Annotated in this window: 62 protein-coding genes, 4 tRNA genes and 2 pseudogenes (2 of these 68 cut by a window edge); 40 read left to right on the top strand and 28 right to left on the bottom strand. The window is 69.7% G+C overall.

Going from position 1 to position 54,444, the window contains the following annotated elements; all coding sequences use genetic code 11:
• Together ABN273_RS23170 and ABN273_RS23165 are read right to left on the bottom strand one after the other, a co-directional pair.
• A protein-coding gene (locus tag ABN273_RS23170; protein ID WP_349451046.1) for an NAD(P)-binding domain-containing protein crosses the window boundary here: on the bottom strand, nt 1-1,489 show its 5' portion. It extends 68 nt beyond the left edge of the window; 1,489 of the gene's 1,557 nt are visible here — the first part of the coding sequence; the start codon lies at nt 1,487-1,489; its stop codon lies beyond the left edge, outside the window.
• Nucleotides 1,490-1,528: 39 nt separating this feature from the next.
• Entirely contained in the window at nt 1,529-3,136 is a 1,608-nt protein-coding gene (locus ABN273_RS23165; protein ID WP_349451045.1) for a class I adenylate-forming enzyme family protein, read from the bottom strand.
• Nucleotides 3,137-3,271: 135 nt separating this feature from the next.
• Here ABN273_RS23165 and ABN273_RS23160 point away from each other — a divergent pair, with 135 nt between their 5' ends.
• Together ABN273_RS23160 and ABN273_RS23155 are read left to right on the top strand one after the other, a co-directional pair.
• Entirely contained in the window at nt 3,272-3,958 is a 687-nt protein-coding gene (locus ABN273_RS23160; RefSeq protein WP_349451044.1) for a sulfotransferase family protein, read from the top strand.
• A 238-nt stretch (nt 3,959-4,196) separates the two neighbouring features.
• A complete protein-coding gene (locus ABN273_RS23155) occupies nt 4,197-4,703 on the top strand; it encodes a hypothetical protein (RefSeq protein ID WP_349451043.1) in 507 nt (168 codons plus the stop codon).
• 114 nt (nt 4,704-4,817) lie between these two features.
• Here the strand turns inward: ABN273_RS23155 and ABN273_RS23150 are convergent, their stop codons facing one another.
• The 4 genes from ABN273_RS23150 to ABN273_RS23135 all read right to left on the bottom strand — a co-directional run bounded on the left by ABN273_RS23150 (nt 4,818) and on the right by ABN273_RS23135 (nt 8,609).
• A complete protein-coding gene (locus tag ABN273_RS23150) occupies nt 4,818-5,114 on the bottom strand; it encodes a proprotein convertase P-domain-containing protein (RefSeq protein WP_349451042.1) in 297 nt (98 codons plus the stop codon).
• A gap of 352 nt (nt 5,115-5,466) precedes the next feature.
• Nucleotides 5,467-6,558 (bottom strand): S8 family serine peptidase, encoded by a 1,092-nt coding sequence (locus ABN273_RS23145; RefSeq protein WP_349451041.1) that lies wholly within the window; start codon nt 6,556-6,558, stop codon nt 5,467-5,469.
• Nucleotides 6,498-7,397, bottom strand: coding sequence for a S8 family serine peptidase (locus ABN273_RS23140; protein WP_349451040.1), 900 nt, complete (start codon nt 7,395-7,397; stop codon nt 6,498-6,500). Before ABN273_RS23140 ends, ABN273_RS23145 begins: the two co-directional genes overlap by 61 nt.
• Nucleotides 7,398-7,472: 75 nt before the next feature.
• Nucleotides 7,473-8,609: a phospholipase A2 gene (locus ABN273_RS23135; RefSeq protein WP_349451039.1), complete on the bottom strand. Its 1,137-nt coding sequence runs from the start codon at nt 8,607-8,609 to the stop codon at nt 7,473-7,475.
• Between ABN273_RS23135 and ABN273_RS23130 the strand changes: the two genes are divergently transcribed.
• Complete coding sequence (locus tag ABN273_RS23130; protein WP_349451038.1) at nt 8,559-9,812, top strand: tetratricopeptide repeat protein; 1,254 nt, start codon at nt 8,559-8,561, stop codon at nt 9,810-9,812. The two genes, ABN273_RS23135 and ABN273_RS23130, sit on opposite strands and share 51 nt — an antisense overlap.
• A 200-nt stretch (nt 9,813-10,012) precedes the next feature.
• Here the strand turns inward: ABN273_RS23130 and ltrA are convergent, their stop codons facing one another.
• Entirely contained in the window at nt 10,013-11,296 is a 1,284-nt protein-coding gene (gene ltrA, locus ABN273_RS23125; RefSeq protein ID WP_349451037.1) for a group II intron reverse transcriptase/maturase, read from the bottom strand.
• 457 nt (nt 11,297-11,753) lie between these two features.
• Entirely contained in the window at nt 11,754-12,320 is a 567-nt protein-coding gene (locus ABN273_RS23120; protein WP_349451036.1) for a carbohydrate ABC transporter permease, read from the bottom strand.
• 502 nt (nt 12,321-12,822) lie between these two features.
• Between ABN273_RS23120 and ABN273_RS23115 the strand changes: the two genes are divergently transcribed.
• Together ABN273_RS23115 and ABN273_RS59560 are read left to right on the top strand one after the other, a co-directional pair.
• Nucleotides 12,823-13,266: a DUF6623 family protein gene (locus tag ABN273_RS23115; protein WP_349451035.1), complete on the top strand. Its 444-nt coding sequence runs from the start codon at nt 12,823-12,825 to the stop codon at nt 13,264-13,266.
• 197 nt (nt 13,267-13,463) lie between these two features.
• A pseudogene (locus ABN273_RS59560) lies at nt 13,464-13,559 on the top strand (transposase); the annotation flags it as partial.
• Between the two features lie 267 nt (nt 13,560-13,826).
• Here the strand turns inward: ABN273_RS59560 and ABN273_RS59555 are convergent.
• Nucleotides 13,827-14,189, bottom strand: a complete 363-nt coding sequence (locus tag ABN273_RS59555) for a GNAT family N-acetyltransferase (RefSeq protein WP_502911114.1) — start codon at nt 14,187-14,189, stop codon at nt 13,827-13,829.
• On the opposite strand from ABN273_RS59555, the gene ABN273_RS59550 reads away from it, so the two are divergent.
• The 7 genes from ABN273_RS59550 (at nt 14,184) to ABN273_RS23075 (ending at nt 17,935) form a co-directional block, all read left to right on the top strand.
• Nucleotides 14,184-14,519: a helix-turn-helix domain-containing protein gene (locus tag ABN273_RS59550; protein ID WP_502911119.1), complete on the top strand. Its 336-nt coding sequence runs from the start codon at nt 14,184-14,186 to the stop codon at nt 14,517-14,519. The genes ABN273_RS59555 and ABN273_RS59550 overlap by 6 nt on opposite strands.
• 194 nt (nt 14,520-14,713) lie before the next feature.
• On the top strand, nt 14,714-15,112 hold the full coding sequence (locus ABN273_RS23100; RefSeq protein WP_349451033.1) for a macro domain-containing protein: 399 nt from the start codon (nt 14,714-14,716) through the stop codon (nt 15,110-15,112).
• 27 nt (nt 15,113-15,139) lie between these two features.
• Entirely contained in the window at nt 15,140-15,487 is a 348-nt protein-coding gene (locus ABN273_RS23095; protein ID WP_349451032.1) for a hypothetical protein, read from the top strand.
• Complete coding sequence (locus ABN273_RS23090) at nt 15,397-15,786, top strand: tyrosine-type recombinase/integrase (RefSeq protein WP_349451031.1); 390 nt, start codon at nt 15,397-15,399, stop codon at nt 15,784-15,786. The genes ABN273_RS23095 and ABN273_RS23090 overlap by 91 nt, the downstream gene beginning before the upstream one ends.
• 910 nt (nt 15,787-16,696) lie before the next feature.
• On the top strand, nt 16,697-17,080 hold the full coding sequence (locus ABN273_RS23085; RefSeq protein ID WP_349451030.1) for a hypothetical protein: 384 nt from the start codon (nt 16,697-16,699) through the stop codon (nt 17,078-17,080).
• Nucleotides 17,081-17,277: 197 nt separating this feature from the next.
• Entirely contained in the window at nt 17,278-17,643 is a 366-nt protein-coding gene (locus ABN273_RS23080) for a DUF2809 domain-containing protein (protein WP_349451029.1), read from the top strand.
• The gene (locus tag ABN273_RS23075; protein ID WP_349451193.1) at nt 17,573-17,935 is read left to right on the top strand and encodes a tyrosine-type recombinase/integrase; all 363 of its coding nucleotides are present in this window, start codon (nt 17,573-17,575) and stop codon (nt 17,933-17,935) included. The genes ABN273_RS23080 and ABN273_RS23075 overlap by 71 nt, the downstream gene beginning before the upstream one ends.
• A gap of 104 nt (nt 17,936-18,039) precedes the next feature.
• On the opposite strand, the gene ABN273_RS23070 is transcribed toward ABN273_RS23075, so the two are convergent.
• A tRNA-Val gene (locus tag ABN273_RS23070) sits at nt 18,040-18,111 on the bottom strand.
• 484 nt (nt 18,112-18,595) lie between these two features.
• On the opposite strand from ABN273_RS23070, the gene ABN273_RS23065 reads away from it, so the two are divergent.
• Complete coding sequence (locus ABN273_RS23065) at nt 18,596-19,012, top strand: SsgA family sporulation/cell division regulator (protein ID WP_103958541.1); 417 nt, start codon at nt 18,596-18,598, stop codon at nt 19,010-19,012.
• A gap of 4 nt (nt 19,013-19,016) precedes the next feature.
• On the opposite strand, the gene ABN273_RS23060 is transcribed toward ABN273_RS23065, so the two are convergent.
• Nucleotides 19,017-19,628, bottom strand: coding sequence for a DUF305 domain-containing protein (locus tag ABN273_RS23060; RefSeq protein ID WP_349451028.1), 612 nt, complete (start codon nt 19,626-19,628; stop codon nt 19,017-19,019).
• Between the two features lie 124 nt (nt 19,629-19,752).
• Here ABN273_RS23060 and ABN273_RS23055 point away from each other — a divergent pair, with 124 nt between their 5' ends.
• Nucleotides 19,753-21,108 (top strand): LVIVD repeat-containing protein, encoded by a 1,356-nt coding sequence (locus ABN273_RS23055; RefSeq protein WP_502911118.1) that lies wholly within the window; start codon nt 19,753-19,755, stop codon nt 21,106-21,108.
• Between the two features lie 71 nt (nt 21,109-21,179).
• Here ABN273_RS23055 and ABN273_RS23050 read toward each other — a convergent pair whose 3' ends face one another.
• Genes ABN273_RS23050 through ABN273_RS23035 form a run of 4 tightly spaced genes read right to left on the bottom strand, consistent with a single transcriptional unit; the run spans nt 21,180 to nt 25,816 of the window.
• On the bottom strand, nt 21,180-23,048 hold the full coding sequence (locus tag ABN273_RS23050) for a serine/threonine-protein kinase (RefSeq protein ID WP_349451026.1): 1,869 nt from the start codon (nt 23,046-23,048) through the stop codon (nt 21,180-21,182).
• 43 nt (nt 23,049-23,091) lie between these two features.
• The gene (locus tag ABN273_RS23045) at nt 23,092-23,922 is read right to left on the bottom strand and encodes an aminotransferase class IV (RefSeq protein WP_349451025.1); all 831 of its coding nucleotides are present in this window, start codon (nt 23,920-23,922) and stop codon (nt 23,092-23,094) included.
• A complete protein-coding gene (locus ABN273_RS23040) occupies nt 23,919-24,932 on the bottom strand; it encodes a chorismate-binding protein (RefSeq protein WP_349451024.1) in 1,014 nt (337 codons plus the stop codon). Before ABN273_RS23040 ends, ABN273_RS23045 begins: the two co-directional genes overlap by 4 nt.
• Nucleotides 24,899-25,816: a LysR family transcriptional regulator gene (locus tag ABN273_RS23035; RefSeq protein ID WP_349451023.1), complete on the bottom strand. Its 918-nt coding sequence runs from the start codon at nt 25,814-25,816 to the stop codon at nt 24,899-24,901. Before ABN273_RS23035 ends, ABN273_RS23040 begins: the two co-directional genes overlap by 34 nt.
• Before the next feature lie 58 nt (nt 25,817-25,874).
• Here ABN273_RS23035 and ABN273_RS23030 point away from each other — a divergent pair, with 58 nt between their 5' ends.
• Nucleotides 25,875-27,083, top strand: coding sequence for a Rid family hydrolase (locus ABN273_RS23030; RefSeq protein WP_349451022.1), 1,209 nt, complete (start codon nt 25,875-25,877; stop codon nt 27,081-27,083).
• Here the strand turns inward: ABN273_RS23030 and hutH are convergent.
• Genes hutH through ABN273_RS23015 form a run of 3 tightly spaced genes read right to left on the bottom strand, consistent with a single transcriptional unit; the run spans nt 27,064 to nt 29,939 of the window.
• Nucleotides 27,064-28,614, bottom strand: a complete 1,551-nt coding sequence (hutH, locus tag ABN273_RS23025) for a histidine ammonia-lyase (RefSeq protein WP_349451021.1) — start codon at nt 28,612-28,614, stop codon at nt 27,064-27,066. The genes ABN273_RS23030 and hutH overlap by 20 nt on opposite strands.
• A gap of 18 nt (nt 28,615-28,632) precedes the next feature.
• On the bottom strand, nt 28,633-29,340 hold the full coding sequence (locus tag ABN273_RS23020; RefSeq protein WP_349451020.1) for an ArsR/SmtB family transcription factor: 708 nt from the start codon (nt 29,338-29,340) through the stop codon (nt 28,633-28,635).
• 44 nt (nt 29,341-29,384) lie between these two features.
• Nucleotides 29,385-29,939, bottom strand: coding sequence for a hemerythrin domain-containing protein (locus ABN273_RS23015; protein ID WP_349451019.1), 555 nt, complete (start codon nt 29,937-29,939; stop codon nt 29,385-29,387).
• Nucleotides 29,940-30,049: 110 nt separating this feature from the next.
• Here ABN273_RS23015 and ABN273_RS23010 point away from each other — a divergent pair, with 110 nt between their 5' ends.
• From ABN273_RS23010 to ABN273_RS22990, 5 genes are all read left to right on the top strand, one after another.
• Entirely contained in the window at nt 30,050-31,249 is a 1,200-nt protein-coding gene (locus tag ABN273_RS23010; protein WP_349451018.1) for a hypothetical protein, read from the top strand.
• Nucleotides 31,250-31,349: 100 nt separating this feature from the next.
• A tRNA-Gly gene (locus ABN273_RS23005) sits at nt 31,350-31,421 on the top strand.
• 15 nt (nt 31,422-31,436) lie between these two features.
• A tRNA-Cys gene (locus ABN273_RS23000) sits at nt 31,437-31,507 on the top strand.
• A 5-nt stretch (nt 31,508-31,512) separates the two neighbouring features.
• Nucleotides 31,513-31,587 (top strand) — tRNA-Val (locus ABN273_RS22995).
• A gap of 40 nt (nt 31,588-31,627) precedes the next feature.
• Nucleotides 31,628-32,305: a DinB family protein gene (locus ABN273_RS22990; RefSeq protein ID WP_349451017.1), complete on the top strand. Its 678-nt coding sequence runs from the start codon at nt 31,628-31,630 to the stop codon at nt 32,303-32,305.
• Nucleotides 32,306-32,337: 32 nt separating this feature from the next.
• Here the strand turns inward: ABN273_RS22990 and ABN273_RS22985 are convergent, their stop codons facing one another.
• A complete protein-coding gene (locus tag ABN273_RS22985; RefSeq protein WP_349451016.1) occupies nt 32,338-33,579 on the bottom strand; it encodes a serine/threonine-protein kinase in 1,242 nt (413 codons plus the stop codon).
• Between the two features lie 164 nt (nt 33,580-33,743).
• Between ABN273_RS22985 and ABN273_RS22980 the strand changes: the two genes are divergently transcribed.
• The 4 genes and pseudogenes from ABN273_RS22980 to ABN273_RS22965 all read left to right on the top strand — a co-directional run bounded on the left by ABN273_RS22980 (nt 33,744) and on the right by ABN273_RS22965 (nt 36,009).
• Complete coding sequence (locus ABN273_RS22980) at nt 33,744-34,175, top strand: nuclear transport factor 2 family protein (RefSeq protein WP_349451015.1); 432 nt, start codon at nt 33,744-33,746, stop codon at nt 34,173-34,175.
• Between the two features lie 411 nt (nt 34,176-34,586).
• Complete coding sequence (locus ABN273_RS22975; protein WP_349451014.1) at nt 34,587-35,324, top strand: IclR family transcriptional regulator; 738 nt, start codon at nt 34,587-34,589, stop codon at nt 35,322-35,324.
• Nucleotides 35,231-35,644, top strand: a pseudogene (locus ABN273_RS22970) (DUF4291 family protein); the annotation flags it as partial. The gene ABN273_RS22975 and the pseudogene ABN273_RS22970, both read left to right, overlap by 94 nt.
• 95 nt (nt 35,645-35,739) lie before the next feature.
• Nucleotides 35,740-36,009 (top strand): DUF4291 family protein, encoded by a 270-nt coding sequence (locus ABN273_RS22965; protein WP_349451013.1) that lies wholly within the window; start codon nt 35,740-35,742, stop codon nt 36,007-36,009.
• Here ABN273_RS22965 and pip read toward each other — a convergent pair.
• Nucleotides 36,006-36,953 carry a prolyl aminopeptidase gene (gene pip, locus ABN273_RS22960; protein ID WP_349451192.1) on the bottom strand — a complete coding sequence of 316 codons (948 nt, stop codon included), beginning with the start codon at nt 36,951-36,953 and terminating at the stop codon, nt 36,006-36,008. The genes ABN273_RS22965 and pip overlap by 4 nt on opposite strands.
• 49 nt (nt 36,954-37,002) lie before the next feature.
• Between pip and ABN273_RS22955 the strand changes: the two genes are divergently transcribed.
• The 4 genes from ABN273_RS22955 to ABN273_RS22940 all read left to right on the top strand — a co-directional run bounded on the left by ABN273_RS22955 (nt 37,003) and on the right by ABN273_RS22940 (nt 40,295).
• A complete protein-coding gene (locus ABN273_RS22955) occupies nt 37,003-37,659 on the top strand; it encodes a Rossmann-fold NAD(P)-binding domain-containing protein (protein ID WP_349451012.1) in 657 nt (218 codons plus the stop codon).
• An 89-nt stretch (nt 37,660-37,748) separates the two neighbouring features.
• Nucleotides 37,749-38,825 carry an LLM class flavin-dependent oxidoreductase gene (locus ABN273_RS22950; RefSeq protein ID WP_349451011.1) on the top strand — a complete coding sequence of 359 codons (1,077 nt, stop codon included), beginning with the start codon at nt 37,749-37,751 and terminating at the stop codon, nt 38,823-38,825.
• 23 nt (nt 38,826-38,848) lie between these two features.
• Nucleotides 38,849-39,448 (top strand): FMN reductase, encoded by a 600-nt coding sequence (locus ABN273_RS22945; RefSeq protein ID WP_349451009.1) that lies wholly within the window; start codon nt 38,849-38,851, stop codon nt 39,446-39,448.
• Between the two features lie 82 nt (nt 39,449-39,530).
• Nucleotides 39,531-40,295, top strand: a complete 765-nt coding sequence (locus ABN273_RS22940) for a chitosanase (protein ID WP_349451008.1) — start codon at nt 39,531-39,533, stop codon at nt 40,293-40,295.
• 108 nt (nt 40,296-40,403) lie between these two features.
• On the opposite strand, the gene ABN273_RS22935 is transcribed toward ABN273_RS22940, so the two are convergent.
• Nucleotides 40,404-41,315, bottom strand: coding sequence for an NHL repeat-containing protein (locus ABN273_RS22935; protein WP_349451007.1), 912 nt, complete (start codon nt 41,313-41,315; stop codon nt 40,404-40,406).
• A 163-nt stretch (nt 41,316-41,478) separates the two neighbouring features.
• On the opposite strand from ABN273_RS22935, the gene ABN273_RS22930 reads away from it, so the two are divergent.
• The 4 genes from ABN273_RS22930 (at nt 41,479) to ABN273_RS22915 (ending at nt 44,295) form a co-directional block, all read left to right on the top strand.
• Nucleotides 41,479-41,958 (top strand): hypothetical protein, encoded by a 480-nt coding sequence (locus ABN273_RS22930; protein ID WP_349451006.1) that lies wholly within the window; start codon nt 41,479-41,481, stop codon nt 41,956-41,958.
• Nucleotides 41,959-41,986: 28 nt separating this feature from the next.
• Nucleotides 41,987-42,592 (top strand): cyclodeaminase/cyclohydrolase family protein, encoded by a 606-nt coding sequence (locus ABN273_RS22925; RefSeq protein WP_349451005.1) that lies wholly within the window; start codon nt 41,987-41,989, stop codon nt 42,590-42,592.
• Nucleotides 42,589-43,416 carry a bifunctional 5,10-methylenetetrahydrofolate dehydrogenase/5,10-methenyltetrahydrofolate cyclohydrolase gene (locus tag ABN273_RS22920; protein WP_349451004.1) on the top strand — a complete coding sequence of 276 codons (828 nt, stop codon included), beginning with the start codon at nt 42,589-42,591 and terminating at the stop codon, nt 43,414-43,416. Before ABN273_RS22925 ends, ABN273_RS22920 begins: the two co-directional genes overlap by 4 nt.
• Before the next feature lie 144 nt (nt 43,417-43,560).
• The gene (locus tag ABN273_RS22915) at nt 43,561-44,295 is read left to right on the top strand and encodes a type 1 glutamine amidotransferase (RefSeq protein ID WP_349451003.1); all 735 of its coding nucleotides are present in this window, start codon (nt 43,561-43,563) and stop codon (nt 44,293-44,295) included.
• Here ABN273_RS22915 and ABN273_RS22910 read toward each other — a convergent pair.
• The 3 genes from ABN273_RS22910 to ABN273_RS22900 are packed head-to-tail and all read right to left on the bottom strand — an operon-like array spanning nt 44,264 to nt 47,640.
• Nucleotides 44,264-45,004: a sulfite exporter TauE/SafE family protein gene (locus ABN273_RS22910; protein WP_349451002.1), complete on the bottom strand. Its 741-nt coding sequence runs from the start codon at nt 45,002-45,004 to the stop codon at nt 44,264-44,266. The genes ABN273_RS22915 and ABN273_RS22910 overlap by 32 nt on opposite strands.
• Nucleotides 45,001-46,326 carry an FAD-dependent oxidoreductase gene (locus ABN273_RS22905; RefSeq protein ID WP_349451001.1) on the bottom strand — a complete coding sequence of 442 codons (1,326 nt, stop codon included), beginning with the start codon at nt 46,324-46,326 and terminating at the stop codon, nt 45,001-45,003. The genes ABN273_RS22910 and ABN273_RS22905 overlap by 4 nt, the downstream gene beginning before the upstream one ends.
• A 45-nt stretch (nt 46,327-46,371) precedes the next feature.
• Complete coding sequence (locus tag ABN273_RS22900; protein ID WP_349451000.1) at nt 46,372-47,640, bottom strand: alpha/beta hydrolase; 1,269 nt, start codon at nt 47,638-47,640, stop codon at nt 46,372-46,374.
• Nucleotides 47,641-47,786: 146 nt separating this feature from the next.
• On the opposite strand from ABN273_RS22900, the gene ABN273_RS22895 reads away from it, so the two are divergent.
• Nucleotides 47,787-48,458 carry a hypothetical protein gene (locus ABN273_RS22895; protein ID WP_349450998.1) on the top strand — a complete coding sequence of 224 codons (672 nt, stop codon included), beginning with the start codon at nt 47,787-47,789 and terminating at the stop codon, nt 48,456-48,458.
• A gap of 67 nt (nt 48,459-48,525) precedes the next feature.
• Nucleotides 48,526-49,182 carry an endonuclease V gene (locus tag ABN273_RS22890; RefSeq protein WP_349450997.1) on the top strand — a complete coding sequence of 219 codons (657 nt, stop codon included), beginning with the start codon at nt 48,526-48,528 and terminating at the stop codon, nt 49,180-49,182.
• Between the two features lie 26 nt (nt 49,183-49,208).
• On the opposite strand, the gene ABN273_RS22885 is transcribed toward ABN273_RS22890, so the two are convergent.
• Nucleotides 49,209-49,547 carry a hypothetical protein gene (locus ABN273_RS22885; protein ID WP_349450996.1) on the bottom strand — a complete coding sequence of 113 codons (339 nt, stop codon included), beginning with the start codon at nt 49,545-49,547 and terminating at the stop codon, nt 49,209-49,211.
• Between the two features lie 143 nt (nt 49,548-49,690).
• Nucleotides 49,691-50,335, bottom strand: coding sequence for an NADPH-dependent F420 reductase (locus tag ABN273_RS22880; RefSeq protein ID WP_349450995.1), 645 nt, complete (start codon nt 50,333-50,335; stop codon nt 49,691-49,693).
• Nucleotides 50,336-50,415: 80 nt separating this feature from the next.
• Between ABN273_RS22880 and ABN273_RS22875 the strand changes: the two genes are divergently transcribed.
• The 5 genes from ABN273_RS22875 to ABN273_RS22855 all read left to right on the top strand — a co-directional run bounded on the left by ABN273_RS22875 (nt 50,416) and on the right by ABN273_RS22855 (nt 52,227).
• Nucleotides 50,416-50,754 carry a winged helix-turn-helix transcriptional regulator gene (locus tag ABN273_RS22875; protein ID WP_349450994.1) on the top strand — a complete coding sequence of 113 codons (339 nt, stop codon included), beginning with the start codon at nt 50,416-50,418 and terminating at the stop codon, nt 50,752-50,754.
• 87 nt (nt 50,755-50,841) lie between these two features.
• Nucleotides 50,842-51,051, top strand: a complete 210-nt coding sequence (locus ABN273_RS22870) for a hypothetical protein (RefSeq protein ID WP_349450993.1) — start codon at nt 50,842-50,844, stop codon at nt 51,049-51,051.
• A 135-nt stretch (nt 51,052-51,186) separates the two neighbouring features.
• Nucleotides 51,187-51,330, top strand: a complete 144-nt coding sequence (locus ABN273_RS22865; protein ID WP_349450991.1) for a hypothetical protein — start codon at nt 51,187-51,189, stop codon at nt 51,328-51,330.
• Nucleotides 51,330-51,950, top strand: a complete 621-nt coding sequence (locus ABN273_RS22860) for a TIGR00645 family protein (RefSeq protein WP_349450990.1) — start codon at nt 51,330-51,332, stop codon at nt 51,948-51,950. Before ABN273_RS22865 ends, ABN273_RS22860 begins: the two co-directional genes overlap by 1 nt.
• A 13-nt stretch (nt 51,951-51,963) precedes the next feature.
• Nucleotides 51,964-52,227 (top strand): hypothetical protein, encoded by a 264-nt coding sequence (locus tag ABN273_RS22855; protein WP_349450989.1) that lies wholly within the window; start codon nt 51,964-51,966, stop codon nt 52,225-52,227.
• A gap of 78 nt (nt 52,228-52,305) precedes the next feature.
• Here ABN273_RS22855 and ABN273_RS22850 read toward each other — a convergent pair whose 3' ends face one another.
• Nucleotides 52,306-53,109, bottom strand: coding sequence for a Cof-type HAD-IIB family hydrolase (locus tag ABN273_RS22850; protein ID WP_349450988.1), 804 nt, complete (start codon nt 53,107-53,109; stop codon nt 52,306-52,308).
• Nucleotides 53,110-53,142: 33 nt separating this feature from the next.
• Entirely contained in the window at nt 53,143-53,619 is a 477-nt protein-coding gene (locus ABN273_RS22845) for a DUF6968 family protein (RefSeq protein ID WP_349450987.1), read from the bottom strand.
• Nucleotides 53,620-53,740: 121 nt separating this feature from the next.
• Between ABN273_RS22845 and pyrF the strand changes: the two genes are divergently transcribed.
• A protein-coding gene (gene pyrF, locus ABN273_RS22840) for an orotidine-5'-phosphate decarboxylase (protein WP_349450986.1) crosses the window boundary here: on the top strand, nt 53,741-54,444 show its 5' portion. 121 nt of this gene lie beyond the right edge of the window; 704 of the gene's 825 nt are visible here — the first part of the coding sequence; it begins with the start codon at nt 53,741-53,743; its stop codon lies off the right edge, out of view.

Raw genomic sequence — 54,444 nt, 5'->3', positions numbered from 1 at the left:
AGTTCCACTCGTTCTCCAGGTTCTCGGTGATGTGGTGGGCGACCGGGGCCTGCCCCGGCACGTGGTGACGGACCACGGGGTGGAGGTAGTGGCCCTCGTGGGCGCGGGCCGAGTCGCTCTGCCGGATGCGGCCCACCTCGATGTCGAAGGGGTCGATCTGGTCGTGGTCGGGGCCGTACTCAAGGGTGATCGCGAAGTGACCGCGGTCGCCGATCGGCGGGCCCTGCAGGTCGTACGGCAGCTCCTCCATGTAGCGGGCGGCGCCGCCGTCGAGCACGATGACGTCGGCGAGCAGGCCGAACTGCTGCCACAGCGCCGAGGTGCGGTTGACCCGCTCGATGACCGCCGCCGCGAGCGCCGCCGGGTCGGCGGGCAGCTGCCTGGCGGGCCAGGGCACGTCGTGGTAGCGGGACTCCAGGACGCGGTGCAGCGCGCGGGCGCCGTACCTGAAGCCGTGGATGAAGCCGCTGGTGCCGTGCTTGAAGTCGCGCGACTGCGTGATCGTCCCGGCGAAGTAGAGGTCCGGCACGTTGACGGACTCGTAGGCCGGGGTGAGCGCCGGGAACCTGTCGTCGATGGTCAGCTCGGGGCGGCAGCCCTCGCCGAAGATCGAGGCGTCGAAGCGGAAGCCGGTGCAGAGGATCACGCGGTCGTACGGGATGTCCTTGGTGACCTCGTTCACCCGGGCGAAGGAGACCGTCACCAGGTACATGCCGTCCGGTTTCCGCTCGATGCGCTTGATGTCGCCGTCGAGGATCGCGTTCTGGGACTTGAGCTGGTACGTGTCCAGCAGGCCGTTGTTGACCGCGCGCAGGTGGCCGACGTAGTGCGTGCGCCAGGCCATGCGCACCGAGTGCGGGCCCGCGACGTGGATCACGGCGGCGGTCTCGATGAGGTTGTCGGCCGTCTCGAAGGCCGAGTTGCCCTTGCCGATGACGAGCACCCGCTGGTTGCGGTAGTCGGCCGGGTCGGTGGAGGCGGTGCCGTACAGCTCGGCCGTCTCGATGCCCGGGATGGACGGGATGTTGGCCTGGGTGACGCCGGTCGCGACGATGATCCGCTTCGCCTCGTACCGGCGGCCGGACTCGTCCGTCACCTGGAACGCGCCGGACCTGTCCACGCGGACGACGTGGGAGCCGTACGCGATGCGCAGGCCGCACTTGTCGGCGAAGTCGGCCAGATAGCGGACCATGTCGTCGGCGTTCGGGAAGTACCGGTCGCTGTAGTGGGTGAACAGCAGGCCGGGATCGTCCGACAGCAGCGAGTTCCAGTCCATCCTGAGATTGAGCTCGGGGTCGTCCCACCCGGTGTGCTTCTTGTTGATCGAGATGAGCGTGCGATGGCGCGGGAAGGTGCGGAAGAACTGGCCCGGTGCAGGACCCGCCTCGAGGATCAGGTAGTCCCGGCCCTGCTGCTGCAGGAAGTACCCCAGCTGCAGACCCGCCGGGCCCGCGCCGATCACCAGGTGGTCCAGGGTCGTGTCCGGCACTGACGCCTCCGTCACAGCGATGTGATTGAACGGACAACATCAGTGTTGGGGGGCAATTCTCAGAATTTGCTCAGAGAGGGCTCGTTTGTCGGGCTTTCCACTGGTGGCCAGCGGGACGGCGGGCACGATCGTGATCGTCTGAGGCACGCTGTCCTCGCCGAGTTCCTGCCGCACCAGCGCTCTCAGCGCGTCGCGGCCGGGGGTCCGTCCCGCCGCCGGGACGACGAACGCGTGCACGGCCTCGCCGGCGCCCTCGTCCGGGGCACCCACCACGTACGCCTCGTCCACGTCGGGGTGACCGGTCAGTACGCGCTCGATCGGGCCCGCGTACACGACCATGGCGTTGACCATGATGACGTCGCGGGACCGGCCCGCCAGGTGGAGGAACCCGTCCTCGTCCACGCGACCGAGGTCACGGGTGCGCAGCCAGCCGTCCCGCAGGGTCGCGCGGGTCTCCTCGTCGTCGCCCCAGTAGCCCTTCATCAGGTACGGGCTGCGTACGTGGATCTCGCCCGTCGTGTGCGGGGGGACTTCGTGGCCGTCCTCGTCGCGCACGCTGATCCCGACCCCGGGATGCGGGCGGCCGACCGGCTCCAGCACGCCCGCGGCGATGTGTTCCGGCGTGAGCATGGCGATGTTGCCCGCCTCGGTCTGCCCGTATCCCTGGTAGACGACGGGCCCGAGCCTCTGGGCCGCCTCGGCCAGCCGCCGTGGGCTGATCGGCGAGCCGGAGACCATCAAGGCCCGCAGACTACTCACATCCACCGTGTCCAGAAATTTCAGCATCTGGAATAGCTTGGGCACAGTGATGATCGAGCCGGTGATCCGGTAGCGCTCTATCGCGTACGGGAACATGGGCCGCCCGTCGTCCTCGGGGATCACCGCGGTGCCGCCGCCGAGCAGGCACGGGGCCACGAACTCCATGACGACCATGCTGGCGAGGGTGCCGAACAGCAGGTAACGCTCGAAGTCCCTGGCGAGCCCGGCCGCGACGGGCGACCACAGGCGCGGCTGCCACGCCCAGTGCTCGGTGAGCGCCCGGTATGTGATCGCACACCCCTTGGGCCGGCCGGTACTGCCGCTGGTGAAGGTCAGCAGCGCCACGTCGTCGGGCCGGGCCGCCACATCCGGCGCCCGGCCGTCGCCCGGGTGCCGCAGGAGCTCGTCGAGGCGTAACACGGGCTTTCCGGGCAGGTGGCGCGCCGCGACTCGGAGCAGACTGGACGTGGCGATCCCGGAGCCACCCGCGGGGCCAGTCGGAGGATGGGTCGCGGGGCCAGTCGGAGGGGCGGTCCCGGGGCCGGTCGGAGGGGCGGTCCCGGGGTCGGTCGTGGAGTCCACGAGCAGGGCGTCGACGCCCATCCCGAGGATGTGGGCGAGCTGCCCCTCCGGGTAACCGGGCCGGATGCCGACGACGCGGCAGCCGAGCGCGTGCGCGGCCATGTGGGCGGCGAACGCCTCGGGCGTGACGGCCGTGCGGATCGCGACCGCCCGCCCCGGGCCAAGACCCGCCGCACCCAACGCGCCGGCCAGCCGCCTGATCAGCGCCAGCAGCTCGCCCCGGGAGACGGTCCTGTCACCGTGCTCGAAGGCCGTGCTGCCGGGGGCCTCGCGCAGCGCGTCGAGAAGGGAGTTCGGGAAGAGCATGTGCGGCTCCTCTGTGCTTTCATCGGCAGTAGGCGTATGGCCATATATCGGCATTCCTATATATCGGGATGCATTGCGACGGTAGACAGCACACATCAGAGCCGCATCAGAGACGCGCAGGGTGGTGAGCGCCAGGTGAAGGTGATCGGCGCGGGTTTCGGCCGCACGGGCACGCGGTCCTTGCAGGCGGCGCTCGAGATCCTGGGGTACGGCCCCTGCTACCACATGTCGACGGTCATCGCGGAGCCGTACCGCGTCCGGCAGTGGCTCGAGGTCGGCGAGGGCCGCTCCCGGGACTGGGACACGCTGTTCGCCGGCTTCCAGTCCGCCGTCGACTGGCCCGCCGCCGCGTACTGGCGGGAGCTGGCCGAGCACTACCCCGACGCCAAGGTCATCCTCACCGTCCGCGATCCCGCCCGCTGGTACGACAGCGTCAGCGAGACCATCTTCCGCAGCGCCATGGAGGAGCGGCGGCTCCCCTTACGCCGCCGGGTGACCCGCTGGCTGGTGGCCCGCCGCGCCCCGGACTTCGCCCTGTACCCGCGCATGGCCCGGGCGACCGTCATGGACCGCGTCTTCGACGACCGCATCGACGACCGCGCCCATGTCCTCAGCGTCTTCGAACGGCACGTGGCCGAGGTGAAGGCGGCGATCCCGGCGGACCGGCTGCTGGTGTTCGAGGCCGGGGACGGCTGGGAGCCGCTGTGCGCGTTCCTCGGCACGCCGGTGCCCGAAGGGCCGTTTCCGCAGGTCAACGAGCGGGCGGCGTTCCGCGGGAAACGGCCGCGGCGGCTGCTGCGGCTGATCGTACGCGGGCGCTGAGCCGGAGACCGCGCACCACGACATGATGCCCGAACTTTGACGGCTACGGGATGGACCGCCACCCCCTGCAGGGATCTCATATACGAGGACCGACAAGAGGACGGCACCGTCTCCGCGCGTTGCGGAAGGCGGTCCCTCTACATATCCGCCTGGCGGAGTGCACGCCCTAGGGTGCGGAATCTGGTCTGTCTCGTGCGGCAGGAGACTCCCAGCCAGGCTCCGAAGAAGATGATGGCGTATGCACACGACCGCCTGCACGCGGCAGCTGGTGCTGGTCGCCATGTCGGCGGCCATCGCGGGGGGCTTCGCGGTGGCACCGGCGAACGCGGCCGATACTCGGATGGCACAAGCGTCCACAACGGTGTCATCCATCACCGACAGCCTCAGCCTGACCATGCTGGATCCTCCTGACCGGCGCAGAAATCGGAGACACGCCGCCGACGACGACACGCCCAAGATGGGGGCGTGCCGGCACCCCGGATGCGAGGACAAGGCTCGGCAGGCGCGGCGCAAGGCCCAGAAGGAGTTCATGCGGCAGTGGTACGAGCGGCGGGACACCGCCGTGTCGCAACGGAATTGGCGGAACCTGAAGAAGGAACTGAAGGGGTGGATTGACTTCAGGAGTCCAGGGGTCAAGGAGCGGGAGGAAACACTGGAGCGCATTCGCGAAAGCGGCAGGCACCAGGGCGACATGCAGCAAGGCGGCATGCACCAGGGCGGCATGCAGCCTCATCCTGGCCCATGAGGGGCGCTCGTCCTGGACGGGGGCCAGGCTCATCAGCAACCCGCCCGCCACCGGCGAGCGGGCTTGTGCCGGGCTGCGACAGCTGCCGCCCGCCAGAAGCCCGCTGCCGCGGGATCAGAACTTGAGCCACCACCCGTCCACGTAACCGATGTCCCCTGCGGTGACGTCCTCGACCCGTAGCTTCCACGTCCCGTTCGCCGGTGACGAGCTCGCGTCCACCGGATAGGTCTCATAGATGACGTCGCCGCTGTCCTTGGCATCCGCGGCGCGCAGCGGGTACACCGTGCCGTTCGGGCTGATCAGGTCGAGCTTCAGATCGCCCACCCAGCTGTGCTGGATGTCCGCGTAGACCGTCACCTTGTCGTGGATGTTCCCAGGGAACCACCCGGTGACCGTGACGGGAGACTCCACGACCTCGCGATCGGGGATGTCGTGGTCGTCCCAGTTCTCTTGACGTGCTCTCCGCCGTGAACGACAGAGATTCCCGTGCTGCTCACGCAGCAGTTCATGCCGCCTACACGGCACGACCTATGGAACGGGACGCTTGACGCTTCACCGACCCGCCCAACGGCGAGTCTCCACATCCTGTCACCGCCCGTCCGGCGGCATCGTTATACCAATGAATCAAGGAGGTGATCTCTCAGCCAGCTTGGTTATCGCTTGCCTGTTCGACCGCAAGAACCATACCGTACGTGGTCGAGAAGTCGCAAGGAGTTGCGGTCACTGCACGCTCGCGCCCCAGAGGGCACTCACGCGCGGGCCTTCACCATCCCGCCTGAAGGCGGGAGCGCTGGCCCGCATTTCGGTAGAAGGGGAAGTCCATCGACCAGAAGTCGATGACACCGGCGTCGCCGGACCAGCCGTCGGTGACGCGGAGCTTCCAGGTCCCGTTCGGCGTCTCCACGGTGCTGGCGTCCACCCGGAAGGCCGCGTCGATCTCGTCGGCGTCGCTGGAAGAGGGTCCCTGCATCGAGTGGACCGTGCCGTCGGGGCTGATCAGGTCGAGCGAGAGGTCGCCCACCCAGGTGTGCTTGACGTAGACGTAGACGTAGACGTTCACGTACGCCGGCGCGTTCCCGAGCAGGCCGCTCACCTGGAGGGGGGATTCCGCAGTACCCGGGTCTGGAATCTTGTAGTCCGTTGCGCTCGAGTAGAAATCAGGCCACTGGCCGTTCTCCGGCTCGGTCGGCGTGGGGGTCGGGGTGGGCGTCGGCGTAGGGGTGGGTGTCGGGGTGGGCGTGGGAGTCGGCTGGGTGAGGGCGGCGGTGTCCAGCTTGAGCCTGGGAGTGGTGGCGGTCGGGTAGGTGATTGACTTGCCCGTGGACGTCATCCGGCCGATGAGCTCACCGATGCTGATGCCAGGGAATATCTGGCGGAGTACGGCCAGCGCTCCGGTCACATGCGGAGCGGCCATGGAGGTGCCGCTCATCGTGCCCCACTTGGCGCCGGGAATCGAGGAGAGGATCCCGGTGCCGGGAGCAAGCACGTCCAGCAGGGGTCCCCGGTTGCTGAAGGTGGAGATGGCGTCGTCGTCGGTGGTGCTGCCCACCGTGACCGCCGAGGAGACGCAGGCGGGGGCGGTGACCGCGTCGCCGTACCCGTTGTTCCCGGCTGCCACCACTGTGGCTATGCCCGCCTCCAGCAGGATGTCGATGATCTCCTTGCGCACGTCCGTCTCGCAGGCCGCGGTCCACCGGCCACCGCCCAGGCTCAGGTTGGCGGCCACCACGGGGATGCCGGACTCCTTGAGCTCTATGACCTTCTCCAGGCCGAGGAGCTGTGAACTGGTGAAGCTCAGCACGCACGGCGCGGCGCCCGCACCGCAGAAGTCCTCGGAGTCGAACTTGCTGAACACCTGGATCGCGACCAGCTGGGCGCCGGGGCCCCGCCGGCCGGCGGGGCTCCGGTGACGTTCGCGCCGTTGCCCACGGCGATGCCGGCCACGTGGGTTCCGTGGTCGCAGTCGAGGTTGGCGGCCGCGCACGGCCCCTGATCGGAGTCGGCCGCTCCGGTGCCCTCCTGCTCGTCCTCACCGTCGGGGCAGAGACTGGAGGCGCCGTACTCCGCGTCGGAGGGAGAGAAGCAGGCCTCGGCGACCACCCGGCCGGCGAGGAAGGTATGACTGCGTGCCACCCCGGTGTCGAGGACGGCCACCGCGCCGCCCGCGCCGGTCAGGCCCGCGGCCCTGGTCTTGTCGGCGCCGATCAGCGGGATGCTCTCGGCCAGGACCGGTGGGACGGGGACGTCCTCGGTGACGCTCACCACGCCGGCCTGCGCGGCCAGGCGGTCCAGGCCGGCCGCGTCGACCCGCATGGTGACCACGGGAAGGCGGGAGAAGGTCTTCAGGGCCGTTCCGGCGGCTGCCGCGGCGGGAAGCTGGTCCCGTGACCTGGTGAGCACGTTGACGCGGACCTTGCGGTTGTCGGTCGTCTTCTTGCGCAGTACGGGATCGATGGCGGGGGGATCAACGGCTTTTGTGGCTATGTCGGTTGGTTGTGGGGTCGGGGTCGGGGTCGCCGAGGCGGCCGGGGTGCCCACGAGCGCCGTGACGGTTAACGCCAGAGTGATGGCCGAAGACCACAGAGAGCTTTTCATGGCAGCATTCGCCTTACGCGGCAGGAGGATCAGCAGCGAGGTGGGCAAGGTGATGACCATCAGCACCACGCTCGGCCCGATGGGAGCGCCGGCGGTCACGGAGACGTGCTGTCCGGGACCTCCCTGAAAGGGACCGGATGGCGGTCGTGCCATCCGGTCCAGGGTCGCTTGCCTTCAGGGTCGCGACGTCTTCGTCGCGTCCGCGCCGTTCTTGGGCTTGCCCTTCATCACTCCGACCCGGTAGACGGCGGCCAGCTGGAGGCAGCCGGGCCGCGCGAGCTTGGAGTACTTGGGGCAGGTCTTCTTGGCGAGCGTGGTGAAGAACAGGTTGTCCACCTGGGACTTCTTGCTGCGGTCGAGGTACCACCGGTAGCCCTTGTAGGTGTTCCCGATCAGGCCGTAGCCGTAGTCGTGCATGTCACAGGCCACCCGGAAGTCGTACTTCCAGAACAGGTACCGGGGCTGATCCGGCGCCGAGGTGCAGTGGTCGTGGTTGATGCCGACGACCTGGAATCCGGTGGGGGTGTTCTTGAACTGCGGGTTGTGCCAGCCGTAGTGCGCGGCCCAGGACGAGCAGCCCCGCTTCGTGTACCACAGCCAGTGCGTGGCGGTGGTGCAGTAGCTGGGAGAGGACAGCGTCCCGTCGACGTCGGACGCGGGCCCGGTGACGAGGGGATTGTCGGCGGCCGGGCGGTCGGGCTCGGTGGAGGCCGCCGCGGGGGCGGCGCTGTCGGCCGGGAAGGACAGGTCCCATCCGCCCAGGTCGAGCGAGCTCATCTGGTCCAGGCGGCCCGCCGCGTCGTAGGCGTACGTCTCCGCGGGAGTGCCGCTGCTGGGGTCGCTCGTGGCGCGGAGCCAGCCCGACAGGTCGTAGTCGAAGCTGGCCACGGTCTTCGGCGCCTCGGTGCCGGAGACGAGCGTGATCTCCTTGACCTGGCCGGCGTAGTCGCCGAACGAGCCGGCGGTGGCGGTCGTGGTGGTCGCGTAGTGGAGTGTCACCGTCTCTTCCGGCTTCTCGCCGACGGCCGGTTCCTTGATGGTGCTGATCCGTCCGGCGGAGTCGTAGGTCAGCGAGCTCGTGCCGAACGCAGTGGTTCCGAAACCGGCGACACGCCAGTTGTCGCCCTGGAGCGTGCCGAGCTTGGTCCAGGTGTAGGTGGGGCTCAGCTCGGCCGCGGTGAACGGGGCGCCGCCGTCGTTCACGAAGGTGTCGTCGCCCTCGTCCGCCGTGGCCAGCTGCCCGCCGCCAGCCTCATCGGCATGTCCCTGACCCAGACGCGTCCCTTGCTGGCCGAGCTGACGCGCACGCACCTGCTCACCCAGCACGCTCATGGCCGCTACGCCTTCCATGACCTGTTGCGGGCCTACGCCGCCGAGCTCGCGAGCGCCTACGAGGTCGAGTCCGGACGGCAGGCCGCCCTCCACCGGCTGCTCGACCACTACGTGCACACCGCACACCACTCGGCCCGGCTGCTCAACGTCCATCAGAACCCTCTGGTCCTGGCGCCGCCCCAGCCCGGGGTCGTCCTGTCGGTGCCGACCGACCACGCGCAGGCGTGGGAATGGTTCAAGGCCGAGCATCCGGTCCTGATGGCGGCCGCCTCCCTTGCCGCGCAGTCAGGGTTCGACACGCATTTATGGCAGCTCGCATGGCTTTTAAATGATTTTCTGGACCGGCAGGGTCGATGGCGTGAACAGGCCGGACTCCAGGAGCTGGGCCTGGAGGCGGCCCGCCGTACCGGTGACAAGATCGGGCAGGCGCACGCCTACCGCAACCTCGGGTGGGCGCTCACCAAGCTGAGCCGCTATGACGACGCCCTCGGGCATTTCCAGTCCGCGCTCCGGCTCTACGGCGAGCTTGGCGACCTCACCGGCGCCGCGCACACGCACGGGAACATGTCGGGAGTGCTCGAACGGCAGGCACGCTACCGGGAGGCGCTCGGCCACGCCGAGCAGGCGCTCGACCTCTACCAGCGGACCAACCATCAGGCCGGGCAGGCAAGGGCACTCAACGCGGTCGGCTGGCACCACACGTTGCTCGGCGAGCATCCCAAGGCCCTCGCCTACTGCCGGCAGGCGCTCGACCTGCAGTATCTGACGGGCGACCTGCACGGCCAAGCAGCGACCTGGGACAGCCTGGGCCACATCCATCATCATCTCCAGCAGCACGAGCAGGCCATCGACTGCTACCGGCAGAGCCTGGAGCTGTTCCGGCACGCGGGGGACCTGTGCAGCGTGGCGGGAACGCTCACCCGGCTGGGTGACAGCCACGAGAAGCTGGGCGAGGGCGAGACCGCCCGGCTCATCTGGGGCGACGCGCTGCAGATCTTCGAGGAGCTCGAACATCCCGACGCCCAGCGGGTCAGGGCGAGGCTCGCGGGACTGCAGGACTGGGGTTCCGTCGTTCATGAGCACATCAGGCTCGATCGGCTGGTCCGCCCCGCCGACCCGGCTGAGCGGCACGACGGCCAGCACCGCCGTCATCCCGCACAGCCCTTGCCCGAACTTTCGTGATCTCAAGCAGGCCGGGGGTTCCTACCTTCCCGCTGTGCCGGTGAGCATGATGCCTCTGATGAAGCACTTCTGCGCCGCCATGAACACCACGATGACCGGAATCAGGGCCGGCATGGACACCGCCATCATGAGGTTGTGGAGAGTAGGCCGGGGGAATCGCACCCCCGGCCTCTCGCAGAACCGGACTTAAACCTCTCGGCTTATCCGGCTCCCATCGCCCAGCCGTCAGGACGAGCGCCGAGTCGCCAGTGCGCGAACAGGCGGGGAGACCTTCGAGAGATCTCCGCCAGCCAGGCCATCGCGCGCCGTTCCCGGCGTTTGAGCCGCTTGTATTTCCGGCACGCCCACCCCACCAGGAGCTTGTTGAGATGCCGGAGGAAGGAGAGCAACCGGGACCGGTAGAAGCGCCCGTAATAGTTGATCCACCCCTGCACGATGCTGTTGAACATGCGGGCAAGGTCGTCCAGAGACTTGTCACTGCGCCGGGACAGATGCCAGGAGCGGATCACCGCTCCCATCGCCTTCATCGCCTGCGTGCTGACCGCGGGCAAGAACGACACGAAATGCTTGCCGTGCTTGTTCTTGGCCAGCCGGGGCCGGAACTCATACCCCAGGAACGTGAACCGGATGTGCTCGTGCGAGTCCGTCCGGTCGGCGTCCTTGCAGTAGACGATGCGGGTCTTGTCCGGATGCAGCTCCAGCCCGACCTGCGCCAGACGCCTTGCAATCGCGTCTCGCACGTATTCGGCCTGCCGGCGGCTGCCGCAGTGCACCACCGCGTCATCGCAGTACCGCTCGAAACCAAGCGCCGGAAATTCCCGGGCGAGCCAGGTGTCGAACGCGTAATGCATGAACAGGTTTGCCAGCAAAGGTGAAATCGCCGACCCCTGCGGGGTCCCACGATCTCGGGCGAGCAGGGTGCCATCCTGCCGTTGCATCGGAGCGGTCAACCACCGCTGGACATACAACAGGATCCACCGCTGATCCGGGGAGATGTGGCGGGCGACGGCCTTGAGCACCAGGTCGTGCGGCACCGTGTCGAAGAAGGCCCGGATGTCCATATCGATCACCCAGTCCTTCCTCCAGCACCGCACCCGGCACGCCCCGACCGCATCCAACGCCGACTTGCCCGGCCGATAGCCGTACGAATCCGGATGGAAGATCGGCTCGACCTCCGGCTCCAGATACATCCGCACCACCGTCTGGGCCACCCGGTCAGCCACAGTCGGCACGCCCAGCACCCGCACCCCCCTACCTCCCGGCTTGGGGATCTCCACCGCCTTCACCGGCGGCGGGAAGTACGAGCCCGACGACAACCGATTCCAGATCTTGTATAAGTTCCGGTCCCGATCAGCCTCGAACTGCGCGATCGACTCCTCATCGACCCCCGCCGCCCCCTTGTTGGCCTTGACTCTCTGAAACGCCTCCCAGACCTTCCACTTGTCGATCTGAAACGGCTTGTCCTGCTGCCTGAGTTCGCTCACCTGGCTCCTCCCGACCCGATCAGATGACCAGCCGGTTGACCACCAAGCGACTCCGGGCGACCCGGCCCCTTGGCTCCACGCCCGTTACGGCGCTTCATCGCTACTACGAGCCGGTCCGTCCCTCCGCCTCGCCCCGGTACTCGGCCCCTTGCAGTGTCCGCTGCTTGGGGTACTCCCTTCGGCCAGGCACTCCAACACGCGCCCGGCACCGCTGAGGCGGCAGGTTCCCACGTTCCGTACTGGCGCCCAAGCCGAGCTCGCGCCACCTTGACGCCGGTCACCACCTGGCCAGCAAGCAGGCACCCGCCAGGCTCATCCCGGGGCAACAACTGGACCCCGGTTTCGATGACGCCGCTACGCTTTCGACGTTTCATCAGTGGTTCACTCTCGTTCGCCTTCTCGGCTCACACCTGACGCATCTCGTGCGCCTTTTCCGCGACGCTCACCACCACGACCCTTAAGCCGCAGCAGCTCGCGGTGGTTTGGGACCTCCCCCTGCATGGGCGATCCCGGAGGACCTACCTCCATCACCAGCACAGCACCGCATCCGAAGTTCGCGATCTTCTACATCACAACCTCCATCAGCGTTCGTGGCGCACAGTCGTCGGCGTACTGGCGTCACGGTCGCGATCGCCGGCTTGGACAGCGGGATCATGATCCGCCAGAGGATCCGCAGTTCCCCCGCGCCGTCGATGCGCGCCGCCTCCACCAGTTCCTGCGGGATCGTGGTGAAGAACTGCCTGAGCAGGAAGATGTACAGCGCGGTGCCGAAGAAGTTGGGCAGGAACAGCGGCCAGAAGGTGTCCACCAGATCCAGCTGGGAGAACAGGAGGAACCTCGGCACGATGACCACCTGCGCGGGGATCATCATCGTGCCCAGCATCAGCGCGAAGGCCACACCGCGCATCCGTGAGCGCAGCCGCGCGAAGGCGTAGGCGGGCAGGATGCTCCCGCCGCCCTCCCGAGGCGGCAGAGATCTGCGGCGCTCATGCGCCTCACCCTGCTCGATCAAGGGATCGACCATGATCTCGCTCATCGTCACGGGTGACGTATCACGTGGGCCTTTCCCAGACGCTCACCACGACGACCTCCAGCCCACTCGGCCTTGAGGCGGTTTCTGCAGGGGCAACGCCGAAGGGCCAGATCTTCATCTCCTGCGCAACGACCTCACCTTCCTCGCCGGTGGCGCACTTAATTGACAAGCTAAATCCACAGGGCGAACAGCCCAAATGGCTGCGGCTTGCAGGGCATCCATCCACAATCGATGGACATGCAACCCTTTGGCACGCATCGCAAGCTTTTTCACACTTCGTTCGGTAGAAATATATTTTCCCCGAAATTATAGCGAGATGAATATCCCCAACTTTAGGGATGCCAAGCTTTCCTCAAGGCGTTTTATCGTGGGGTGACCAGGGAGCCCAAACCCTCAAGAAACAAGCCGGCATGCGAAATAAAGCTGCCAAACAGGGTCGACTCTCGCGCAACCACGAAAATCCACAGCCAACCAAACCGCAAGGAGTACGACGATGTCGAAGTTGTACGCGTCATGGCAGCACGGATTCACGGCCGTAGCCGAGAACCCCAGCACGAGCGCACTGCGTCAGGGATTCGGCGTAACCTTCTCGCTTCCGGCGAACGGCGGCGACTGGATCCACCTGGCCATTCCCACCCCGGTCATCGTCGAAGACCGCCGGGCCACCCTGGACAGGGTGCTGATCCTCTTCGACGCGCGAGAGACCAGCGCACTCCTCGCTGTGCATGTGTGGGACGGCCCGAACCGCATCCTGGTCAGGGAGGGTCTCAAGATCGAAGGTGATCACGCGCACGGCCTGAGCGGGGACAACGTCTTTCCGGTAGGCCGCGACGGCATCAACTGGGGGTGTGGGATCTCGATGTTCTTCACCGCCGGTCAGATCGACAGCCACGTCTTCATCGCCGGTTTCGGCGGGGACTTCTCACACAACATCTGACTGGACCGGCGCCCCTCGGCGGGGGGGCAGCCCACCGCCGAGGAACTCATCCAATGGCGCCTTGACGAGACGGGCTCTGCTTCTGGTTCGCGGCCAGGGCAGAGCCTTTCGCGTGTCAGCAGGCGATCCCGGAGCAGGCGGACGCCTTTGCCACCCATGCCGGGATGGGCGGCTGTGGCGAGGGGCCGCTGGCCGGTGGGATACGGTGGCGGCCCCGGACCGGGGCGCCGTGGCGGGATCTGCCGGAACGATCTGGGCCGCGGGACCGGGCCTATGACGTTTTCCGACGTTGGCACCGCGCACGCGACCCAACCGTGTGCGCGCCGACAAGGCGTACGCCTCCCGCAAGAACCGTGGATAGCTGCGCCGTCGAGGCATTCGCCGCAACATCCCGGACAAGGCGGACCACGTCCGCAACCGTAAGAACCGTGGTTCCAGCGGAGGGCGCCCCCGAAGCTTGACAAGACCGACTACCGTGAGCGCCACGCGGTCGAGTGCGGCATCAACCGCCTCAAAAGGCATCGGGCCGTGGCCACGAGATAAAACAAACTCGCCGTCCGCTACGCGACGACCGTCCTCGTCGCTGCCATCAATGAATGGCTGTGACCAGCGTCATCGAGAGCAATCCAGTAGCGGCACTTGACCCCGATTTCAGTGCTGCGCACATCTTCCAGGACACCGCCGTTGCTTTCGATGGTGCGCGCCGAACCGACATCGCCATCGTCACAGGTGGGAAGGACTCGGTCCAGACCGAGCGCCGGCGCCTTGAGTACAACCGCTCCCAGCGCCCACGCGGCCAGTCCTTGTCTTCTGAAAGAAGGCCGAATGCTGTAACCGATGCGTCCACCGCCTTCCAGCAGAAAGGCGTTCAGACAGTGTCGAAGGTCGATGGCTCCGAGGTAGGTCTCGCCGTCTAGATCCACCAATGGGCGGCGTGGACGCGTCCTTGCCGCTATCGCGATCAGGGCCTGGCCGGGCTGTCGGACCGTTCGTCCCGCCCCCGGACGTCACCGACCCGGACACCGGCCGAGGTGGAGGTGCGGATCTGCGAGCTGCGGCGTAACCACCCTCGCTGGGGCGCCCGCCGGCTGGTCTGGGAGCTGACCCGCCGGAACTGCCCCGGGCCGGTACCGTCCCGGGCGACGGTGCACCGGGTGCGCGCCACGGCTTGGCGCAGGTCATCCCCGCCCCACCGGCCGGGCCGTCTGCCTGGCCCTCGCCGCGGCGTTGAGCCGGTACGGGACCCCCGATGAGCTGCTCACTGACAATGCACTGCGGCGTCATGACGTGACCGTTTTGCGCTGCTCGGCATCCGCAGAACGTTTTCTACTGATGATCGCGCGGGACATGAATGTCGGGGCTCTGGCGTACCTTCCACACCGTGATCTCTTATGTGACCGGTGACGCGACCCATCCCCACGGCCAGAGACCAAAGGTCATCTGCCACGTGTGCAACGACATCGGCGGCTGGGGCAAGGGTTTCGTCCTTGCTCTCTCCCGGCGCTGGCCACAGCCGGAAGCCGACTACCGAGCCTGGCACCGCTCTGGTAACGACTTCCAGCTGGGGGCAATCAGGCTGGTGCAGGTCGAGCCCCAGCTATGGGTCGCGAACATGATCGGCCAGCACGGCATCCGGCCCACCGAGGACGGCCCGCCTATCCGCTACGACGCCCTGGACCGTTGCCTGTCCACTCTGGGCGACGAAACGCTGAGCCTTCACGCGAGTGTCCACATGCCTCGGATCGGCGCTGGTCTCGCGGGCGGCTCTTGGGAGCGGATCGAACCGCTTATCCTCAAGCAGCTGACCGAGCGCGGTATCGCGGTCACGGTCTACGACCTGCCCTAACCGCTTGGCTCTACTGAGGCCCTCAACATGCCTGGTCGCAATAGCCTGCGGTACCGTCATCCCACATCCCTGACACTCACGCAGGCTGAAGCGGTACTCAACGCCGCCGAGCACACGAAGCCGTGGCAGTGGGCGTACGTGGCGCTGTCACTACTCACAGGCGCCCGAACGGAGGAGCTGCGTGAGCTCGCCTGGTCGCACGTCGTCGCCTACGACAAAGAGCTCCAGGGGTGGCGGCCGGTGACCGAGGCCGGTTGGGACCATGACGACTTCGCCGTGTACGTGTGGTGGTCGGTCCGCGCCAGCGGGGACACCAAGACCCTCAGTCGCGCCGTACGCTCCAGCTCCCCCACTGCTGTGTTCACCACACTCTGATCGCCTTCTGGGACCACCTGAACACCCGGGGGATCGCGCCCAGCCAGGACGACCAGGCCCATGTGGTGTTCGCCACCCGAAACGGCACCAAGATGAGCGCAGGCAACGTCCGTCGGGAGTTCCGACGAGTGATCACCCGAGCCGGTCTGGTCGGCACCGACTGGACGCCGCGGGAGATGCGGCACAGCTTCGTCTCGTTGCTGTCAGCAGACGGCGTCCCGATCGAGAACATCGCTCGGCTGATCGGCCACCGGATTTTCCCAGGTAACGACCATGGAGCAGGACAGTCACCCGGTTAGTCACTTGGAAGATCAAAAGGGCCACTCCCCTTGTTGGGATGTGGCCCTTGACCTTGGTGGGCGATACTGGGATCGAACCAGTGACCTCTTCGGCGTGAAGGAACACTGGGGAGTCTGAGGATGTCGATGCGAGTCGATCGGGTGCCTCTCACCTTGCAGAACCCTCCGGGGAGGGCGCGGGAAGTCTGAGGGAGCCGCAAGGCGGTGGCTCCCAATATTGGCTCCCGTGGCTCCTCCCGGAGGCGGCAGAGGAACATATGACCGACAAGATCGAGAAGTACGTTCTCGGCGGCAATGACGGCATTTCCCTCAGGACGCTGCCGACCGAATCAGGTTGCACGATCTGCAGCACTCATACGCCTCGCTCCTGCTCGATCAAGGGATCGACCACGTTCTCGCTCATCCTCACTTGTGTGGGAAGGACTCCTGCGGCGCGGGCTGGTCAGAGACTGGCCCGGCCCACCCCCACGGGCGTGGAGAGGACGCCGGCGGGCTGTTGCGATGGTAGCGGGCACCGGCTCACCCACGTACGTGGAGAGGACTTCGGGGTGCCGGACAGCAGGCCGGTGATGAGCGGCTCACCCCCAGGTGCGTGGGGAGGACGCGATCGTCCCGATGATGCCGCCCTTGCCCACCGGCTCACCCCCACGCACGTGGGGTGAGCCGTAGAAGAAGAGCCGGGCCCTTCCCTCGACGGCGTCCTCCCCATGCACGTGAGGGTGAGCCGGACCTGAAGGGCGGTGTGCACGGTTAGGAATTTCTCCAGGTGGGCGGCCAGCATGATCCAAGCTGGTGGCCTTGAGATTTCCATGCGGCGTCTGGGTGGGCGGATAGGTCAGGATGCTTTCGACCGAGCGAGGTGGAACCTACCCGGCGGAATTGGTCGGACACATGCACGCCGGACAACATCGTGTTTTGGGACGGTAAGGCGGCCGCGCTGGTCGGCCTCGACATCGCCAAGCCGAATGCCGGGGTGGATGAGGTGGCCAACGCGATGATGTACTGGCCACCGCTGTGCGACCCCGTCGACACCGACCCGCTGTTGCGGGAGATGGACGTGCCGCGCCGCTGCCGGATCCTGACCGACGCCTACGGGATGTCAGGCGTCGACCGTTCCCGGCTCGTCGAGGTGTTCGCGCTGCGGACCCGGTTGGCGTGGTTTCTGATGAAGCAGAGAGCCGAGGAGCGGGGCGGTGGCTGGATGAGGATGCGGGATGAGGGCCATCGGCAATGGGATCAAGCGGCGCGAGGCCTGGCTGGATCGGCCATGGCGCGGTCATCGAGGCGGCGCTGAGCGCACCGCAACCCCCCGTTTTATCTGGTCGGGCCTCATTCCGGATGAATCGTCACTACGTTCCAGCGTGCTGGCATGCCGTCGCCATAGCACTCCACTGCGGTCGCTGACTCTGCGCGATCAGCATGCCGCCATAAGGGACGAGCTCTATGATCAGTTCGTCCTGATCGTTGAGATTCGGAGAAGATGTCAATCTCATGCGCCGCGCCATGGTCCTTCTGGGTGGCGTCGCCCTCGCCGTCGGCACGTTTGTCCTCTTCTACCGGGGCCCGGGACAACCGTTCATCCGCGGTTACGTGAGCGACGTCGTCGCCACCATGCTCGTCTACGCGTTCTTGGGGCTGCTGTGGCCCACCACCGCCGTACGCCGCACCGTGGCCACGGCCGCGATCGCCGCCGCCGTCGAGTTCTACCAAATAGTCGGCATGACCCCGCCGGGCATCGGCGGTGTCCTGGTCGGCGCGTTCCCCGACCCATGGGACCTGGTCGCCTATGCAATCGGTGTGGTCGCGGCACTGGCCTGGGAACGCCGATTGGTCCGATCCGGTGATCAGACCGGCTGACTCTCGGACGCCACCCCACCAGCACGCTGACGGTACGGATGCCCCACAGCGGCGAGGTCATCAGATCACCAAAGATGCGGGGATCGGAACCAACTGGACACCCCACGAGCTACGTCACTCGTTCGTCTCCATCATGAGTGACCAGGGCGTCCCCATCGAGATCATCGCCGATCTCGTCGGGCACGCGGGCACCAGCGTCACGGAAGCGGTCTACCGGCACCAACTCAGGCCGGTGATCACCAAGGGCGCCCACACGATGAACACCATCTTCGGCGACAAGCCGACGGGTTGAGTCCGAGTGAGATGGCTCCCCGATTGGCTCCCATCGACTCTCAGACATGAGAAAAGCCCGCTACTCATGACGAGCAGCGAGCCTCTCACCAGCGATCTTTCCTGTGGGCGATACTGGGATCGAACCAGTGACCTCTTCGGTGTGAACGAAGCGCTCTCCCGCTGAGCTAATCGCCCGCCCTGCCGGCTCCTTTGCGGTGCCGACGGGGAAAACCATACCGCACTCTGGCACCTGCTGGCGAAGCGAAGCGGTTGGGCGGCGGCTGGAGGGGCGGTTCGGGCGGGTTGCCGGGGGCCATGACGAGGGCGGAGGGGAAGGATTCGGGTGAAACGCGGCGGTTGCCCATCGGCACGGCGGGTCGGTGGCATACCATCGACGTGTTCCGGTTGGCATCGGCCGTGATCTTTTGGCGAGAAACGTTCATGGTCGGCGCGCCGGGACAGGCTCCGCAAGACGCAAAACCCTTGTAAATACGACCCGATTGATGCCGTTTAGCCTGGTAGATGCCTAAATGTCCAGCTGTGATGTGCGTTACAGAAGGCCCTCGGAGCGGAATCTTTCCTACGGGTTTCTTCGTTCCGCGTCATAGCTCAGGACGAAGTCCGTCAGAGCAGTGAAAGCCCCGAAGAGGGGACCTACGACGAAAAGGTTTGGCTGACGATGAACAGCACCACCGTCTCCGCCGAGCTTGGCCTTCGGCTTGTGGTCCCCGACCGTACTACCGTCCCCCTGCTCGCCGGACTGAGTTACACAGCCGACGATCCGTACGCCATCCGCATGGCCTTCCACGTAGGGAACGACGAACCGGTCGAGTGGATCTTTGCCCGCGAGTTGCTGACCGTGGGCATCGTGAGGCGTGTCGGCGACGGCGACGTGCAGGTGTGGCCCGCGCGGGCCGACGGCGAGCGAACGCTCCATATCAGCCTCACGTCCCCTTTCGGGCAGGCGCTCTTCGAAGTGCCGCTGGCGCCGCTCACCGAGTTCCTCCATCGCACGTACGAGAAGGTCCCGGCGGGACGCGAAACCGACTACATGGACCTGGACGCCGAGCTGACCAACATGCTCTGGCCGTCCTAGGGATCTAGGCGGGCAGCGTCTCCAAGACCTTCCGCATGCGCGCGATCTCGATGCTCTGACCCGAGTACACGTCCTTCGCCAGCAGCCGCATGCGCCGGTCCCGGCCGGTCGCCAGCTCCTCCCCCGCCATCTTCACCGCGCCCTCGTGGTGCCTGGTCATCAGTTGCAGGAACATGCGGTCGAAGACCGTCTCCTTGGCCGCGCGCAGGGCGTTCAGCTCCTCCTGCGTCGCCATGCCGTACGCCGTCGCCTGCGCGTGCGTGTGGGCGGCGGGAGCGGAGCGGCCGAGCTCGGCCAGCCACCCGGTCATGGCCTTGATCTCCGGGGTCTGGGCGGCCGTGATCTGACGGGCGAACGAGCGGATGGAGGCCGTGGTCGTGCGGTCGTTCACCAGAGAGGTCATCTCCAGGGCCTGGCGGTGATGCGGGATCATGGCCTCCGCGAAGCGCACGTCCGAGGCCACCGTCGCCGCCGGCGTCTGCCCGAGGCGCTCCCCCGGGGTCGCGGTGCGGCCCGGCGCGCCTGGACTTCCCGGCACGATGACGGGCGCCTCCGTCCCCACCGGTGAGGGTCCGCTGGGCTGCTCGGAGCAGGCGGCGAGGGCAAGTGTGGTCATAACTGTGATGAAGACCGTACGCGGCCGCGAATCTCCTGGCATAGCTTCCATAGTGAGCTACGAGAGACAAAGGGGATGTGCGTTGATCTCTGCCAAATTGCGCGGAGCGTTGCTGTGTACGGTGCTGCTGGTGACCTCTGCGTGCGCGGCGGGCCAGCAGGCGGCCGGGGCGCCGACGCCCGCCACCTCGACGCAGGAGACCAGCGCTCCACCCACGGCATCCTCGTCCTCGGCGACGGCCACCGGTGACGTGATGACGAGCGGCAACGTCAAGCTCGTCGCGAACATGCCGAGGAAGGCCCCGCTGAACGGCGAGGATGACTTCAACACCGACCTGGCGTTCCAGGGCGACTACGCGTACGTGGGCAACTTCGGCGGGTTCGCGATCTACGACATCAGCGACCCGGCCAAGCCCCGGATCGTGAGCCAGGTGGCCTGCCCGGCGCAGCAGAACGACGTCAGCGTGTACGGCGACCTGCTCATCCTGTCGATCGACGAGCCGCAGGCCGACGAGCGATGCGGCTCCGGCGACGGCGGCCGCGAGTGGGAGGGCCTGCGGATCTTCGACATCAGCGACAAGCAGAGTCCCAAGTACGTCAGCGCGGTCAGGACCGACTGCGGCTCGCACACGCACACGATGGTCCCGGATGGGGAGAAGCTGTACGTGTACGTCTCCTCGCCCGGCCCAGAGCCCGAGTCGAAGACCTGCCCGCCGCCCCACGAACTCATCCAGATCGTAGAAATCCCAACAAAGTCGCCCCAGTCCGCAAAAATCGTGGCGAAGCCGGATATCTTCCCCGAGCGCCAGCACTCCGATCTCGCCTCCGGCTGCCACGACATCACCGCGTACCCCGAGAAGAAGCTGGCCGCGGCCGCCTGCTTCGGCGACGGCGTGCTGCTCGACATCTCCGACCCGGTCAAGCCGAAGGTGCTCCAGCAGATCACCGACACGGAGAACTTCCAGATCTGGCACTCGGCGACGTTCAACAACGACGCCACGAAGGTCGTCTTCAGCGACGAGCTGGGCGGCGGCGGTCAGGCCACGTGCGACCGCAACACACCGGCCACGAAGGGCGCGGACGCCGTGTACGACATCGTGAACGGCAAGCTGGAGCGGCGCGGCTACTTCAAGATCCCCAGGGAGCAGCAGGAGCAGGAGAACTGCGTGGCCCACAACGGCTCGCTGATCCCGGTGCCGGGCAAGGACATCATGGTGCAGTCGTGGTACCAGGGCGGGGTGTCGATCTGGGACTTCACCGACTCCGCCCACCCGAAGGAGATCGGCTACTTCGAACGCGGCCCGGTCCCGGGCAGCGGCCACATCGCGGGCTCGTGGTCGGCGTACTACTACAACGGGTACATCTACTCGAGCGACATCCTCAAGGGCCTGGACGTCCTGGAGATCGACGACCCGCTCACCGACCCGGCCAAGGGGGTCAAGATGGACGACTTCAACGTGCAGACCCAGAAGTCGTACTGACGCCGGGACCGTGACGGCGGCAACACCCCGAAGCGGCGGGGGGAGGTAGAGCCGGGGGCTGAGCGCCTGTCCTACGCCGGGGCCTTGATGTCCCCCTGCCGCCACCTGTCGAACATCGTGGCGTAGGTGGAGGCGAGCTCCTCACCACCGACCGGCACCCGCCAGGACAGGGTGAAGCTCTTGGGCCGGTTCGCGGTGTCGAGCTCGATGTTCCAGCTGATCCGGGTCCCCTTGAGCCGGCTCAGCGTCCAGTTCGCGGGTTCCGCCAGCCGCTCCTTGATGGGCTGCGGCGCGGAGCCCGCGTCCAGGCCGCCGGAGTACCGGCGACCGGCTCCGCTGACTTGCGGCGTGTGCCCGACGAGATCGAGGATCACGCCGAGGCCGGACATGATGGTGATCATGTCGATGTAGCCCCGGGCGTCGTGTTCGGCGTCTTCCGCCAGGTGCTTGCCGTTGATGTACAGGCCGTCGGCGCCGTCCGCCGACAGGACGACCACGTCGATGGAGCCCACGTCCGGGCCGGTGACCTTCATGGCGAAGTCGCAACTTCCCGCGCTGAATCCCGCCTCGGGCCGGAAGCGGGTCCGGCCGTGGCCCGTGGCATGGAAGTTGCTCTGCGTCAGCCCGCCTTCGAACGTCATGTCCGCCATCGGCCGTACCGAGATCGCGCTCTCCATGGCGATCGCGAGCTCCTGCCCGACGGCAGGCGGCGGGCTGACCGCCGCCGGCGTCGTTGAGCTCGTCGCGCCGCTCGCTCCGGTGGCCGGTGACGCGCCGCGGCCCGACGACTGGGGCCGCGCCTCGCGCCACCACACCACGCCGCCCGTCGTGGCCGCCGCGACGGCGACCGCGCCCAGTCCCAGCAGTACGGCCCGCCGTCCCATCCGCCCACGCTCCGCCGCACCCCGCCCGGCGGCATCCGACTCGCGGACGCCTGCTGCGGAGGCGCCCGCAGGGGGCGGCGCGACAGCGGACCCGGGTGCGGAGGCACCGGCAGGGGACGGCGCGGCAATGGACCTCGGGGTGGAGGCGCCGGCAGAGGGCCGCGCCGCTGTCGAGCCGGTTCCGGTGGTGCGGTCGGGGGACGGCGCGGTGATCGAACCGGGTGCGGTGGTGCGGTCGGGGGGCGGCGCGGTGGTGGACTCCGGCGCAGTGGCCGGAGCGGTGGCGGACTCGCCCAGGAGCTCCAGGAGCACCGTACGGGCGCTGGGTCGCTGGGCGGCGTCCTTGGCGAGGCAGCGCCGCACGATCCCGCGCAGCGGCTCCGCCAGGTCCCCGAGATCCGGCTCGCCGTGCAAGATCCGGTACGCCACCGCCGGAAACGTGTCCCGGCCGAACGGCGGCCGCCCCGTGGCCGCGAACGTCATCGTCGAGCCCCAGGCGAACATGTCCGACGCGGGCCCCACCGAGGACTCCGAGAGCTGCTCGGGCGACATGTACGGCGGCGTCCCCGACGCCGAGCCCTTCGTCACCGTGGCGTCCACCAGCCGGGAGATGCCGAAGTCGATCACCCGCGGCCCGTCCGGCCCCAGCAGCACGTTGCCGGGCTTGAAGTCCCTGTGCACCACCCCGGCCCGGTGGATCGCGGCCAGGGCGGTGACGGTGCCGATGGCCAGCCGGATCAGCGCGGCCCCGCGCACCGGCCCCGCCGCCGACAGGGCGGGGCCGTCGATGTACTCGCTGGCCACGTACGGCGGATCGTGGTCCAGGTCGGCGACGAGAACCCGGGCGGTGCAGAACTCGTCCACCATCCGGGCGGCGGCGAGCTCGCGCGCGAAGGCCCTGTCGATCCCGCCGGTCATCACCTTGACGGCGGCCTGCCCGCTCTCAGGCGACTCGGCCAGGTAGACGACGCCCTGCCCGCCCTGCCCGAGGCGGCCCACGATGCGGAACTCCCCCACCACTGGGGGATCACCGGCGCGGAGGGGATCGACTGCCACACTCGCCTCACAAGATCAGTTGCGCGGCAAGAGAGTATCTCACTCAGGGGTTGAGATCAGTGGCGGAGCGTTCGGCGAAGACCTGCATGGCCTTCGTGGTGATCGGGCCGGGAGCGACCGGCAGCTCCGTGTCGTCGACCAGCTTGATCGGCTGGACGTCGCGGGTCGTGGAGGTCAGGAACGCCTCCTCCGCCTCGTACAGCGCCGACAGCGGCACGTCCACCTCCTCGGCGCCGCACCATTCGAGCACCAGCGCCCTGGTGACCCCGGCCAGGCAGCCCGACTCCAGCGTCGGGGTGAGCAGGCGGCCGTCGCGGACGATGAAGATGTTGGAGCCGGTGCCCTCGCAGAGGTTGCCCGCCAGGTTGCCGAAGATCGCCTCGCCGCCCCCGCGCTTCTTGGCGTACAGCAGGGCCTTGGCGTTGTCGCCGTACGAGGTGCTCTTGACCCCGGACAGGGCGCCGCGCTCGTTGCGCGGCCACGGCACGACGGCGACGTTGGCGGTGGCCGGGAACGGCTTCTGCTCGTCCACGATGACGACGGACGTGGTGCCCTGGTCGCCGCGGTCGGAGCCGAGCGGGCCCGGGCCGCTGGTGTAGGTGACGCGGATGCGGCCGAGCGCCCAGGCGGGCGCGGCCGCCAGGAGCTTGGCGATGCCGTCGGCGATGGCCTCGACGTCGGGCTCCGGCAGGTCCATGCGCTGGGCGGAGAGCGTGAGCCGGTCGAGGTGGCGGGTGAGCGCGAACGACTGGCCGTTCACGATCTTGATCGTCTCGAAGACGCCGTCGCCGACCATGAGCCCGTGGTCGAAGACCGACACGCTGGCCTGCGCGGGGTCGAGCAGCTCGCCGTTGACCCAGACAGGGATGTTCATTCAGTTCCTCCTGTGGATGCCAGTGCGATGAGCCTGGCTGCTTTGAGCTCGGTCTCGAGCCATTCGCGCCCGGGGTCGCTGCCCCAGGTGATGCCGGCTCCCGTGCCGAACCGGATCTCACCTGCCGAGATCCAGAATGTTCTGATGCCCACGGCCAGCGCCGCCTGGCGACGGTCGGCGTCGACCCAGCCCACGGCCCCACAGTAAGGCCCGCGAGGTGCTGGTTCGAGCTCATTGATGATGCGCAGCGCCGACGACTTCGGCGCGCCCGTGACAGACCCGGGAGGGAAAGTCGCGGCAAAGAGCTCGGGCCAGCCCGCCCCCGGCGCCAATCTGGCCCGGACGGTGGAGACGAGGTGGACGAGACCGGGGTGCTCCTCGACCGCGCAGAGCGACGGCACCTCGACCGAGCCGACGGCCGCCACGCGGCCGAGGTCGTTGCGGACGAGGTCGACGATCATGACGTTCTCGGCGTAGTCCTTGTCGAGGAGGTCACCGGCGGTCGCGCCGGTGCCCTTGATGGGCTTGGACTCCACGGTGTCGCCGTCGCGCGAGAGGTAGAGCTCGGGCGAGGCGGACACCACGCTGAGCCCGGGCACGTGGATGACGGCCGCGTACGGCGCCGGATTGCCCGCGGCCAGCCGGGCGGCCAGGGCGAGCGGGTCGGCGTCGGGCGGGACGGGAGCGGTCAAAATCCGGCAAAGGTTTGCCTGGTAGACCTCGCCCTGCTCGATGTAGCCCCGAATGGCGCGCACGCCCCGCTCGTAGGCGGCCCGGTCGAGTGAGCTGCGCCACTGGCCGGGCCGCAGCCCGTGCCAGGGAGCGGCGGGCGGGGGCAGGGGCGACTGACGCACCCGGTCGAACCGGGCGCACGTCACCTTGCCCTCGTAGTCGACGACCACGGCCCACCAGCCCTCGCCGTCGAGCGCGGCCAGGTCGGAGGTCACGTCACGCAGCCCGGTCGCGTGCAGACCGCCTAAATAGGCGAAGCCGTCGTACACGTCTTCCATTCTCCCAGCATTTCGACGAGCTCCAGCGCCGCGGGCAGTGGCGTCTCGGGCAGGGCCGCGTACACCTTGCGTGCCGGCGCCAGCCCGCGCAGCGGGCGCAGCACCAGATGGGGCGGTACGGCCTGGGCGGCCAGCTCCGGCACGAGCGTCACCCCCAGCCCGGCGGCGACGAACCCGAACTTGCCCGACCATTCGGCGACCCGCAGGCCGCTGCGTGGCGCGAATCCGGCGGCCGCGCACGCGGCCTGCAGCAACGTGGGCTGTCCGCGCGGCGCCGCCTCGATCCACCTCTCTCCGGCCAGCTCGCGCAGGTCCACGTCGTCGCCGCCGGCCAGCCGGTGTCCGGCGGGCAGCGCGACGAGCAGCCGGTCCTCGTGCAGCAGGACGGTAGGCGTTCCGTAGGCGGACAGCCCGGAGGGGTAGTCGCTGATCACGGCCACGTCTAGCGCCCCGGAGCGCAGCCGCTCCATCAGCCGCGCGATGAGGCCCTCGACCAGGCGCAGTTCGACGCCGGGACGGCGCTCGGCGAAGCGCTTGAAGGTCTCTGGGACGAGCCCCACGTTGGCGGTGGCGAACGCGCCCACGCGCAGCGTCCCGCCCCCGCCGCCGTGGATGGCGGCCAGCTCCTCGCCGGCGCGTTCCAGCCGGTCGAGGACGGCGACGGCGTGGCGGTGCAGGGCGGCGCCGGCGGGCGTCAGGCGCACCCCTCTGGCCAGTCGCTCGAAGAGCGGCCCGCCGGCGGCGCGCTCCAGCGCGGCGATGCGGCGGGAGACCGCCGACTGGGTGTATCCGAGCAGCTCGCCGGCGGCGGTGATCGAGCCGCTCTCGGCGACCTCGTGGAACAGCCGCAGCGTGCCGGCGTCAAAGGCATTCAGGTTAAGCATGGCTGGTATGCAATCTAGTCGTTTGTGGAATGCCTCGCGATCCGGCTTCACTGACCGCATGACGATTTTTCTCGGACAGATTGCATTTCTCGGGCAGGGACGCATGGGCGTCCCCATGGCGCGGCGGCTGGAGCGGGCCGGGTACAAGGTGACGACGTGGCGGCGCGGGACCGGCGTGTCCGCGGCGGCGGCGGTGGACGGGGCCGAGCTGGTCATCACCATGCTCAGCGACCCGGCGGCGGTGCGGGAGGTGCTGGCGGCGGCGCTGCCGGGGCTGCGGGCCGGCGCGACGGTGGTGGAGATGTCCACGATCGGCCCCGAGGCGGTCCGCGAGCTGCGCGCGCTGCTGCCGGCCGAGGTGGGGCTGGTGGACGCCCCGGTGGTGGGCAGCGTGGGCCCCGCCACAGACGGAACGCTGACCGTGCTGGCCGGAGGGCTGGACGGCGGGCCGGGCACGGGCGACGTGCCGGGCTGCCGCGAGGTCCTGTCGGTCTTCGGGACCGTACGGGAGCTCGGGCCGCTGGGATCGGGCGCGGCCACGAAGATCGCCGTCATGAGCGCGCTCGTGCCCGCCCAGGTGCTGCTGGCGGAGACGTTCGCGTACGGCGAGGCGCACGGCGTGGACCGTGACGCGCTGATCGACGTGCTGTCGGCCACCCCGCTGGGCACGCTGGCGGAGCGGCTGCGCGTGCCGTCGGCTGAGACCCGCTACTCGCTCGCGCACGCGACCAAGGACCTGGAGCTGGGCGCGTGGGAAGGCGCGTCCATGGCCACGGCGGCCAGGGCGAGGCTGCAGGAGGCGCGGGCGGCCGGGCTGGGCGAGCGCGATCTGACGGCCGTCGCCGAGCACGTCGGCGCAGGCCCGGCCCATCGCGCGGTGCCGCTGAACCTCTCGACGATCCCCGCCACGAACGGCTTCTACTCGCACGCCGTGCGCGTCGGCGACATGCTCTACGTCTCCGGCCAGGCCGCCTTCGACGAGCAGGGGAACCTCGTCGGCGAAGGGTCCATGACGGCCCAGGCCGAGCACGTCTTCCAGGTCATCTCGCGCATCCTCGCCGATCAGGGGGCGACGTTCGACGACGTCGCGTTCATGCGGACGTACCTGACGGACATGGACATGCGCGTCGAGTACGGGCAGGTGCGCAGGAAGTACATCACCGGCACACCCCCGGCCAGCACGACCGTGGAGGTGTCGAAGCTGTTCATGCCGGGGCTGCTGCTGGAGGTGGACGTCATCGTGGCGCTCAGGCCAGGGGGCCGGTGACCGACTCGGCCGCCGCCACGACGGCGCCGTCGGCGACCAGGCGTACGGCGGAGTCGAGCTCCGGCGCCAGGAACCGGTCGGGCCCCGGCGCGGGCACGGTCTCGCGCAGCGCCTTGACCACGGCCGCCGTCGCGGGCGCGGGCTCCAGCGGGGCGCGCAGGTCGAGCGCGCGGGCGGCGGTGAGCACCTCGATGGCCAGCACGCGGGTGAGCCCGTCCACCGACCTGCGCAGCTTGCGCGCCGCCGACCAGCCCATGGACACGTGGTCCTCCTGCATGGCCGAACTGGGGATGGAGTCGACGCTCGCGGGCACGGCCAGGCGCTTCAGCTCGGAGACGATGGCCGCCTGCGTGTACTGGGCGATCATGTGGCCCGAGTCCACGCCGGGGTCGTCGGCCAGGAAGGCGGGCAGCCCGTGGTTGCGGGCGACATCCAGGAAGCGGTCGGTGCGCCGTTCGGACATCGAGGCCAGGTCGGCGGCCACCACGGCCAGGAAGTCCAGCACGTACGCGATGGGCGCGCCGTGGAAGTTGCCGTTGGACTCGACGCGGCCGTCGGCCAGCACCGCGGGGTTGTCGACGGCGCTGGCCAGCTCCCATCCGGCCACGGTGGCGGCGTGCGCGATCGTGTCGCGGGCGGCCCCGGCGACCTGGGGGGCGCAGCGCAGCGAGTAGGCGTCCTGGACGCGGGTGCAGGCCTCCGGGTCGCGGTGGCTGGCCATGATGCCGGAGTCGCGCAGGACCTTGGTCATGTTGGCGGCGGACAGCGCCTGGCCGGGGTGCGGCCGCAGCGCCTGCAGCTCGGGCATGAACACCCGATCGGTGCCGAGCAGCGCCTCCACGCTCATCGCGGCGCTCACGTCGGCGGTCCTGACGAGCCCGGTGAGGTCCTCGATGGCCAGGACGAGCATGCCGAGCATGCCGTCCGTGCCGTTGATCAGCGCCAGGCCCTCCTTGGCGGCCAGCTCGACGGGGTCGATCCGGGCCTGCTTGAGCGCCTCGCCGGCCGGCTGGATGTCTCCGGCCTTGTCGCGTACGACGCCCTCACCCATCAGCGTCAGCGCGACGTGCGCCAGCGGGGCCAGGTCGCCGGAGCAGCCGAGGCTGCCGTACTCGTGCACGACCGGCGTGATCCCCGCGCTGATCAGCGCGGCCAGGGTCTTGGCCGTGGTCGGCCTGACGCCGGTGTGGCCGGTGGCCAGCGTGTGCAGGCGCAGCAGCATGAGCGCGCGCACGACCTCGGTCTCGACCTCGGGTCCGTTGCCCGCCGCGTGGGAGCGCACCAGGGAGCGCTGGAGCTGGGCGCGCAGCGCCGGGTCGATGTGCCGCGTGGCCAGCGCGCCGAAGCCCGTCGAGATGCCGTACGCGGGGACCGGGCTCTCGGCCAGCTCGTCCACCCGCTGGCGGGCCGCCGAGATGGCGGCCAGGGCGTCGTCGGTGAGCCGTACGGGGGCTCCGTGACGGGCCACGTTGATGACGTCGTCGAAGGACAGGGGTTCGGGACCGACGTTCACGACTCCGTTGTCGCGCATGGTGCGTCTCTCTCGCTGCTAGGTAACCGGCGTACCCGATGTTAGCTCCTTACGCGAGAACAACGCCGACAGCCCCTCCCTGCCCTCCTCGGTGAGGGCCACCGCCCTGGGCGCCTTCCCGCGCCGGTACCAGCCCCGCTCGAACAGCACGTCGGTGATCGCCGCCCCCAGCGCCCCGCCGAGATGCGACCTGCGCTCGGTCCAGTCCAGGCACTCGGGCGCGAAACGCCTCCTCGACCGGCGCGCGCCCGCGACGTCCACGCCGAGGCCGGTCAGCAGCCGCTCGCCGGCGTCGGTCAGGTCGTGCGCCGCGTAGTAGCCGCCCTCCCTGAGCCGGTCGAGCAGGCTCACGCCGGCCCGTCCGGCGAGGTGGTCGTAACAGGTGCGGGCCTCCTCCAGCTGCCTGGCCTGCCTGGACTGGCGCAGCGACCGTACGGGCGGTCGGGCGCTGACCCTGGCCAGCACCTCAAGCACCTCGGCCACATCGTGCCCGGCCAGGCGGTAGTAGCGGTGGCGGCCCTGGCGCACGACGTCGACCAGCCTGCCGTCCAGCAACCTGGCCAGGTGGGCGCTCGCGGTGGCGGCGCTCACCCCGGCCATCCTGGCCAGCTCTCCCGCCGCCAGCGCCCGCCCGTCCAGCAGGGCGGTCAGCATGGCCGCCCTCGTCGGGTCCGCGATGAGCGCGGCGACGGGCGCTATGTCGGCGTCACGAGCGATGTACTCCATGCGTACGACGGTAGTACCCCGACATTTCGCTCAGCGTCGAAGTGTCAGCTGTGCTTGCCGAGCCCCTTGCGGATCATCTCTCGGGCCCGTTCCATCAGCGCGATCGGCGTGCCCATCAGCATGTTCTTGGTGGCGCTCTCCGTGCCGGGGTGCGGGCGCAGCGGCGCGAGGCTCTCGGCGGCCCGCACTGCCGCCGCCATGGCCCGCCGCTCGACGGCGGAGGTGTTCGCGCGCAGCTTGGCGAACTCGTAGCGCTCCTCGCTGCGGGCGTGCATGGTCACGGCGGTACGCAGCTCCCCGAGGCGCTCCCAGAACTGCGGATGGTCCACCCCGCCCTTGTGGAGCTCGAGGAGGAGGCGCTTGGCCCGGTTCTCCTCGGTCAGGCGGTCGCCGACCACGCCCTGACCGTTGTCGAGCTTCCTGCGCGCGTACGGGTGGACGATCTCCTCCTCGGCCGTCTCATGCACGGACAACATCCGCATCAGCCGGTCGAACGCCTCCCCCACCTTGTCCGCGGGTGCCTGCTCGACCTCGTCGAACAGGTCCCTGATCTGGCTGTGCTGGGTCACCAGCAAATCGATGACATCTTGTTCACCCACGTCCGCGCCCTACCCGGCGCTCCCCCGGGCACGCGCCCCCTTACCGAACGCGGGCCGTTCGAGGACCGAACGCGGAGGTTGCCGGATCATGCCCCGGGTAGCGCAGCCACATGGCCTTCGATCCACTGCAGGAGCGGGGTATCCCGCTGGACGATCAGTTGCGTAACTGGCGCGAGCTGAACGTCGAGCCGATCGATCCCGACCACGCCGACCCGTACACGCGGTGCCGGATCATCGCGATGAACGGGATCGAGACGGAGGCGGTCTTCTTCAGCCACCAGCTGGCCCGCCACTGCCCCGACATCGAGCTCAAGCAGCAGCTGGCGCGGGTGCGCTACATCGAGGCGCAGCAGCAGAAGGTGGTCAACTGGCTGCTGCCGGGGGTGTCGTCGGTGCTGGAGACCACGATCGCCTATGAGCAGGCCGCGGTGGATCTGACGGCGTGGGTGGCGCGGATGGAGCCCGACGGGTATCTGAAGCAGGCCTTCGAGTTCGGCCTGCTGGAGCACTTCGATCATCTGTACCGGTTCGCGAACCTGTACGAGATGATCGAGCACCGCAGGGCCGAGAAGATCGTGGACCGGCTGACCGAGGTGATGCCGGGGCGGCCCACGTACCTGCACCATCGGGACCCGATGGACAACGTGCGCGAGCCGTACCAGAAGAGGTCGACGGAGCCGCTGTCCCGGCTGCACGCGCTGACGATCAGGGCGACCGAGCAGCAGGCCATGAACTTCTACATGAACGCCGGCCCCACGCAGCTGGAGCCGGTCGCCCGCCGGCTGTATCAGGAGATCGCGCTGGCCGAGGAGGGGCACGTGACTCACTACGAGTCGCTGGCCGATCCGGGCGACAGCTGGTGGGAGATACTGCTCAACCACGAGTACAACGAGTGCTACATGTACTACTCGTTCGCGCTGACCGAGCCGCATCCCAGGGTGCGGACCGTCTGGGAGCTGCACCTCGCCATGGAGCTGGAGCACCTGCGGCTGGCCGCCGAGCTGTTCAAGCGGTTCGACGGGCGCGATCCCGACCAGGTGCTGGCTCCGGCCTGCCCGCCGCCGGTGACGTTCGAGCCGAACAAGGCGTACCTGCGCGAGCTGATCGCCACCCAGGTCGACTACACGACCGTGGGCGCGGGGTACGCGCGGGAGGCGCACGAGCGCTTCCATAAGGCGCAGGACGCGATCATGGGCGGCGACAAGGCGCCGTCGGAGCAGGTCATCGACGGCAACCGCGCCGTTTCCGGCCAGGACTACCGCCTGGAGACGGAGGGGCCGCACCCCGCGGAGCTCCCGCTCCACCGCTAGCGCTCAGAGCCGGGCCCATGACGGCGGTCCCGTATTCAGTTTGGGGACTGGGCCAGGATTCGCTAGAGTTCTCTCGTCGCCCGGTGCAAGCGGGGCGGACGCGGAAGTGGCTCAGTGGTAGAGCATCACCTTGCCAAGGTGAGGGTCGCGGGTTCGAATCCCGTCTTCCGCTCGGAGCTTCCGGCTCGGTGGCGTGGCCGAGAGGCGAGGCAGCGGCCTGCAAAGCCGTCCACACGGGTTCAAATCCCGTCGCCACCTCGTAAGGACGATTAGCTCAGCGGGAGAGCGCTTCCCTGACACGGAAGAGGTCACTGGTTCAATCCCAGTATCGTCCACCAGGCTCCATAGCAGATCAGGTCTGACCTGGTCAAACAGGAGTTGAAGCCCCAGCTCACGGCACATGCCGGGAGTCTGGGGCTTTCTTGTTGTCTGGACGACCGCCCGCGCCTGGATAATCGCTTGCATGCCGGGCCACTGGTCAGCATCGTGAACACGGTGAGCGACATGCCCGAGCGGTGGAGCCAGGCCAGTGTCTACCCCGACATGTGGGTGGATCCCGACGAGGATCCCCGCGACAATGACGGAGCCAGCCCGGACGGTGAGCTGGCGACGCTGCAGGACTACCTGAGGAACTATCGGCTGACCCTGCGGATGAAGTGCCAGGGGTTGGATCCGGAGCAACTGGCGCGCCGGTCGGTGCCGCCGTCGACCATGTCCCTGCTGGGTCTGGTCCGCCATCTTGCCGAGGTGGAGCGGGACTGGCGCAATTGGATTCTGCCAGAAGACCCGGCACCGAAGCTGTACGGAGCACGTGATGCCGACTTCGACGGAGCCGTCGCGGAGCAGGCGCTGGTCGACGGCGCATTCGCCGATCTCGCGCGCGAACAGGCGGCAACCGATGCGGTGCTGGCCGAGTATCCGGATCTGGGCGTGCGGGTGGGTAAGGACCGCATCGCGGTCCGGGAGCTGTGGGTTCACCGGATCGAGGAGTACGCCCGTCACTGCGGGCACGCCGATCTGCTGCGCGAATGCATCGACGGCCGGGTGGGGCAATAGCGCGGTCGACCCGCTGGGATCGGTGGCGACCGTCATTTCGCGCCGTGCTTCTTCCCCTTCGCCTTCTTCGCCTTGACCTTCTCCGTCTTGACCTTCTTCGCTGGTCCATGCGGGATGCCGGCCGTGCGGCTGGAAATGCGCGGTGTCGTACGCGCGGGCTCCGGCTCGCGCCTGCCGGCACGGCGCAAGGCGACGACTTCGCGGGCTTGCAGCGCGGTGTCCGGCTGGAGCGTGGCCGGTGGCGCGGTGGGCTCGGCCCTGGTCGCCGGACGCGGCGTGCCCGGCTCGGCACTCCACCACGTGGTGGTCGCCATCACGCTGACGATCAGGGCTGCGACGGCGGCCGCCTGCCGCCAGTGCTCGGCCAGCCGCTGCCGGTACGGCGTCCCCTTCCTGAACGGACGATCGCCGGACGAGGCGGTGATCCGCCCGCTGTCACCGTCGACGGTCGGGTTGTCCAGCGGGGCCGGAATGACCGGTGACCCACACAGGGCGGACAGTTGCTCGTGAGCGCGGGCCGCGTCCGTACGACGGTCGGGATCCTTCTCCAGCAGTCCGGAGATGATCGGGGTGAGCGGTCCGGCGTGCTCGAACGGCGCCGGCTCCGCGGTGAGCACCGCGGACAGGGTGGCCAGCTCACTGCTGAGCTCGAACGGGACGCGGCCCTCGACCGCCGCGTACAAGGTGGCGCCCAGCGACCACAGATCGGCCTGCGGCGTGGCGGGGCCGCCGCGGGCGCGTTCGGGGGCGATGTAGGCGGGCGTGCCGACGACGAAGCCGTCCTGGGTACGGCGGCCCTGGTCGTCCAGGGTGCTGGCCAGCCCGAAGTCGGTCAGGATGGCGTGCCGGTCGCCGGTGATGAGGATGTTGGCCGGCTTGATGTCGCGGTGCACGATGCCGCCGGCGTGGGCGGCGCGCAGGGCGTCCAGGATTTCGAGGCCGATGCGGGCGACCGCGGGCACGGGCAGCGGCCCCCGTTCGCTGATCACCTGGGCGAGGCTGGGGGCGGGGACCAGCTGCAGCACGATCCACGGCCGCTCGTCGGCGACCACCACGTCGTACACGGCGGCGATGCGCGGGTGGCTCAGCCGCGCGGTCAGGCGCGCCTCGCGCAGGGTGCGCCGGAGCAGCGCCTCCCGCTCCGGACCCGGCTGGTGCGGAAGGCGCACCTCCTTGACCGCCACCTGCCGATCCAGCAGCTCGTCGTGGGCGCGCCAGACCCTGCCCATGGCACCCCGGCCCAGCTCGGCCAGCAACCTGTACCGGCCAGCCAATAACCATCCTTCGTAGCCTGTAACGGGCATGACGACAGGCGTACCCGGTGATCATCCGTTCATGCACACGTACGCCGCCCGGAAGTGAGCCCGACTGGCCGGGCTGCCGCGGCACTCGTCGAGCGCTCTGGCCATCGAGCGCTCGTAGCGCAACGATCAACCCCATGGACACACAGGAGATCGCCGACCGGCTGCACATCACCGACCTGCTGGCCCGCTACACCCACGCCATCGACTCGGGCCAGTGGGACCTGCTCGACGAGGTGTTCACCCCTGACGCCGTGATCGACTACCGCTCCGCGGGCGGCATCAAGGGCACGCGGGACGAGGTCAAGGCCTGGCTCGCGGAGGTGCTGCCGCACTGGCCCGGGCGCCTGCACCTCATCGGGGCCCCGCGGATCGACTTCGAGGACGGGGAGGCACGCGTGAGCGCGCCCTTCACCGACACCCTCGCCCCCACCAGGGACATGGTCACCGCGGACACCGAGGGCTTCCTGCACGGCGGCGGCTGGTACCACCACCGCATGCGGCGCACCCCCGGCGGCTGGCGCAGCGTGGAGCTGGTCGAGGAGCAGTCCTGGCGAACCGCCCGCTGACCTGCGAAAACGATGGCGGATACAGAGTTACTACGTTTGTGGTCAAACCGCTCAGGGCAGCGCGAGTGCAGGCAGAGCAAGCGCTGCTGCTCGGCGACCGCACGTATGACTCTGGTTATGTCATCGCCGGAGTCCAGCCCCTGGAAGGGAGCGATTGCCAGTCATGCGAGCATGCCTGTTCGGCCGCCATTCAGCAGTGCCGACCCATCGTGCTCGCCGGACGGCCACCGGCCGCGCCGCCATCGCACCCAAGGCCCTCCAGCATCTCTGACCTGCGCCCGATCACTCCCGCCTTCGTCGCGTCCGGCCCGCCCAGCATCGCCGCCCGCGACTGGCTCAAGTTTCTCGCCCCGCTCAATCTTCAGGAACGGTGGGCGTGCGATTTCCCGACGGCGCGCCGATGCTAGATGGATGACCGGCGAAGAACCCAGCGATCTGATCCGCAGCGTCTCCCGCGCGCTCCGCGTGCTGGAAGAGGTCTCGCGAGCCGACCGGCCGCTGTCGGTCAAGGTCATCGCCCGACGCTGCGGCCTCAACTTGTCCACCTCGTACCACCTGGTCCGGACTCTCTGCTACGAGGGCTACCTGCACCGGCGGCCCGAGGGCGACTACCTGCCCGGCTCGCAGGTGGCCGAGCGCTTCCACGAGATGCTGGAGTCGTTCGAGCGGCCGCCGCGCGGATCCGAGGTGCTGCGGCACCTGGCCGACTCCTCCGGCCACAGCGCCTACCTGGCCCAGCTCGCCCACGGGCGGCTCATGGTGGTCGACGTGGCGGAGGGGCCGCGCTCCCCCTGGCTGGAGGACCTGCAGGCGGGCCTGGAGACGGCGCCGCACGCCACCGCGCTCGGCAAGGCGCTGCTGCTCTCGCTCCCGTCCCGGGTCCGGCACGGCATCCTCACCGAGTACGGCCTGCGCCGCTTCACCTCCGCGACCCCGGCGAGCGTGGAGGACGTGGAGGAGGAGCTGGCGGGGCTGCGGCCCGGGCAGGTGGTGGAGGAGCACGGGCAGTTCAGGGCGGAGGTGGCGTGCGCCGCCGCGGTCGTGCCCGGCACGCAGTGGGCGATCGGCATCTCGGCCCGCGGCCTGGCCATCCCCCCGGCCGCCGCCGCCCACCTGGCGCTCGCGGTCCGGGACCTCGGGCGGCCTTAATCCGTTGCCCCCCGAGTGCGGATCTTCGCCAGTCTGGGCGACATGAACATGCCGTACCGGCAGATCCGTGCCGCCTACGGTGGGCCGCGTCCAGCGGTCCACCGCAGGTAGCGGACGGAGTCCGCACCTACAACGAGGAGTCGATCACTGTCTACCAGGCCTACGGCCCCGCAATCGCCGACCCCGCCGTGGCGGCGCAGCGCTTCGTGGCGCCGTTCAAGCTGGAGCGGATGACCTGGATCAAGCCGTCGTTCCTGTGGATGATGTACCGCTGCGGATACGCGACCAAGCCCGAGCAGGAGCGGGTGCTGGCGATCTCGCTGTCCCGGGAGGGGTTCGCCTGGGCGCTGGCGCATTCGTGCCTCAGCCATGACGACAGGCGCCCGGGGGGGCCGAACGGCTGCGCCGCAGCCCCGTGCGGATCCAGTGGGACCCCGAGCGCGGGGTGCGGCACGAGGCGCTGCCGTACCGGTCGATCCAGATCGGGCTGTCCGGGGAGGCGGTGCGGCGCTACGTGGAGGAGTGGACGCTCGGCATCACCGACATCACGGACCAGGCGCGCGAGGTGCGCGCGGCGCTGTCGCGCGGCGCGCACGTGTCCGCGCCGCTGCCGGTGGAGCGGCCCTATCCCCTGCCCGAGGACATCATGGAGACGATCGGGGCGGACTCCGGTCAGCGTGATTAGCGGAAGCGGTCGGTGGCCTCGATGAGCAGGCGGCGGGTGCCGGGCTCGGAGCCGCCGTGGCCGGCGTCCTCCACGATGTGCAGCTCCGCCTCGGGCCAGGCCTGGTGCAGGTCCCACGCCTGGCTCGGCGGCGTCTTGATGTCGTAGCGGCCGTTCACGATGACCGCGGGAATGTGCCGTATGCGGTCGATGCCGGCGAGGAGGCCCTGATCGGGGAGGAAGCCGCCGTTGCCGATGTAGTGGTGGGTGATGCGGGCGAACGCCACCAGCATGGCGTCGTCGAGGTCGGGCGGCGGCACCGGCAGCAGGGTGTTGGCGGAGAGCTCCCAGCCCATCCAGGCGCGGGCCGCGGGGACGTGCACCGCGGGCTCGGGGTCGGTGATGCGGCGGCCGTAGGCGGCGACGAGGTCGTCCTGCTCGCCGGCGGGGATCGGGGCGAGGAACGCCGCCCACTCGGCGGGGAACAGGTGGGCCGCGCCCGCCGGGGTGAAGGCCCACGCCTCGTCTGACGGGCGGACGAGCCAAACGCCGCGCAGCACGAGCTCGGTGACCCGGTCAGGATGAGCCTGAGCGTAGGCCAGGCCGAGTGTGGTGCCCCAGCTGCCGCCGAAGACGAGCCAGCGCTCGATCCCCAGGTGCTCGCGCAGCCGTTCGATGTCGGCCACCAGATGCGGGGTCGTGTTGTGCTCCAGCGACGCCTCCGGGTCGCCGGCGAAGGGGCGGCTGCGGCCGCAGTTGCGCTGGTCGAACAGCACGATCCGGTAGGCGGATGGGTCGAAGAACCGCCGGCTGTCCGGGACGAGCCCTCCGCCGGGGCCGCCGTGCAGGAACAAGGCGGGCTTGCCCGCGGGGTTGCCGCAGGTCTCCCAGTAGATCTCGTTACCGTCGCCGACATTGAGCAGCCCGGAGTCGTACGGCTCGATCGGTGGATACCAGTCCGTCACCTTCATGGGACCCTAGTATGGAATGCCGACGATCAACGGGTGGCATGCGGTGAGAGTGATCCTCTTCGGGGCGACCGGGATGATCGGGCGCGGAGTGCTCAGACAGTGCCTGCTCGACGACCGGGTGACCGCCGTGCTCACGGTCGGGCGGGCCCCGACGGGGCTCGGGCACGGCAAGCTGCGCGAGATCCGGCACGACGACCTGCTGGAGCTGAGCGCGATCGAGGGCGAGCTGGGCGGCTACGACGCCTGCTTCTTCTGCCTCGGGGTCTCGTCGGCGGGCATGCGCGAGCAGGACTACCGGCGGATCACGTACGACTTCACGCTGTCCGCGGGGCGCACGCTGGCGCGGCTCAGCCCGGGCTCGACGTTCGTGTACGTGTCCGGCGCGGGGACCGACGCCGAGGGGCGGTCCATGTGGGCCAGGGTGAAGGGCGAGATCGAGAACGCCCTGCTCGCGCTGCCGCTGGAGGCGTACATGTTCCGCCCCGGTTATATCCAGCCGATGCACGGCGTCACCTCGCGCACCCGGCTCTACCGAGTGGCGTACGTGGTGACCCGGCACCTCTATCCGATTCTGCGCCGGATGTTCCCGTCCGCGGTCACCACGACGGAGAAGATCGGGCGCGCCATGATCGCGGTCGCCGAGCACGGCGCCCCCAAGCGGATCCTGGACCCGTCCGACATCAACGCGCTCGCCCGCTGAGCATCCCGAGTACCCATGGTGGAATATCTCAGGAGCGGTGAGCGCTACCGTAGCCGTCAAAGATTCAACAGTCATGGATGGTGACTAAAGTGCAGTTCGGAATCTTCAGCGTGGGCGACGTCACCACGGACCCCACCACGGGCAGGACCCCGACCGAGCACGAGCGGATCAAGGCGATGGTGGCGATCGCGCTCAAGGCCGAGGAGGTCGGGCTCGACGTGTTCGCGACGGGCGAGCACCACAACCCGCCCTTCGTGCCGTCCTCGCCGACCACCATGCTCGGCTACATCGCGGCCAAGACGGAGCGCCTGGTCCTGTCCACCGCCACCACGTTGATCACGACCAACGACCCGGTCAAGATCGCCGAGGACTTCGCCATGCTGCAGCACCTGGCGGACGGGCGGGTGGACCTCATGCTGGGCCGGGGCAACACCGGGCCCGTCTACCCCTGGTTCGGGCAGGACATCAGGAACGGCATCCCGCTCGCCATCGAGAACTACGCGCTGCTGCACAGGCTCTGGCGCGAGGACGTCGTCGACTGGGAGGGGCGTTTCCGCACGCCGCTGCAGGGCTTCACCTCGACGCCGCGCCCGCTGGACGGGGTGCCGCCGTTCGTGTGGCACGGCTCGATCCGCAGCCCCGAGATCGCCGAGCAGGCCGCCTACTACGGCGACGGCTTCTTCGCCAACAACATCTTCTGGCCGAAGGAGCACTTCATGCGCCTGATCAACCTCTACCGGCAGCGGTACGCCCACTACGGCCACGGCACGCCGGAGCAGGCCATCGTGGGCCTGGGCGGCCAGGTGTTCATGCGTAAGAACTCGCAGGACGCGGTGCGCGAGTTCCGCCCGTACTTCAACGAGGCCCCCGTGTACGGCCACGGGCCGTCGCTGGAGGAGTTCATGGCGCAGACCCCGCTCACCGTGGGCAGCCCGCAGCAGGTCATCGACAGGACCCTCGAGTTCAGGCAGTACTTCGGCGACTACCAGCGCCAGCTGTTCCTGATGGACCACGCGGGGCTGCCGCTGAAGACCGTGCTGGAGCAGCTCGACATCCTCGGCGAGGAGGTCGTGCCGGTGCTGCGCAAGGAGTTCGCCAAGGACCGTCCCGCCGACGTGCCCGATGCGCCCACCCACGCCTCCCGCATCCCCGCCGTAACCGCCTGACCACCGGAAAGGAGATCGACCAGATGAAGCTCGTCGTCGTCACGGCGGGTCTGACCCAGCCCTCCGCCACCCGCCTGCTCGCCGACCGCCTGGCGGAGGCCGTCACGCGGCAGGTGGAGGCGGAGGTACGCGTGATCGAGCTGCGCGACCTCGCCGTGGACATCGCGAACAACTTCGTGACCGGCTTCCCGAACGGCAGGCTGCGCGCGGCGATCGAGGCGGTGACGGAGGCCGACGGGCTCGTCGCGGTCACGCCGATCTTCAGCGGCTCGTACAGCGGCCTGTTCAAGTCGTTCTTCGACGTGATCGACAACGCCGCGCTGGCGGGCAAGCCGGTGCTCATCGCCGCCACCGGCGGCACCGCCCGCCACTCGCTGGCGCTGGAGCACGCGCTGCGCCCGCTCTTCGCCTACCTGCGCGCCGTCGTCGTCCCCACCGCCGTCTACGCGGCCGCGGAGGACTGGGGCGGTGCGAGCGACGCCTTCACCGACGGACTCGGCCCGCGCATCGCCCGTGCCGCGGACGAGCTGGCCGACCTGCTGCGGCACCGCAGGCCCAAGGCCGAGACCGAGGAGATTGTCCCGTTCGAGGAGCAACTGGCGGCTCTGCGTCCCTTGAGTTAGTTTTCGCCACAGAGGCAACAAATGCGGAGTAGGGTTCGTTAGGAAGCTTTCCTAACAACCCCCTCCTCCGACAGGAGCGCATGTGCTGACCGCCACACTCCTGGCCCTCTCCCTCACCGTCACCGGCACGGGCCCGGTCGATCTCACCGATCCGCACAAGAAGGACATCGCCATGAAGCTGGTGTCCAGCGCGGAGAACTCCTCGCTCGACTGGAAGGCCCAGTACGGCTACATCGAGGACATCAAGGACGAGCGCGGCTACACCGCCGGGATCATCGGCTTCTGCTCCGGCACGGGCGACATGCTGGAGCTGGTCGAGCTCTACACCAAGCGCAAGCCCGGCAATGTCCTGGCCAGGTACCTCCCGGCCCTGCGCAAGGTGAACGGCACCGACTCCCACAAGGGCCTCGACCCGAACTTCACCAAGGACTGGAAGACGGCCGCCAAGGACACCGTCTTCCAGCAGGCCCAGAACGACGAGCGCGACCGCGTCTACTTCAACCCGGCCGTGAAGCAGGCCAGACAGGACGGGCTGCGGGCGCTCGGCCAGTTCGTCTACTACGACGCCATGGTCATGCACGGGCCCGGCGGCGACAAGCTGAGCTTCGGCGGCATCAGGAAGTCCGCCCTGGCCAAGGCCAAGCCGCCCGCGCAGGGCGGGAACGAGGTGACGTACCTGAACGCGTTCCTCGACGCGCGCAAGGCGGCGATGAAGGCGGAGGAGGCGCACGAGGACACGACGCGGGTGGACACGATGCAGCGCGTGTTCCTCAAGAACCGCAACCTCGACCTGAACCCGCCGCTGACCTGGAAGGTGTACGGGGACAGCTACACGATCAAGAAGTGACACACGCCCCGGCCGGGCGAACCCGGCCGGGGCGTCCCGCCTGCCGCAGCGGCGCGGCCCGCACGCCGCCCTCATCGAGAACGGCGCGCGAGGCGCGCCCCAGGTGGGTCAGGGCTTGACGGCGACCACCGGGTACGGCGTGTCAGGGGCCGGGGTCGTCGTGAAGCGGGCATTGGGCAGGTAGAGGCGGTCCCCATAGGGGGCCACCGTCGTGGGGACGTCGAAGCGAGGATCGGTCAGCCGCTTCACGACCTTCCCGGACGAGCCGTCCCCCGCCAGGCCGACGACGGCCACCGTGTTCAGGCGGTTCTGCACGGCGTACAGCGTGCGGCCGGCCAGCAGCAGGCCGTCGCCGTTGACCAGGGACTCGCCGCCCAGGTCCACCTCGGTGGTGACCCCGGAGGACGGGTCGGCCTCGAACAGCTTGCCGGTGTTCGACTGGACGATCAGCAGCGACTTCCGGTCCGGGCCGGGAGCGATGCCGTTGGCGTTGATGCCGGTCGTGTACTGGATGGCGCCCGAGAGCGGGATCTTGACGGCCTCGCCGGGCAGCGACCCGCCGCGCCCGAGTTCCAGCTTGTAGAGCACCGGGTTGGTGGAGTCGGTGAAGTACGCGGCGTGCCCCATGAGGATGACGTCGTTGACGAACGACGGCCCGGTGGCCAGCGTGTACGACTTGAGCACCGCCCCGGTACGCAGGTCGATCACCCGGGCGTTGCCCCCGCTGCCCCCGGCCACGAACAGCCGCCCGCGCCCGTCGGTCTTCAGCCCGAGCGAGGGCGTGCCCGGACCCTTGCTGATGACGGACCCCTTACCGGTGCGCAGGTCGGCCCGGTAGATGTCACCGCTCGCGCGGGAGCCGAAATAGGCGTACGGCCCCGGTCCCGTCGCGATGCCCTCCGGCTGGAACCCGTTCGGCAGGGCGAACGTGTCGGGCTTCCCTCCGGCCTGCGCGGGCGCGCTGACGAGCAGGACTGCGACTGCGGCGCTGAGTGCGGTCTTCAGGATCGCGGATCTCATGCGCCCCACGATGCCCGGGGCCGCGGCCCCGGCAAAAGGCCAGAGGGGGGCTTCACAGGGAGTTTTCAGCAACCCGCGACGCCAGGGCGGTCGCGCGGTACGTTTGGACAAAGCGAACAAACGGGGTTGAGTCATGTCAAACGGTGCCCGTCACGCTCTGGGAGTGCTCGCAGGGCTGCTCCTTCCTCCGCTGGTCGCCGCCGGGCTGTGGTTCGGCGTCGGCGAGATCCTCGTCAGGTCCAGGGAGACGTTCCAGATCTCCTGGCTCGGACTGGCCGTGGTCGTCGCGTCGGCGATCGTGCTGGCGTTCCTGGCCGGGTCGCGGCTGTCGCCCGTCGCCTCCCTGCTGGGCGGCCTGTCGTTCACCGCCCTGGGCATCCTGCCCACGGTCGAGATGCAGGGCCTGCGGGTGCTGCCCGACCGGTGGCTGCCGGCCATCATGGAGGCGGGCTTCCAGACCGTGGCGTTCTCGGGGGTGCTGCTGTTCCTCGGGGTGGCGCTGCTGGTCGTCTCGTTGTTCCCGTCGCGGTGGCGGTCCTCGGCGACGCCTGCCGAGTACTCGGTCCCGTACGCCTCGACGGCCTCGCCGTACCTGCCGCAGAGCGGGCCGGAGGACGCCACGCGGCCGATGTTCCGCGAATGAGGAGCGCGCGGCCTGGCAGAATGCCGCCATGCGCGACACAAAGATCGTCGACTTCCTTGCCGAGCTGGCCGCCCGGGTGCCCGCGCCGGGAGGCGGCGCGACAGCGGCCCTGCACGCGGCGCAGGCCGCCGCCCTGCTCGGCATGGTCGCCCGCTACACGACCGGGGAGAGGTACGCCGACCACGCCGAGACCGTCGTCGCCGTGATCGCCGAGACCGACACGCTGCGGACCAGGACGTTGCGGCTGGCCGAGGAGGACGCGGCGGCCTTCACCGCGGTCACCGACGCCTACCGGCTGCCCAAGGGCGAGGAGCGCAGCACCGCCATCGCCAGGGCGCTGGCCGGCGCGGCCGAGCCGCCCGCCAGGGTGGCCGAGGCCGCCACCCGGGTGATCGAGCTGTGCGAGGTGCTGCTGCCGATCTGCAACCGCAACGTCGTCACCGACGTGGCCGCCGCCGCGGAGGCCGCGCGCGCCGCGCTCACCACGGCCAGGGTGAATGTCGAGGTCAACCTGGCCGGCATCAAGGACCAGCCGCTACGCGAGAAGCTGAACCACCGTGTCTCCGGCGTTGACGCGGCCGTCGCCAGGGCAGACTGGGTGACCGCCGAGGTACGCGAGGAGATCAAGCCGTGAAGACGCTGACCGGGAAGGAGCTGGCCGCCGCCATCAGGGCCCAGACGGAGACCGAGGCGGCGGCGGGTCCGCAGCCGCGGCTGGCCGTGGTGGTGGCGACGGACGACGAGGCCAGCCTGTGGTACGTACGGTCGATCGCCAAGGCGGCGGCCGGTGTGGGCATCGCCTGCGACGTGGTCGACCTCGGCCCCGAGGCCGCGCCGGAGCGGATCGGCGAGACGCTGGCCAAGCTCAGCGGCGACGCCAACGTCCACGGCGTCATGCTGCAGACCCCGCTGCCCGCCGGCGCCTCCGCGCAGCAACTGGCCGCGGCCATCGATCCGCGTAAAGACGTCGACGGCGCCAACCCGCTCTCGCTCGGCCGGCTCGCCGCCGGGCTGCCCGCGTTCGCGCCCGCCACGGCGGCCGCCGTGCTGGCGCTGCTCGACCACTACGAGGTGGAGCTGGAGGGCCGCCGGGCGGTGGTGGTCGGGCGCTCGACCGTGGTGGGCAAGCCGCTGGCGCACCTGCTGCTCGACCGGCACGCCACCGTCACCGTCTGCCACTCCCGCACCCGCGACCTGGCCTCCGTCACCTCCACGGCCGAGGTGCTGGTCGCGGCGGCGGGCCGGCCCGCGCTGATCGGCGCCGGGCACGTCACGCCGGGCACGGTGGTGATCGACGTCGGCACCAACCCCACGGACGACGGCGGGCTGGTCGGCGACGTCGACTTCGACGCGGTGGCGGAGGTGGCGGGCGCCCTCACGCCGGTGCCCGGCGGCGTCGGCCCGGTGACGACCGCGCTGCTGCTCCGCCACACGGCCCGCGCGGCCAACCTCCCGTGACCGGCGCCGCGTCAGGGCTGTCGTGACCCGGTGGACGTGCCTCGAGTGCGATCGGGAGTTCGCTCGCGCGCGGCAGTCGCACGTGTGCGTGCCCCGGGGGCACGGTGGACGAGCTGATCTTGGACTGGATGGCGGAGGTCGTTGATGGGTGACGTGCTGATCGTTCAGAACAGCAGGAGCGGCGGCCCCGGCCGGCTGGGTGGCTGGCTGGAGGAGGCCGGGCTGGAGCTGGACGTCGTGCTCGCCCACGAGGGCGCTCCCCTGCCCGCCCGCCTCGACCACGCCGCCATGATCATGCTCGGTGGCGGCTACCTGCCCGGTGACGACGACAAGGCGCCGTGGCTGGCCGACGCCAGGCGGCTCGTCGGCCAGGCGCTCGAGGACGGTGTGCCGGTGTTCGGCATCTGCCTGGGCGGCCAGCTGCTCGCGGAGGTCGCGGGCGGCGAGGTGACCGCCGACACGGGCACGCCGGAGAACGGCAGCCTGCCGCTCACGATCCGGCCGGAGGCCGCCGACGACCCGCTGTTCCACGGGTTGCCCGGGGTGGTGCCCGCGATCGAGCACCACAAGGACGCGATCACCCGGCTGCCCGGCGGGGCCGTCTGGCTGGCGGAGACGAGCGCGTGCCCGTACCAGGCGTTCCGGGTGGGTGAGCGGGCCTGGGGCGTGCAGTTCCACCCCGAGGTGCTGCCCGCGCGCATCCGGGAGTGGCGGGTGGACGGTTTCGACCCCGGCGAGGTCTACGCCAGGGCGGTGGCGGACGAGCCGGTGTCCACGCCGATCTGGCACCGGGTGACCGCCCGCTTCGCCGCGCTCGCCGCCGGGGCGCACGACGTACGTGCCGAGGTCAGCGCGAGTACGAGTCCCAGCCCAGCTTGATCGCCACCACCAGCCCGCAGGCCGCCGCCAGGTAGCGCAGGCTGCTGCCCGGCAGCCTGCGGGCGATCGTCGGCCCGACCCACCCCCCGACCAGGAACCCGGCCGCCAGTGGCACCGCCGCGCCCCAGTCCACCGGCCCGAACAGCGCGAACCCGAGCGCCGCCACCGCGTTCGCCAGCCCGGACATCACGTTCTTCATCGCGTTCAGCTTGGCGGCCGAGTGATCCAGCATGAAGGCCAGCACGGCGAAGACCATCAGCCCTCCGGCCGCGCCGAAATACCCGGTGTAGATCGTCACGGCGAACAGCGCCACCCGCCCCAGCACTCCGTGCTCGCCGTGTGCCCGCACCGACGGCGGCCGGACCAGCAGCAGCGAGGCCATCGCGATCAGCCACGGCGCGATCAGCTCGAAGGTCCTGGACGGGGTCACCAGCAGCAGCAACGCGCCCGTCGCGCCGCCGATCGCGGCCACGGGACCGAGCTTGAGCACCCGGCCGCCCTCACCGGCCAGCTCGGGCCGCGAGCCGGCGGCGGCGCCGATGCCGGTGAAGACGAGGGCGACGGTGTTGGTGACGTTCGCGGTCAGCGGGGGCAAGCCGAAGGCCAGGAGCGCCGGGTAGGAGACGATCGAGGCGAGGCTGACGACCGTGCTCACCACCCCGGCCGCGACACCGACTCCGAGCAGGCCGAGCACTTGTCCGACGATCACCCGGATATGCTATGGGTTGTCCGTTTTGTCCTTCTGGCCAGGGTTCTGCTCGCCAGGACGAGGGCCAGGGCCGCGGCGCCCGTCCCGGCCGCGACCCAGCGGCGCTGGCGGGCCACGCGCCGCTCCACCTGGGCGTACGGGGTGGTCGAGAACGAGACGAGCTCGTAGCGGGAGACGTAGCCGGGCACCACGCGCTCGAGCGCGTGCTCGACCCGCTTGCCCGCCAGGAACATCCGCGAGCCGACCTTGTCGCGCATCTCCACGAAGTTGTCCAGTGCCAGCCGGGCGATGACGTCCGTGTCCGCCTTGCGCCGCTCGAACAGCTCCAGCGCCCTGGGGAAGTCGTCCCCCGCCTCGTCCAGGCAGCGGTCCAGCTCGACGCAGTCCTCGAAGCCGCAGTTGGCGCCCTGACCGTAGAAGGGGACGATGGCGTGCGCGGCGTCGCCGACGAGCCCGATCGTGACACCCCCGGTGGTGACGTGCCAGGGCGAGCAGTGCATGGTGACCAGGTGTCCGACCGGGTTGTCCAGGTACGCCGGGATCAGGTCGGGCATCAGCTCGAACGCGTCCGGATAGTGCTCGGCGAAGTACGCCCCGATCTTCCGCGGGCTGTCCAGCGCGGCCAGGCTCTTGTGCGGCCAGAACAGGGTGCAGGTGAAGGACCGGTCGGGGTTCGGCAGGGCGATCATCATGGAGCGACCACGCGGCCAGATGTGCAGCGCGCCCGGCTCCATGGCGAACCGGCCCTGGCGCGGCGGGATCGACAGCTCCTTGTAGCCGTAGTCCAGGTAGTCCTGGCTGAAGCTGACGCCGGGGAGCTGCTGCAGCCTGGCCCGCACCGCGCTGTACGCGCCGTCCGCGCCGATCACCACCCGCGCCCTCCTTCCCGGCCCCGGCTCGAACTCCAGCTCGCCGGTCCGCTCGTCGAGCCCGGCGAGCCGCTGGCCGAACCGGACCTCCACCCCGGGATGCGCGGTGGCCGCGTCCAGGAGCTTCCTGTTGAGCTCGGCGCGGCCGATCGAGTTGATCGCGTGCCTGCGGTCGGCGCTGTAGGGCTGGAAGGTGAGGGCGCCGTCGGGGGCGTGCATCATCCGGCCCGCCATGGGCAGCGCCGCGTCCAGGACCTTCCCGTCGAGGCCGAGGCGGCGGAGGGCGTCGATGCCTCGTTCGGAGATGGCCAGGTTGATCGACCTGCCGCGGTCGGGGCCGTGCTCCCGGGGGTCGTGGCGGCGCTCGTACAGGACGACCTGGTGGTCGCGGCGGGCCAGGAAACAGGCGAGCAGGCAGCCGACCAGCCCGGCGCCGACGATCGTGACCTCCATCCCTCCTTCGTACGGCGGGTCCCGGCAGATGTCCAGGCGACCCTCCTATCTCAGTGCGCTCACGATGGTCCGGACCGTGGTCTGCCAGATCGGAGTGGCGGGGTTGATGACGTCGAAGTGGTCGGCCGGCATTTCGACGTAGGTCACGTCGTCGCCGGACTCCTCGGCGGCCCGCGCGTAGCGGCGGCTGAAGTCGACCAGGTCCAGGTCGTCGGCGGTGCCTTGGACGATGAGCTGGCGTACGTGGAGGGGGAGCCGGAGGAGAGGGGATGCCTCCGCGTACAGACGCGCTGCCTCGCCGCCGGGTCCCTCCCCGTGGTCGGCGGCGGGCGCGGGTCCGCCAGGCGCGGCGGGCCGGTCGAGTGCGGCGGGCGCGGGCTCGCCGAGTGCGGCGGCGACGGCGCCGGAGCTGAGCCAGCGCCTGTCACCCTGGACGAGGTCGAGCACGCCTGCCAGCGAGACCGCCAGCACGATCCGCGCCCCCTCACCCACGGCACCTGACGGAGCAGCGCCCTGCCCCGCCGCCCGCGCACGGTCCGCCGCGGCGCGCAGGGCGAGCTGAGCACCCGCCGAGTGCCCGGCAACGGCGACCCTGCCGAGGTTCAGGGAGGCCGCGACCTCGGCGAGGCCTGGCGCGGCATCACGGCCGACCGGCCCGGATCCCGGCAGGGCAGCACCGACGGGCGTCGTCGTGAGAGCGGCCAGCCCCGCCGCCACGTCCGCCGTGGTCGCGTGCCAGCCATGCAGGTCGGGGCGCCGGTATTCGAGGTTCCACACCGCGAACCCGCGCCCGGCCAGGTCGACGCAGAGCGGCTCCATGAGGTCGGCCGCCCAGATCGACCGCCAGTACCCGCCGTGGATGAGCACCACGACCGGCGCCCGCCCGCCCCCCGATCCGCCGCCCGGCAGGTACAGTTCGCCCCATTGATCCGGCAGCGCCCCGTACGCGATCCGCCGGGACGGGTGCCGTACCCGGTGCACGGCGTGCCGGATCCCCCAGGTCAGCCCGCCGACGCCGCGCCCGTGGAGGTGCGCGGCCCCGGCACCCGCCACCACCCCGTCGGCACGCTCGACGTCCACCCAGACCACCGCCCCGAGCGGCCGCCCGATCAGCGCGCGCACCTCGTCCGAAGGCCCGGGCAGCACGACCGCGGAGGCCGCGCCGCTCACCAGGGACAGGACGTGGGCGGCGTCGCGGGCATGGACGAACGTGCCGGAGACGCCCAGGGCGGTGAACTCGCGCGTGGCGATCTCCGCGAGCAGGCCGTCGTCGGCCACCACGCCGGGACCGACCGCCACTAGCACTTCGCTCATAATTCCGAGCCTATAGACGTGACGTCCCCCGAGCTGGCCGGCGCCGCGAACTCTCGCGATCTCTGTTGCGCTTCGATCAACGTTTGTTAAAAATTTGTATGACTCTCGCACATAACGCGAGTCAAGCCCAGAAGAGAGGACACCTCATGCACTTAGCCGCGGCCCGGGCCGCCCTGAGCGGGGCCACTGTCGTCAGCGCGATGCTCTTCACCGCCCTCCCCGCGACCGCCTCGGTCGCTCCGGCCTCGACCGCCCAGGCCACCGGTGCGACCCAGGCCGGAGTCGACCGCGGAGTGCTGCTGGCCAAGGCGGATCAGCCCCCGGCCGGCGAGCCGTACGGGGACCCATGGGTCAGCCCGTACTTCGAGCCCGACGTCACCGGCCCGACCTGCTGGCAGTACGGGCGCGGCACCGGCGCTATCGCGGGCATCAGCGCCAGGTTCTCCACGCCGACGTGGTTCCACTCCTACAACGACGTCTGGGTCTTCTCCAGCGCGGACGACGCGGCGGCCTTCGAGCGGCAATGGCGGGCCGACCTGACCACCTGCGTCGACCGTAATCCGCCGGCCGAGACCGGCACGGCGGTGTTCGACATCACCAAGGCCGGTGAGGCGGACGGCGTGGAGGTCCTGCGCGTCACCGCCGCCATCAACCCGTACTCGACCATCACGCACCACTTCTGGGTCGCCGTGGTCCGCCAGGGCCGCGCCGTGTACGCCGTCCAGCTCCTCGACTACCGGCACGGCGACCCGCAGCTCATGCCCTTCGACGGCACGGTCGCCAAGATCAAGGCCAAGCTGGCCGCGTACTACCCCTGATGCCACTCCGGCGACCGCCTCCGCGAGCAGGGCGGCGGCGGTCGCTGATCCACTACGCTTGGGCCGGGTGCAGGTAAAGCAGCTTCACCCGTGGCCCACCACCGTCGCCGAGGCGGAGTCCATCCAGGACCGGCTCCGCGGGCACGTCGAGCTCACAGGACCCACCACCTTCTCGCTGGTGGCGGGCCTGGACGTGCATTACCGGGGCGACTCGCTGACGGCCGCCGTGGTCGTGCTCGACGCCGGCACGCTGGCGACGGTGGAGGAGGTGGTGGTCGAGGGCGAGGTGGCGTTCCCGTACGTGCCCGGCCTGTTCGCCTTCCGCGAGTTGCCCGCACTGGTGGAGGCGCTCGAACGGCTCACCGCCACGCCTGACCTGCTGGTCTGCGACGGGTACGGGCTGGCGCATCCGCGCGGCTTCGGCCTGGCCTGCCACCTGGGCGTGCTGACCGGCCTGCCCGCGCTCGGCGTGGGCAAGACGCCCTTCGTCGGCACGCATGACATGCCCGGGCCGGAGCGGGGCGAGTGGTCGCCGATCGTCCACGAGGGCGCCGTCGTGGGCCGGGCGCTGCGCACGCAGCGGGGCGTCAAGCCGGTGTACGTCTCCCAGGGCCACCGCATCTCCCTGGACACGGCCACGGACCAGACGCTCCGCCTCGCCCCTCGCTACCGCCTCCCGGAGGCGATCCGCCGCGCCGACCACCTGGCCCGCCACCCCGCCTGAGCCCGCCCCCCGGGCATCCCGGAGGCTCAGCGGCGCCAGGCCCACACGAGGAGCCAGACGCTGAGGCCGAAGAGGGCCATGGCGAGCGGCACGTGCACCGCCAGCACGCCCGAGCCGCCCATGGCGGACTGGACGAAGCCGAGCAGCAGCACCGCCAGGCTGACCAGCGCAGGCCAGCCCGCGCCGCGGCCCGGGCGCCACAGCAGGACGGCCGAGACGAGCTGCACCAGCCCCAGCACGTGCACCGCGAGCGCACCCGAGCCATGCGCGCCCGCCCCTCCCCCGCTCATCAACTGCCCGGCCGTCACGGCCTGGGCCAGCACGGACAGCGTGTTGAGCACGACGACGGCCTTGAAAGCGGTCACATACCCGCTCCCCTTGGCGACCTGGGTAACCACTGGACTTCTCCTTCGACCTTGGGTGAAGGCCTCCAGGATCTTGCCGGGGACGCCGCCGGCGCATCCGCCGGTCGTCGCCATCCCGTATACGTCGCCGGTCGTACGTCCCGCTACGAAACGCCCGAGTGGGACATCGGCGGGAGCACGGCCTGGGCGTCGGCGCCGCCGAACCAGAGCCCGATCATGAACGTGGCCGTCGCCTCCAGGAGGGGCGCCCGCTCGAACCCGCCGCCGTCCACAGGCGTGCAGCCGAGGTCGGCGACCAGGGTGCGTACGGCCGCCAGCGCCGCCGGGTCGTCGCCGCACAGCGGCACGGCCAGCGGCCTGCCGTCGAACACCGGGGGCGTCATCCGCCAGACGTCCACGTGGCACAGGTTGAACGCCTTCACCACGTGACCCCCCGTGAGTTCGCGGATCATCGGGGCGATCGGGCGCGCGGGGTCGTACCCGCCGGGGCCCTCGGCGTTGGCGACGTCGATGACGGGCTTGCCACGCAGCGCCGTACCGGCACTCCGGAGCACGGCGGCAAGCCCCGCCTGCCTGACGGCCACCATCACGACCTCCCCGAACTCCGCCGCCTCCGCCCAGCTCCCCGCGCGCACAACCGCGCCCTGCGCCTGTGCGGTCATGCCCGCCGCCCGGGCCGCGCTCACCGGCACGTCCCGCCCGCTGATCATCACCTCATGGCCCGCCCTGGCCCACTGCGTGCCCAGGGCGTCCGCCATTCCGCCCGCTCCCAGAATCCCGATCCGCATGTCTGTCCTCCTTCAGATGAACTGGTAAAAGGACTGTAGAGAGGACGTCACACACCATTCGGTGCCTAATGGAGGCTCCTTTGTTCATCGCCGACTGCCAGGCAAGGCTGGCCTTCGACCTGCTGGCCAACACCTGGAACGCGGTCGTCCTCTGGGCGCTGCGCCACGGCCCGCGCCGTCCGGGACGGCTGCGCGAGGAGATCGGCGGCATCAGCACCAAGGTCCTCACCGAGACGCTCCGCCGGCTGGAGTTCAACGGCCTGGTCGCGCGCCGCGCCTACGCGGAGGCCCCGCCCCGCGTCGAGTACGAGCTGACCGACCTCGGCCGCACCCTTCTCGGCCCGATCGAGGCGTTCGGAGCCTGGGCGCACGACCACGCCGACGAGGTCATGGCAGCTCAGGACCGCTGGGAAGTCTGAAAAACTTCTAATAGTACAGAGCGTTACCGAGCTCATACTCTGGGTAGCTAGACGATGGTCATTCTATACCTTCACCCAGGAGGCTCCATGCGCTTCACCCCACGCCGGATCATCGCCGCCGCGGTCGTCGCCGGCGGGCTGACCCTGCTCACCGCCCCCGCAGCCTACGCCGTAGTGGATCCCCTCCACGTGATCCCCTGCCTGGTCGAGACCGGCGCCGGCGTCACGACGCTGATCGACCCGACCGCACCTGGCGTGCCGGCCGAGGTGCCGGCCGTGCACTGCTTGCAGCCCTGACCGGGCCGGCACGGGCACGCGCCCTTCCCATCCCGTTATCCAGCGAATCCGGCGGCGCGGCCACGCCGCGCCGCCGGATTCCCGACAGCGCACGCCCAGTTCATCCGATAGCGCCAGAGCAACAAGGAGAACCTTTTGAAGGCCCGAGTCCTGACCGCCGTCGCCGCATTCGCGCTGGCAGGCGCCGCTCCCCTCGTCACCCTCCACCACCTCTCCGGCGGCCCGCCCATTGTCGAGGTGGTGACCTGGGTCCAGCACATCAACATCCTGACGTCCTAGTGCGACTCGTGCAGGTGCCCCTGGCCGACAACCCGGCCGAGTCCCGCACCGTGCTCGGACATGTCGGCTACTTCATGTTCCTCAGCCGATGGATACAGGCGCCGCTCTACCTGGGGCTGATCATCGCCCAGGTCGTCTACACGTGGCGGTTCATGATGGAGCTGCTCCATCTGGTCGAGCTCGGGTTCGGCGGCTCGCCTGCGGAAACCACCGTCATGCTGATCGTCCTCGGCCTCGTGGACGTCGTCATGATCTCCAACCTGCTCATCATGGTCATCATCGGCGGCTACGAGACGTTCGTCTCGCGGCTGCGCATCGAGGGCCACCCCGACCAGCCCCAATGGCTTTCCCACGTCAACGCCAACGTGCTCAAGGTCAAGCTGGCCATGGCGATCATCGGCATCTCGTCCGTCCACCTCCTCCAGATCTTCATCAACGCGTCCAAACCGACCATCACCGAGAGGGAACTGCTATGGAAAACGCTGATCCACCTGACCTTCGTGGTCTCGGCGCTGACGCTGGCGCTGATCGACCGGATCATGGCCGGTGCGCGGCGCGACCAGGACTCCAACGGAGGCGCGCAGCAGTCGTCCCGGCAGCAGGAGAGGGTCGCGGCCTAGCCGGGGCGCTCCTGTGATGCGGTCGCCGGGCGCCACGGTGACGGCCACAGTGGCCGCCGTCATGGCGGGCGCGCTGTTCCCCCACGCCGCGTACGCGGACGACGCGGCCACGCAGGGCGGCGGCCCGTCCCTCATCGGCGATGTGATCATCTTCAACGACGAGATCGTCGAGCCCGTGTCGCTCCCGGTGAGCACCTGCGGCGCGCTGCTTCCGGTGCTCAGCACGTCGCCCGGCACGTGCGAGGGCGCCTCGCGGGTGTCGGACGACGACGCCTGAACACCTTGGTGCCCGCGGGGGCGGGCACCAAGGCCGGCGAGGTTCGCCTCACCAGTGGAGGTCCGTCGGTGCCGCGGGTCAGCCGTAGAGATCCTCCAGTACGGCGGCCACCCCGTCCTCGTCGTTGGACAGTGTCCGGCGCTCGGTCGCCGCCAGCACCAGGTGGTGGGCGTTGGCCATGGCGTACCCGACGCCCGCGTACGCGAGCACGGCCAGGTCGTTCGGCATGTCGCCGAACGCCACCACCTCGCCGGGCTCCACCCCGCGCTGCCGGCAGAGCGCGTCGAGCGTGCCCGCCTTCGTCACCCCGGGAGCGCTGATCTCGAGGAGCCCGTTCACGCCGGAGTGCGTGACCTCGGCCTGGCCCTCGATCGCCGCGATCACGGCTGTGAACATCTCGTCCGCCGTGTGGCCGGGCGACAGGGCGAGCAGCTTGACGATCGGGTCGTCGCCGTCGAACACGGAGCTCACCTCGCGGTAGTACGCCAGGTCGTGCTCGACGCGCCGGGTGTAGGCGGCCTCAGTGAGCAGGTTCCTGCCGGTCTCGACGGCCAGGCCGACGCCGGGCAGGGCCTCGGACAGGGCCTCCCCGACGCTCCTGGCCGCCGCCCGGTCCAGGAGGTGGCTGGCGGTGATCTCGTCGGTGGTCAGGTCGTACACGATCGCGCCGTTGCTGCAGATCGCGGTGCCCGAGACGCCTGCCTGATCGGCGATCGCGCGGATGCCGCGCGGCGCTCTGGCGGTGACGAAGACGATCTCGGCTCCGGCCGCGCGGGCACGATGGAGAGCCTCCCTGGTACGGGGTGTGATGACGCCGGAGGAGTTGAGTAGGGTGCCGTCGAGGTCGGTGGCCACGAGACGCGGGAGAGTGGTGATGCTCACGGTGCCGATTATCCCGGCCAGGAGCGGTCGTCCTCAGATCCGCATCTCGGGCGGGAGCCGCGTCGCCGCGCTCGTCAGCTCCAGGCCCAGGAGCTGCCCGGAGTCGCCGAAGTCAAGCACGACGCCTTCCGCCGCGACCTGATTTGCCACCTCATCTGGCGCTACTTCATGCTTTATCGCGATATAGGCGGTATCGCGGATCTTGTCCAAGCTCACGTACACCGTTCGCGGGCGCTGCTCCGACGGCGCCTCATCCCAGTGGAGCAGCCCCTCCCTCGCCTCGTGGGAGCCGGCCAGCGCGGCCCGCACCATGGCCAGGGCCAGCTCGATCGCCTCCAGCGAGTCGAGCCCGGTGACCTTCCGCTCGTGCTCCCACCCGTCGAGCCCGTCGATCCGGTACGGGCACGACCAGTCTCCCGTCGGCTCCTCGTAAGGAACGCCGACGGTGACGGTGACATCGCGCGGCGGATCGGTACGCAGCACCAGCACCCGTTGGGCGATCTCGTACATGTAGGCTGATCTACCCCCAAGGCCACTCCTGGAAGACACCTGTTCATATCGTCCCGGCAGTAAACATTCCTGGCTGTGGCCACGGGAGCTAGGCTGCGTAGGTTGCTAGGGGGCCCTTGAGATGAACGATTCGTTCGGAACACGCCTGCGAGCCAGGCTCGACGAGTGCGGACCGCTCTGTGTGGGCATAGACCCGAGCCCGGCGCTGCTCCACGCCTGGGAACTCGACGACTCGCCCGCCGGTCTGGAACGCTTCAGCCGCACGGTGGTCGACACGGTGAGCGACGTGGCGGCCGTGGTCAAGCCGCAGTCGGCCTTCTTCGAGCGCTGGGGCAGCCGCGGCATCGCCGTGCTGGAGCGCACCATCGCCGACCTGCGCGAGGCCGGCACGCTGGTGCTGCTCGACGCCAAGCGGGGCGACATCGACAGCACGATGGCCGCCTACGCCGAGGCTTACCTCGACCGGGGCAGCCCGCTGGCCGTCGACGCCGTGACGCTGAGCCCGTACCTCGGGTTCGGGTCGCTGGAGGGGGCGATCACCTCGGCGGTGGCCAACGACGCGGGCGTGTTCGTGCTGGCCCGCACCTCCAACCCGGAGGCGGCCCCGCTGCAGCGGCTCGTGGCCGACCAGGTGCTCACCGGCGCGGCCGCGGCGAACGCCGGGCACGCGCCGTTCGGGCCCGTGGGGGTCGTCATGGGGGCCACGCTGCCCGAGCTGGAGCACTCGCTGCTCGACCTCAACGGGCCCATCCTCGCGCCGGGGCTGGGCGCCCAGGGGGCCTCCCCCGCCGACGTGGCGCGGCTGTTCGGGCCGGTACGGCACGC

The organism is Nonomuraea sp. B19D2, assembly GCF_040137845.1.
Lineage (GTDB): Bacteria > Actinomycetota > Actinomycetes > Streptosporangiales > Streptosporangiaceae > Nonomuraea.
This window is presented reverse-complemented; position numbering and strand designations above follow the sequence as displayed.

Excerpts from the sequence above, each read along its gene's own strand:
- ABN273_RS23165 (WP_349451045.1), bottom strand. The coding sequence starts at position 3,136 with ATGCTCTTCCCGAACTCCCTTCTCGACGCGCTGCGCGAGGCCCCCGGC.
- ABN273_RS23155 (WP_349451043.1), top strand. The coding sequence starts at position 4,197 with ATGCACACGACCGCCTGCACGCGGCAGCTGGTGCTGGTCGCCATGTCG.
- ABN273_RS23130 (WP_349451038.1), top strand. The coding sequence starts at position 8,559 with ATGTCCCTGACCCAGACGCGTCCCTTGCTGGCCGAGCTGACGCGCACG.
- ABN273_RS23120 (WP_349451036.1), bottom strand. The coding sequence starts at position 12,320 with ATGGTCGATCCCTTGATCGAGCAGGGTGAGGCGCATGAGCGCCGCAGA.
- ABN273_RS23115 (WP_349451035.1), top strand. The coding sequence starts at position 12,823 with ATGTCGAAGTTGTACGCGTCATGGCAGCACGGATTCACGGCCGTAGCC.
- ABN273_RS23095 (WP_349451032.1), top strand. The coding sequence starts at position 15,140 with ATGCCTGGTCGCAATAGCCTGCGGTACCGTCATCCCACATCCCTGACA.
- ABN273_RS23080 (WP_349451029.1), top strand. The coding sequence starts at position 17,278 with ATGCGCCGCGCCATGGTCCTTCTGGGTGGCGTCGCCCTCGCCGTCGGC.
- ABN273_RS23075 (WP_349451193.1), top strand. The coding sequence starts at position 17,573 with ATGCAATCGGTGTGGTCGCGGCACTGGCCTGGGAACGCCGATTGGTCC.
- ABN273_RS23065 (WP_103958541.1), top strand. The coding sequence starts at position 18,596 with ATGAACAGCACCACCGTCTCCGCCGAGCTTGGCCTTCGGCTTGTGGTC.
- ABN273_RS23060 (WP_349451028.1), bottom strand. The coding sequence starts at position 19,628 with ATGACCACACTTGCCCTCGCCGCCTGCTCCGAGCAGCCCAGCGGACCC.
- ABN273_RS23045 (WP_349451025.1), bottom strand. The coding sequence starts at position 23,922 with ATGAACATCCCTGTCTGGGTCAACGGCGAGCTGCTCGACCCCGCGCAG.
- ABN273_RS23040 (WP_349451024.1), bottom strand. The coding sequence starts at position 24,932 with ATGGAAGACGTGTACGACGGCTTCGCCTATTTAGGCGGTCTGCACGCG.
- ABN273_RS23035 (WP_349451023.1), bottom strand. The coding sequence starts at position 25,816 with ATGCTTAACCTGAATGCCTTTGACGCCGGCACGCTGCGGCTGTTCCAC.
- ABN273_RS23030 (WP_349451022.1), top strand. The coding sequence starts at position 25,875 with ATGACGATTTTTCTCGGACAGATTGCATTTCTCGGGCAGGGACGCATG.
- hutH (WP_349451021.1), bottom strand. The coding sequence starts at position 28,614 with ATGCGCGACAACGGAGTCGTGAACGTCGGTCCCGAACCCCTGTCCTTC.
- ABN273_RS23020 (WP_349451020.1), bottom strand. The coding sequence starts at position 29,340 with ATGGAGTACATCGCTCGTGACGCCGACATAGCGCCCGTCGCCGCGCTC.
- ABN273_RS23010 (WP_349451018.1), top strand. The coding sequence starts at position 30,050 with ATGGCCTTCGATCCACTGCAGGAGCGGGGTATCCCGCTGGACGATCAG.
- ABN273_RS22980 (WP_349451015.1), top strand. The coding sequence starts at position 33,744 with ATGGACACACAGGAGATCGCCGACCGGCTGCACATCACCGACCTGCTG.
- ABN273_RS22975 (WP_349451014.1), top strand. The coding sequence starts at position 34,587 with ATGACCGGCGAAGAACCCAGCGATCTGATCCGCAGCGTCTCCCGCGCG.
- ABN273_RS22945 (WP_349451009.1), top strand. The coding sequence starts at position 38,849 with ATGAAGCTCGTCGTCGTCACGGCGGGTCTGACCCAGCCCTCCGCCACC.
- ABN273_RS22935 (WP_349451007.1), bottom strand. The coding sequence starts at position 41,315 with ATGAGATCCGCGATCCTGAAGACCGCACTCAGCGCCGCAGTCGCAGTC.
- ABN273_RS22925 (WP_349451005.1), top strand. The coding sequence starts at position 41,987 with ATGCGCGACACAAAGATCGTCGACTTCCTTGCCGAGCTGGCCGCCCGG.
- ABN273_RS22915 (WP_349451003.1), top strand. The coding sequence starts at position 43,561 with ATGGGTGACGTGCTGATCGTTCAGAACAGCAGGAGCGGCGGCCCCGGC.
- ABN273_RS22905 (WP_349451001.1), bottom strand. The coding sequence starts at position 46,326 with ATGGAGGTCACGATCGTCGGCGCCGGGCTGGTCGGCTGCCTGCTCGCC.
- ABN273_RS22900 (WP_349451000.1), bottom strand. The coding sequence starts at position 47,640 with ATGAGCGAAGTGCTAGTGGCGGTCGGTCCCGGCGTGGTGGCCGACGAC.
- ABN273_RS22895 (WP_349450998.1), top strand. The coding sequence starts at position 47,787 with ATGCACTTAGCCGCGGCCCGGGCCGCCCTGAGCGGGGCCACTGTCGTC.
- ABN273_RS22880 (WP_349450995.1), bottom strand. The coding sequence starts at position 50,335 with ATGCGGATCGGGATTCTGGGAGCGGGCGGAATGGCGGACGCCCTGGGC.
- ABN273_RS22870 (WP_349450993.1), top strand. The coding sequence starts at position 50,842 with ATGCGCTTCACCCCACGCCGGATCATCGCCGCCGCGGTCGTCGCCGGC.
- ABN273_RS22845 (WP_349450987.1), bottom strand. The coding sequence starts at position 53,619 with ATGTACGAGATCGCCCAACGGGTGCTGGTGCTGCGTACCGATCCGCCG.